This window comes from Microbulbifer harenosus (assembly GCF_005771435.1).
GTDB lineage: Bacteria > Pseudomonadota > Gammaproteobacteria > Pseudomonadales > Cellvibrionaceae > Microbulbifer > Microbulbifer harenosus.
In genome coordinates, this window is the sequence record NZ_VANI01000002.1 from 1 (window position 1) to 57,671 (window position 57,671).

Annotated in this window: 41 protein-coding genes (1 of these 41 running past the window's edge); 20 read left to right on the forward strand and 21 right to left on the reverse strand. The window is 59.6% G+C overall.

Going from position 1 to position 57,671, the window contains the following annotated elements:
* The 6 genes from FDY93_RS01190 to FDY93_RS01215 form a co-directional block, all read right to left on the reverse strand.
* Positions 1-1,110 (reverse strand): hypothetical protein (locus FDY93_RS01190; protein WP_138233926.1); only part of this gene is annotated, 1,110 nt, incomplete at its 3' end.
* A 39-nt stretch (positions 1,111-1,149) separates the two neighbouring features.
* Complete coding sequence (locus tag FDY93_RS01195; RefSeq protein ID WP_138233927.1) at positions 1,150-2,037, reverse strand: hypothetical protein; 888 nt, start codon at positions 2,035-2,037, stop codon at positions 1,150-1,152.
* Positions 2,038-2,435: 398 nt separating this feature from the next.
* Positions 2,436-3,347, reverse strand: coding sequence for a nucleotidyl transferase AbiEii/AbiGii toxin family protein (locus FDY93_RS01200; protein ID WP_138233928.1), 912 nt, complete (start codon positions 3,345-3,347; stop codon positions 2,436-2,438).
* The gene (locus tag FDY93_RS01205) at positions 3,344-3,949 is read right to left on the reverse strand and encodes a type IV toxin-antitoxin system AbiEi family antitoxin domain-containing protein (RefSeq protein ID WP_138233929.1); all 606 of its coding nucleotides are present in this window, start codon (positions 3,947-3,949) and stop codon (positions 3,344-3,346) included. Before FDY93_RS01205 ends, FDY93_RS01200 begins: the two co-directional genes overlap by 4 nt.
* Positions 3,950-4,129: 180 nt before the next feature.
* Entirely contained in the window at positions 4,130-5,308 is a 1,179-nt protein-coding gene (locus tag FDY93_RS01210; protein ID WP_138233930.1) for a hypothetical protein, read from the reverse strand.
* Between the two features lie 42 nt (positions 5,309-5,350).
* Positions 5,351-6,238, reverse strand: a complete 888-nt coding sequence (locus FDY93_RS01215; RefSeq protein WP_138233931.1) for a hypothetical protein — start codon at positions 6,236-6,238, stop codon at positions 5,351-5,353.
* A 231-nt stretch (positions 6,239-6,469) separates the two neighbouring features.
* Between FDY93_RS01215 and FDY93_RS01220 the strand changes: the two genes are divergently transcribed.
* The 6 genes from FDY93_RS01220 (at position 6,470) to FDY93_RS01245 (ending at position 16,322) form a co-directional block, all read left to right on the forward strand.
* A complete protein-coding gene (locus FDY93_RS01220; RefSeq protein WP_246068409.1) occupies positions 6,470-7,963 on the forward strand; it encodes an MBL fold metallo-hydrolase RNA specificity domain-containing protein in 1,494 nt (497 codons plus the stop codon).
* A gap of 37 nt (positions 7,964-8,000) precedes the next feature.
* Positions 8,001-8,996 carry a glycosyltransferase family protein gene (locus FDY93_RS01225; protein ID WP_246068410.1) on the forward strand — a complete coding sequence of 332 codons (996 nt, stop codon included), beginning with the start codon at positions 8,001-8,003 and terminating at the stop codon, positions 8,994-8,996.
* Positions 8,987-11,071 (forward strand): capsular polysaccharide biosynthesis protein, encoded by a 2,085-nt coding sequence (locus FDY93_RS01230; RefSeq protein ID WP_220446073.1) that lies wholly within the window; start codon positions 8,987-8,989, stop codon positions 11,069-11,071. Before FDY93_RS01225 ends, FDY93_RS01230 begins: the two co-directional genes overlap by 10 nt.
* A 321-nt stretch (positions 11,072-11,392) precedes the next feature.
* Positions 11,393-12,424, forward strand: a complete 1,032-nt coding sequence (locus tag FDY93_RS01235) for a phytanoyl-CoA dioxygenase family protein (RefSeq protein WP_171018855.1) — start codon at positions 11,393-11,395, stop codon at positions 12,422-12,424.
* A 240-nt stretch (positions 12,425-12,664) separates the two neighbouring features.
* Positions 12,665-13,915 (forward strand): capsule biosynthesis protein, encoded by a 1,251-nt coding sequence (locus FDY93_RS01240; protein ID WP_171018856.1) that lies wholly within the window; start codon positions 12,665-12,667, stop codon positions 13,913-13,915.
* 643 nt (positions 13,916-14,558) lie between these two features.
* Positions 14,559-16,322 (forward strand): DEAD/DEAH box helicase, encoded by a 1,764-nt coding sequence (locus tag FDY93_RS01245; protein ID WP_138233937.1) that lies wholly within the window; start codon positions 14,559-14,561, stop codon positions 16,320-16,322.
* 125 nt (positions 16,323-16,447) lie between these two features.
* Here the strand turns inward: FDY93_RS01245 and FDY93_RS01250 are convergent, their stop codons facing one another.
* A complete protein-coding gene (locus tag FDY93_RS01250; RefSeq protein WP_138233938.1) occupies positions 16,448-16,996 on the reverse strand; it encodes a cytochrome b in 549 nt (182 codons plus the stop codon).
* Positions 16,997-17,197: 201 nt separating this feature from the next.
* On the opposite strand from FDY93_RS01250, the gene FDY93_RS01255 reads away from it, so the two are divergent.
* Together FDY93_RS01255 and FDY93_RS01260 are read left to right on the forward strand one after the other, a co-directional pair.
* The gene (locus tag FDY93_RS01255) at positions 17,198-19,417 is read left to right on the forward strand and encodes a TonB-dependent receptor (protein WP_138233939.1); all 2,220 of its coding nucleotides are present in this window, start codon (positions 17,198-17,200) and stop codon (positions 19,415-19,417) included.
* A 22-nt stretch (positions 19,418-19,439) separates the two neighbouring features.
* Positions 19,440-20,117: a Fe2+-dependent dioxygenase gene (locus FDY93_RS01260; RefSeq protein ID WP_138233940.1), complete on the forward strand. Its 678-nt coding sequence runs from the start codon at positions 19,440-19,442 to the stop codon at positions 20,115-20,117.
* 230 nt (positions 20,118-20,347) lie between these two features.
* Here the strand turns inward: FDY93_RS01260 and FDY93_RS01265 are convergent, their stop codons facing one another.
* The gene (locus tag FDY93_RS01265) at positions 20,348-21,265 is read right to left on the reverse strand and encodes a LysR family transcriptional regulator (RefSeq protein WP_138233941.1); all 918 of its coding nucleotides are present in this window, start codon (positions 21,263-21,265) and stop codon (positions 20,348-20,350) included.
* 254 nt (positions 21,266-21,519) lie between these two features.
* Here FDY93_RS01265 and metE point away from each other — a divergent pair, with 254 nt between their 5' ends.
* Positions 21,520-23,754, forward strand: coding sequence for a 5-methyltetrahydropteroyltriglutamate--homocysteine S-methyltransferase (gene metE, locus FDY93_RS01270; RefSeq protein ID WP_138233942.1), 2,235 nt, complete (start codon positions 21,520-21,522; stop codon positions 23,752-23,754).
* Positions 23,755-24,292: 538 nt separating this feature from the next.
* Here the strand turns inward: metE and pepQ are convergent.
* Positions 24,293-25,597: a Xaa-Pro dipeptidase gene (gene pepQ, locus FDY93_RS01275; RefSeq protein ID WP_138233943.1), complete on the reverse strand. Its 1,305-nt coding sequence runs from the start codon at positions 25,595-25,597 to the stop codon at positions 24,293-24,295.
* Positions 25,598-25,695: 98 nt separating this feature from the next.
* On the opposite strand from pepQ, the gene purU reads away from it, so the two are divergent.
* The 5 genes from purU (at position 25,696) to FDY93_RS01300 (ending at position 30,978) form a co-directional block, all read left to right on the forward strand.
* Positions 25,696-26,532 carry a formyltetrahydrofolate deformylase gene (gene purU / locus FDY93_RS01280; RefSeq protein ID WP_138233944.1) on the forward strand — a complete coding sequence of 279 codons (837 nt, stop codon included), beginning with the start codon at positions 25,696-25,698 and terminating at the stop codon, positions 26,530-26,532.
* A 91-nt stretch (positions 26,533-26,623) separates the two neighbouring features.
* Positions 26,624-27,022: a hypothetical protein gene (locus tag FDY93_RS01285; protein ID WP_138233945.1), complete on the forward strand. Its 399-nt coding sequence runs from the start codon at positions 26,624-26,626 to the stop codon at positions 27,020-27,022.
* Between the two features lie 775 nt (positions 27,023-27,797).
* Positions 27,798-28,625 carry a 4-vinyl reductase gene (locus FDY93_RS01290; protein WP_138233946.1) on the forward strand — a complete coding sequence of 276 codons (828 nt, stop codon included), beginning with the start codon at positions 27,798-27,800 and terminating at the stop codon, positions 28,623-28,625.
* 70 nt (positions 28,626-28,695) lie between these two features.
* Positions 28,696-29,433 (forward strand): MHYT domain-containing protein, encoded by a 738-nt coding sequence (locus FDY93_RS01295; RefSeq protein WP_138233947.1) that lies wholly within the window; start codon positions 28,696-28,698, stop codon positions 29,431-29,433.
* 168 nt (positions 29,434-29,601) lie between these two features.
* Complete coding sequence (locus tag FDY93_RS01300; protein ID WP_138233948.1) at positions 29,602-30,978, forward strand: MBL fold metallo-hydrolase; 1,377 nt, start codon at positions 29,602-29,604, stop codon at positions 30,976-30,978.
* A 74-nt stretch (positions 30,979-31,052) separates the two neighbouring features.
* Here FDY93_RS01300 and gcvP read toward each other — a convergent pair whose 3' ends face one another.
* A complete protein-coding gene (gene gcvP / locus FDY93_RS01305; protein WP_138233949.1) occupies positions 31,053-33,944 on the reverse strand; it encodes an aminomethyl-transferring glycine dehydrogenase in 2,892 nt (963 codons plus the stop codon).
* A 445-nt stretch (positions 33,945-34,389) separates the two neighbouring features.
* On the opposite strand from gcvP, the gene FDY93_RS01310 reads away from it, so the two are divergent.
* Both FDY93_RS01310 and FDY93_RS01315 read left to right on the forward strand, forming a co-directional pair.
* Positions 34,390-36,117 (forward strand): diguanylate cyclase domain-containing protein, encoded by a 1,728-nt coding sequence (locus FDY93_RS01310; protein WP_220446074.1) that lies wholly within the window; start codon positions 34,390-34,392, stop codon positions 36,115-36,117.
* Positions 36,118-36,277: 160 nt separating this feature from the next.
* On the forward strand, positions 36,278-36,514 hold the full coding sequence (locus FDY93_RS01315) for a DUF2007 domain-containing protein (protein ID WP_138233951.1): 237 nt from the start codon (positions 36,278-36,280) through the stop codon (positions 36,512-36,514).
* A gap of 66 nt (positions 36,515-36,580) precedes the next feature.
* Here the strand turns inward: FDY93_RS01315 and argS are convergent, their stop codons facing one another.
* Positions 36,581-38,317, reverse strand: coding sequence for an arginine--tRNA ligase (gene argS, locus FDY93_RS01320; protein WP_138233952.1), 1,737 nt, complete (start codon positions 38,315-38,317; stop codon positions 36,581-36,583).
* A 261-nt stretch (positions 38,318-38,578) separates the two neighbouring features.
* Here argS and FDY93_RS01325 point away from each other — a divergent pair, with 261 nt between their 5' ends.
* Together FDY93_RS01325 and FDY93_RS01330 are read left to right on the forward strand one after the other, a co-directional pair.
* On the forward strand, positions 38,579-39,580 hold the full coding sequence (locus tag FDY93_RS01325; RefSeq protein WP_138233953.1) for a helix-turn-helix domain-containing protein: 1,002 nt from the start codon (positions 38,579-38,581) through the stop codon (positions 39,578-39,580).
* Positions 39,561-40,805 (forward strand): MFS transporter, encoded by a 1,245-nt coding sequence (locus FDY93_RS01330; protein WP_171018857.1) that lies wholly within the window; start codon positions 39,561-39,563, stop codon positions 40,803-40,805. Before FDY93_RS01325 ends, FDY93_RS01330 begins: the two co-directional genes overlap by 20 nt.
* Here FDY93_RS01330 and FDY93_RS01335 read toward each other — a convergent pair.
* From FDY93_RS01335 to moeB, 10 genes are all read right to left on the reverse strand, one after another.
* Positions 40,773-41,957, reverse strand: a complete 1,185-nt coding sequence (locus FDY93_RS01335) for an acyl-CoA dehydrogenase family protein (protein ID WP_138233955.1) — start codon at positions 41,955-41,957, stop codon at positions 40,773-40,775. The genes FDY93_RS01330 and FDY93_RS01335 overlap by 33 nt on opposite strands.
* A 19-nt stretch (positions 41,958-41,976) precedes the next feature.
* Positions 41,977-44,487, reverse strand: a complete 2,511-nt coding sequence (pigE, locus tag FDY93_RS01340; protein WP_138233956.1) for a prodigiosin MAP biosynthesis aminotransferase PigE — start codon at positions 44,485-44,487, stop codon at positions 41,977-41,979.
* Between the two features lie 35 nt (positions 44,488-44,522).
* Positions 44,523-46,988 carry a decarboxylase gene (locus FDY93_RS01345; protein WP_138233957.1) on the reverse strand — a complete coding sequence of 822 codons (2,466 nt, stop codon included), beginning with the start codon at positions 46,986-46,988 and terminating at the stop codon, positions 44,523-44,525.
* A 21-nt stretch (positions 46,989-47,009) separates the two neighbouring features.
* On the reverse strand, positions 47,010-48,098 hold the full coding sequence (locus tag FDY93_RS01350) for a hypothetical protein (RefSeq protein ID WP_138233958.1): 1,089 nt from the start codon (positions 48,096-48,098) through the stop codon (positions 47,010-47,012).
* Positions 48,095-49,330: an MFS transporter gene (locus FDY93_RS01355; protein WP_138233959.1), complete on the reverse strand. Its 1,236-nt coding sequence runs from the start codon at positions 49,328-49,330 to the stop codon at positions 48,095-48,097. Before FDY93_RS01355 ends, FDY93_RS01350 begins: the two co-directional genes overlap by 4 nt.
* 28 nt (positions 49,331-49,358) lie before the next feature.
* Complete coding sequence (locus FDY93_RS01360) at positions 49,359-51,020, reverse strand: class I adenylate-forming enzyme family protein (RefSeq protein ID WP_138233960.1); 1,662 nt, start codon at positions 51,018-51,020, stop codon at positions 49,359-49,361.
* The gene (locus tag FDY93_RS01365) at positions 51,017-52,768 is read right to left on the reverse strand and encodes a CoA transferase (protein WP_138233961.1); all 1,752 of its coding nucleotides are present in this window, start codon (positions 52,766-52,768) and stop codon (positions 51,017-51,019) included. Before FDY93_RS01365 ends, FDY93_RS01360 begins: the two co-directional genes overlap by 4 nt.
* Before the next feature lie 195 nt (positions 52,769-52,963).
* On the reverse strand, positions 52,964-53,236 hold the full coding sequence (locus tag FDY93_RS01370) for a MoaD family protein (RefSeq protein WP_138233962.1): 273 nt from the start codon (positions 53,234-53,236) through the stop codon (positions 52,964-52,966).
* Between the two features lie 72 nt (positions 53,237-53,308).
* On the reverse strand, positions 53,309-53,719 hold the full coding sequence (locus tag FDY93_RS01375; RefSeq protein ID WP_138233963.1) for a M67 family metallopeptidase: 411 nt from the start codon (positions 53,717-53,719) through the stop codon (positions 53,309-53,311).
* A gap of 37 nt (positions 53,720-53,756) precedes the next feature.
* Complete coding sequence (gene moeB, locus FDY93_RS01380; RefSeq protein WP_138233964.1) at positions 53,757-54,926, reverse strand: molybdopterin-synthase adenylyltransferase MoeB; 1,170 nt, start codon at positions 54,924-54,926, stop codon at positions 53,757-53,759.
* 215 nt (positions 54,927-55,141) lie between these two features.
* Between moeB and FDY93_RS01385 the strand changes: the two genes are divergently transcribed.
* Entirely contained in the window at positions 55,142-57,160 is a 2,019-nt protein-coding gene (locus FDY93_RS01385; RefSeq protein ID WP_138233965.1) for a TonB-dependent receptor, read from the forward strand.
* A gap of 6 nt (positions 57,161-57,166) precedes the next feature.
* Positions 57,167-57,671: the 5' end (the start) of a methyltransferase gene (locus tag FDY93_RS01390; protein ID WP_138233966.1), read on the forward strand. It continues 515 nt past the right edge of the window; only the first 505 of its 1,020 coding nucleotides appear in the window; the start codon lies at positions 57,167-57,169; the stop codon falls past the right edge of the window.

Below are 57,671 nucleotides of genomic sequence, written 5' to 3' on the forward strand. Positions count from 1 at the left end.
GTAGCCGCTGTTGGTTTTGATTTTGTCGCGCACGACGAAGTAGCCGGCAACCAGTGTCGCAGCACTCCAGCCCAGGGTTTCGGCATTCACCGCCTGAGTGAAACTCTTCAGGATATCGTCGGCGCCTAAGGTGCCTGCAGCACCGCTAAGGGTAATAGCGCCGATGACCGCGCCGCCTTTGCCGAACGTCGCGCTGCGGGCATCGGGATTGTGGAATACATCGCCGGGATTGATGTTGGTGCCAAGGTAGTCGAAGCCCACTTTTTTGCTCAGTGCTTCCAGTGTGTTTTTGCCGGTTTCTTTGCCGCGGGGATTGGAGAAGTAGACGGTTTGCAGTTTCAGGTTTTCACGTAATTCCTTTTCCCGCGCGGGTGCGACGGGTGCGGGAGAAAGACGGTTTTCTAGCGCTTGCATGGCGCGCACAAAGGTGGTTGCTCCTTCACCGTGCACTAGCCAGTTTACTCGGGCGCCGCTGGCGACGGCTTGCTGTATCAGGGAAACCAGGTGGTCCCGCTGTTTATCGCTTTTGTGGTTGCCGTTTTGCCAGTAGAGGGAGTAGTGATTGCCCTGTCGGTTAATGTCATGTTCTTTTACTCCGGCTCGGTAGGCTTTGCTGATGTGATTGATCAGCATACTGCCGGCATCTTCCTTGCTCTCAAACTTGCCGCTTACGGCGGCATAGTGGGAATTGTTCCAGCGGTGGGACAGGGGCATTCTCGATTCATAATCTTGGGCCGTGGTCCATTTGTGAGGACGACCTTGGACTTCTTCGCACTGAACCTGATAGAGCCCGGTGGCTTGTCGGCCGCCTTTCGGTTTGTAGTCACTGTTGACTTCGAGTCCCATGATCAGCACATCGCCATCGCCGTCCAGCTGGTAGTGAATAGCGGCGCCATCGAAGATAATTTTTTCACTCCGGAACATGCGGCCAACGGCGGAACTTCTGAGAGCGTGTATAGCTCTGACAACGCTGGTTAAGTAGTAGTTGTCCTGATGACCGCGTACGATCTGTTGCCAGGCACTTTGCTGGGTATGCAGGATGTATATGTTGCGACCTATGCGGTCGCTGCTACCGCTTATCAGTTTCCAGGTATTGCTTTCGCCTTGCATGACAGCTCCTTGTCTTGAAAGTAGGGGAAAAATAAATGCTCAGGGAGTCAAAACCGGCGGGGGGCTGCCGGGCTTGAGGATTACAACGTTGTCTTCGCCTTTACGATCATCTCCACGACGCCATTCCGGATAGATCCAGGGCTCCGGCTCGCGGTGCTTGGTGGCGCGGGCGTCTGGCCATTTGCGCTTTGCTTCCGCCAGTCGTTGTTTTGCCGTAGATCCCAGTTCTAGGCGTACCGAACGGAGCACTTTACTGGTCAGTGCATTCATGTGCTTCAGGCAGGTTTCGACGGGTGCGTAGCCGAGGTAGCTGTACCCCATATTCAGGTAATAGCGATCATCCAGCGGGGTGCGTAGGCAGCCGCCCCTATAGGTATGCATAAATTCCGGTGGCGGTTCCGGATCGTTAGAATAGTCGGGCTGATATTCATAATAGAGCCAGGGTGAGCCGGATTCTCTATTTCGCAAATCCCAGTTGATCGGGGAGCAGAATCTGCCTAAGTCGGGATGTGCCGGCCCGGTGAACCAGAGGGTTCGAATGGCCATCTGCTCAAAGTGATTAGGATTGAAACTGCTCATCCCTTCCGGCAAGGCGTCGTAGCGCGAGATGCTGGCGCCAAACTGGATGTTGCCATACGGGCGAGTGCGCCAGGGGGGGCCGTAAAGTTCCCACCTGCGACTGAACAGGTTGAGATGTGATTTTCCCTCGCGCTGCCAATCTGGAAGGAGACTGTCATCGCTATATTGCTTGTCATCGTAAATATTCACCCGCTCCGGTGGCTCCTTACCGGCAAATCCCTGGTAATTGGAATGTGGCGGCATCAGCATGGTCAACGTGCTGCCAGATAAATCTATCTCCACCTTTTCTGGGCGGTTAATGCCGGGAATATAGGGGTACTTGTGGGAGGCGAATAGTCGTTTCAGCATGGGTTTCCGGGGCCGTCCATGGGCCCTGTTCATTCCTGTAGGTGTGTTCTGAATGCTACCGGGGAGGCTACATGGATTCAACGGAACACGGCACGATATTGCGCATTTTCTGCAAGAAATGCAGGCACTTTCGTACAAGTTAAATGGTAGGAGGCTGGCCCTGTGTGTCACTCTGCGGCGGCTTTCTGGATATCGCGGTACCAGATTTTCCTCTGGGCCACATTAGCCACCATGGTGTCGCCATTGGGCTGAAAGAATCATTCTGACTGCATGGAAAACGGGTTTAGAAATTGACGCCCTGAATACAGAAGGAAAAGTTCACCAGCAACCCGCTGCAATCAGATATCCATGGCTGGGGCAATGCCTCTGTAGAATGAACGATTACGATTTAACGGCGCTTACATTTGGTTTAACGCTGCTCCCAAGGTGGCCCGCAGCCGATCCACGACAGTGGGTAAGGGTTCAAGAGTTAGTTCATTTTTCTTTATGAAGGCGTGCCACAGGGCCTGCCGCGAGGGATCGTGTGCAAACTCATTCTTCAGGCCAATCGGTAACTCCTCGGGCAGCGCCATGCCGCGCCGTTCGAAGGTGGCTTTGAGCGCTTGGGCCAATAGGGGGGTGTTCAGAGTTTCGCGTTCCAGCAACACCGACAGATCGAAGTAATCTTTCATCCGACTGTTTGTCATACCCAATACCGCAATGGCGTGGAGCTTTTCCGCGATTACGGTGTAAACGGGATAGGCGCGCAAGCGAGGCGCAGGCTGGTCGGCCAGCAGCACCGGGTAGGTCGCATCAATGGGACCGGGTGTCACGGCATCACCGAAACCGATGTCGATCTGTGTCTTGCAACGTGCGTTGGCAAGCTCGCTACTGATGAGGACGCGCGCCCCGGTGTATCCGGCGTCCTTGCGGATTTCCTCGGCGGCGACCGAGGTCGGGTCGAACATGATGCCGTCGGCCACGGAGACGCTGGCGATGTCGCGGAAGGTTTGGGCTACGGATTCCAAATCGCTTGCGCCGAAGCCGAGTAGGTCGGCGTCACGCGTGGCCCGGTGTGGCATGTCGTACCAGAGCGTGAACAGCAGCGCGCCCTTGAGCAGAAAGTGATCCGCGTGCTTGGATTGGCTCAGGCGGTAGAGAATGCGTTCCAGTGCGTAGCGTACCAGTATCTGGTTGAAGTCCACACCCTGCGCCTTGGCTACGTTGAGCAGACGGGCTCGCACGGAGGCGGCAACGTTACTGTTTGGTGCATCCTTGCGTCTCGCCCCTTTGGGTTTGGCGCGAAAGTTTTCTCCCGAAAAATTTTTCACTCAATGGCCTCCAGATAGGGGCGCATCACGTTGGTTACGCGGCAGATCTTCGCGTAGCGCCACAGGTCGTCTGCCGTTGCCTTGCGTTGGGCGCGTGCGTCCTTCAATGCCTCCAGCGCGACGTCCAGACCGATTTTGTTGCGGTGCTTGAAGCAGTCCACGACTGTCTTTGCTACACCATAGACTCGCAGCTTCACGCCATCACGTAGGTGCTCCTCAATGCCTGCGTTGTAAACCTCACCGCTCATCTGAACCATCTTGATTGGTGGGTAGTCGATGCGCGGCACGTGGCTGCCGCGGGGCATGGCGATCCAGATCTGGCGTGGCAGCTGGGTAGTCAGTTCGTGGAATTGCAGTGAGCTCAGCAGGCAAAATACGGCTTGCGGTACCTTCGTGGCGATGGTCACAAGCCCTTCGTGTTCTGACCCCGGATAGTTGGGGAGGCGGTAGAGGCCGCGCCCGACCTTGTCCAACAGACCAGCCGCGGTCAGGCGCGTCAGAACGACCCGAGGCGCATCAATGGCGTCCAGGTCGCTGGTGCGGAGTAGCCCTTTCTGGCGAGCCAGATCAAGGACGCGTTGATTATGGGTGTCGGAGGGCATGCTGGAAGTATGTTCCTTTTTTTCGCTTATTGAAACAATTTGACGAAATAACGGAACCCTCCCCTGTCATCTGCATGTGCGCTGATTCCGCCGGCTTCAGGTTGTAGCCATATGTAATCACTATGTGGCAATGCAGCCGCATTACATCCGGTAGCACTAAAGGGGCAGATAACCTGGGTATCACCCTACCCAGCGCTGGTTTCCATCCCCGAAGGTGCTGCTGATGAATCCCGGCAGGTTGCGCGCATAGCCGCTGTTGGTTTTGATTTTGTCGCGCACGACGAAGTAGCCGGCAACCAGTGTCGCAGCACTCCAGCCCAGGGTTTCGGCATTCACCGCCTGAGTGAAACTCTTAAGGATATCGTCGGCACCGAGGGTGCCGGCAGCACCGCTCAGGGTGATAGCGCCGATGACCGCGCCGCCTTTGCCGAACGCCGCACTGCGGGCATCGGGATTGTGGAATACATCGCCGGGATTGATGTTGGTGCCAAGGTAGTCGAAGCCCACTTTTTTGCTCAGTGCTTCCAGCGTGTTTTTGCCGGTTTCCTTGCCGCGAGGATTGGAGAAGTAGACGGTTTGCAGCTTGAGGTTTTCACGCAATTCCTTTTCCCGCGCGGGTGCGACGGGTGCGGGAGAAAGACGCTTTTCCAGCGCGTGCATGGCGCGCACAAAGGTGGTAGCGCCTTCGCCGTGCACCAGCCAGTTTACCCGGGCGCCGCTGGCGACGGCTTGCTGTATCAGGGAAACCAGGTGATCCCGCTGCTTGTCGCTTTTGTGGTTGCCGTTTTGCCAGTAGAGAGAGTAGTGATTGCCCTGTCGGTTGATGTCGTGTTCTTTTATTCCGGCTTTGTAGGCATTGCTGATGTGATTGATCAGCATACTGCCGGCATCTTCCTTGCTCTCAAACTTGCCGCTTACGGCGGCATAGTGGGATTTGTTCCAGCGGTGGGATAGGGTCATCTTGGTTTTTGCTTTGTCTCGTGTGGACCACTCGAAATCGCGATCCCGAGCTGCTGAACAATCTACCTGATAGAGTCCGGTGGTTTGTTGGCCGCGTTTGGGGTTGTAGCTGCTGTTGACTTCAAGGCCCATGATCAGCACGTCGCCGTCAGTGTCCAACTCGTAATGGATGGCGGCACCATCAAAGATCAGCTTTTCCCGCCGGAGCTTGCGCCCTACAGCAATGCCACCGAGAGCGTAAACGGCTCTGGCAATACTGGCCAAATAGTAACTGTTGTGTTGATTGCGCAAAATCTGTTGCCAGTTTTTTTCTTGGGTATGCAGGATATATACGCTGCGACTGACGTTATGCTGGCCGCGACCGATAATCAGCTTCCATGTTTTTGTTTCGCCTTGCATGACAGTTCCTTGTCTTGGAAATGGGAAAAAAAGAATAAATGATCAGGGGATCAAAGCCGGTGGGGGGCTGCCGGGCTTGAGGATCACGACATGATCCTCGCCCTTATCTTCGTCACCGTCACGCCATTCAGGGTAAACCCAGGGTTCCGGTTCGCGGTGCCGGGTGGCCCGGGCGTCAGGCCATTTGCGCTTTGCTTCCGCCAATCGTTCTTTGGCCGTGGATCCCAGCTCCAGGTGTACGGAGTCGAGCACCTTTCGGGTCAACGCATTCATATGTTCCAGGCAGATATCCACCGGCGCGTAGCCGAGATAGCCGTATCCCATATTCAGGTAATAGTGATCGTCCAAGGGGGTACGGAGGCAGCCCCCCCGGTAGGTGTGCATAAATTCCGGCGGCGGCTCGGGATCGTGGGAATAGTCGCGCTGATATTCATAGTAAAGCCACGGTGCGCCGGGCTCTCTGGTGTTCATATCCCAGTTGATCGGCGCGCGGGATCTTCCCGTGTAGGGTTGTGCCGGCCCGGTAAACCAGAGGCTGCGCATGGCCATCTGCTCAAAGTGCCGAGGATTGAACGCGCTCATGCCCTCCGGCAGGGTATCGTAACGCAGGATGTTGATGCCAAACCGGATATTGCCGAGCGGCCGTTCGCGCCAGAGCGGGCCGTATAGCTCCCACCGGCGTTTGAGCAGGGTGAGATGGGATACCCCTTCGCGCTGCCATTCGGGTAGCGAACTGTCATCGACATACTGCCCGTCATTGTAAATATTCGCCTGCGCCGGTGGCTCCTTGCCGGCAAATCCCTGGTAGTTGGAATGCGGTGGCATCAGCATGGTGAGCTTACTGCCGGATAGATCGATCTCGATCTTTTCGGGGCGGTTGAGGCCGGGAATATAGGGGTGCTTGCGGGAGGCGAAGAGTCGTTTCAGCATGGGCTTCGGGGGCCATCCATGGGCCCTGTTCATTCCGATGAGTGTGTTTGGAATGCTACCGGGGCGGTTGTCATGTTTCAATTAAATCCGGCACGATGTTGCACGTTTCTTGCAGGATCATCAGGCACTTGCGTACAAATTACGTGGCCTGAGATCGCTAGGAAGGCTGCGGGTGAGTCTGGTACGCTGCTGTGCCCAATTGCGCTCTTAATGGATCAAAAGGAATTGATCATGATTGAAACGGGAACTCCTCCTCTTATCCCGGCTGCCGACTATGTCCAGCCAGCTGGGGCTATGGAAATTTCACCGGGCCATGTCGCCCATCACGGTGCGGTCTCAGGCGTCACCGGCTCCTGCCATGAATTGTTTGCGGACCAACACAACTCCATCCTGATCGACTGCGGCCTGTTTCAGGGCGCGGAGACGTCCCCCGGTGGGCGCGGTGGCAGCAGTCTGGAAATTGAATTTGATATCCGCTCGGTGCGCGCGCTGGTGGTGACCCATGTGCACATCGATCATGTGGGGCGAATTCCCTATCTGATTGCCGCTGGTTTCCGCGGCCCCATTTACTGTTCCGAGCCCTCTGCCGAGCTGTTGCCGCTGGTGCTGGAAGATGCGGTGAAAATCGGTATCAGCCGGGATGCGGCGCTGATTGAAAAGTTCATCGGTTATATCAAAAAGCAGTTGCGGCCTCTGCCCTATAACGGCTGGCAGCCGGTGATCGCGGAGGAGGGCTGCAGGCTCGATATCCGCCTGCAGCGCGCGGGCCATATTCTCGGGTCTGCTTATGTTGAGTGTGAGGTGCGATGTCCACAGGTTTCCGGGGAGGTTGGCAAGCGCCGCATTATTTTCTCTGGCGATTTGGGCGCGTCGAATACACCACTGCTGTATGCACCTAAAGCGCCTTGGGGTTGTGACGAGCTGGTAATCGAGAGTACCTACGGTGACCGCCTGCATCAGAACCGCGAGCAGCGAGTGCGCATTCTGCAGGGGGCGATTGAGCGCGCGCTGGCGGATGGTGGCAGTGTGCTGATCCCGGCGTTCAGTATCGGCCGCACCCAGGAACTCCTGTACGAGCTGGAAGGCATAATCCACAGCCAGGCCAGCCGCAAACATGTGCCCAATCCATGGCGGGACCTGCCGGTGATTGTGGACTCGCCGCTGGCGAGCCGCTTTACAGACGTCTACCGCCGCCTGCGGACCTATTGGGACGCGGAAGCCAGGCGTCTGCTAAGCCGCGGTCGCCACCCGCTGAGTTTTGAGCAGCTGATTACGGTGGACGATCACGGAGCGCATGACAAGTTGGTGGCGGAACTCGCCAACAGCCGGCGCCCGGCCATTGTGATTGCCGCCAGCGGCATGTGCAGTGGTGGCCGGATCGTGAATTATCTGAAGGCGATGCTCGAAGACAAGCGCCACAATATTCTGTTTGTGGGCTATCAGGCACAGGGCACACCGGGGCGGGATATTCAGACCTATGGGCCGGACAATGGCTATGTGGATCTCGACGGCCAGCGCTACCACATCGCTGCGGGAGTGGAGACCATCAGCGGTTACTCCGCCCACGGGGATCAGGATGATCTATTGGGTTTTATCCGCAAGATGAAGAAGCGCCCGCAGCTTGTGCGGGTGGTGCATGGGGATGACCGGGCCAAGGCCGCACTGAAGGCAAAGATCGAGCGGGAGGGGCTGGCGGGGAGCGTGGTGATCCCGGATTTGGCATAATGGCGCCCGCCAATCCCCGACCAGAAGATATTCCTAATTGATTGCCACTGAAAACGCATTGACCGCTTCGGCCATGTCCTCATCAGGAGGACACTGGATTGTGGTGGAGGAAAACGCGAACCCCTCCTCTGACTACTTTGTGCTGCCGTTTCTGAACGCGCAGGGGCTGGAAGTTGAGCGGGTTGGTTTTGCGGATCTGCCGCCGCGGGAGCGGCTGCGCGGCGCCCATGTGTTGTTCGTGCGCTATATCCCGGCCGCCTGGCGGCGCTTGATCAGCGCCTGCCGCGATGCGCTGGCCGGGGTGCATTTTTTTATGGACGACGATCTGCTGCGCTGGTCGTCTTTTGCGCGCATGCCCCTACGCTATCAGTGGAAGTTGCTGCGCCTGAGCCGGCGGCACCGGCACTGGCTGCGCGCGGTGAATGCGCAGCTGCTGGTATCCACCCCGTATCTTCAGCAGCGCTATAACGACTGGCAGCCGCAACTATTGGCGCCGCAGGTACCGGTGGCACTGCTGCCTCTGCTGAAGCGAGAGGATGCCGGGCAATCGACGGAGGAGATGATCACGCTGTTCTATCACGGCTCGGCTTCGCACGGTGCGGATCTTAAATGGCTGCGGCCGGTGGTCGAGCGGGTGCTCGCGGCGGATGCGCGCCTGGTGTTTGAGGTGATCGGCAATGCTTCCGTCAATCGCTTGTTCCGGGGATTGCCGCGGGTGCATGTGTTGCACCCGATGAAGTGGGGCGCCTATCAGGCGCTGTTGCGCCGGCCCGGCCGCTGTATCGGATTGGCGCCGCTGCTGGATTCGCCGTTCAACCGGGCCCGCGCTCACACCAAATTTCTGGATATCACTCTCGCCGGCGCGGTGGGGGTTTATGCGGCGGGGCCGGTATACGGGAGTGTGGTTCGCCATGAACAAAATGGTTTGTTGCTGCCGATGGCGGAAGATGCCTGGGTCGAGGGAATCCTGCGGCTCGCGGCCGATACACAATGGCGTCAGGCATTGTTGAGCGAGGCGCGGTTGTGTCTGTAATTGGATTTTGTTCCCGCGGCCTGCGCCGCATTGCCTTTCTCGATGCGCTCACGGAGGCGCGCTGCGAATTTTTTGCGCTGCGCCCGCGCAAGGGCACCACGCATATCGCCGGTTGGGGGCACAAGCCCACCGCGGCGCGGGCGCGCAGGCTGGCGGCGCAAACCGGGCTGCCCTATGTGAGCCTGGAAGATGGATTCCTGCGCTCGTTTGGTCTCGGGGTGAACGGCGCACCGTTGCACAGCCTGGTGGTGGACCACGCCGGAATCTACTACGACGCCAGCGCGCCGAGCGATCTCGAAACGCTAATCGCGCAGGCGGACTTTGATGACGCGACGCTTGATCGCGCTCGCGCGGCAATGGATCTGTTGCGCCAGCACCGCCTGTCGAAATACAACGCCGCTCCAGACAGAAACATAACCTGGGAGGATGCGCGCCCGCGGGTGCTGGTGGTGGATCAGACCTTTGGTGATGCGTCTGTCTCCCTTGGCGGTGCCGATGCCACGGATTTTACGCGCATGCTGGACGCGGCGATTGCAGAGAACCCGGACGCCGAGGTGGTCGTCAAGGTGCATCCGGATGTGATTGCCGGCAAAAAGCGCGGCTACCTGCTGGTTGCCGCAAAAAACAGGCGCTGCCGCTTGTGGTCCGAGGATATCAATCCCTGGGCGTTGCTGGATGCCGTAGAGAAGGTCTACGTGGTGACCAGCCAGATGGGGTTTGACGCGCTGCTGGCAGGCAAGGCCGTGCACTGTTTTGGCATGCCGTTCTATGCGGGATGGGGGCTGACGCAAGATGCACAGACTTGTTCGCGCCGCGGACAACCCCGTTCGCTTGTGCAGCTGTTTGCGGCGGCTTATCTGCGCTATTGCCGCTATATCAATCCCTATACCGGTGAGCGCTGCTCGCTGGAAGACACCATTGACCTGATTGCGGAGCAGAAGCGCCAGGCACAGCGCCTGCGCGGCCCTTGGCTCGCGCTGGGTTTTTCTCCCTGGAAGCGCGGATTCGTGCCGGATTTTCTCGCGCGCCCGGCGCGATTGCGGTTCGCCGACAAAACACCGGCGGGTGTTTCCCGCGCGCAGCCGGGTGCGCGGGTGGCGGTGTGGGCCAGCAGCTTGCCGGCAAGTGTGGCATCAGCCTGTGACAGGCGCGATCTGGAGCTTTGGCGGATTGAGGACGGTTTTTTGCGCTCGGTAGGGCTGGGTTCGGACTTGGTACGCCCGCTGTCTCTGGTGCTGGATCGGCAGGGAATTTACTACGATGCATCGCGGCCCTCGGACCTTGAAACGATTTTGCGCAATACCGAGTTCAGCCCGGCGCTGCGCGCGCGCGCCGGACGCCTGCGGGAGCGGCTGGTGGCGGGGCAACTGAGCAAGTACAACGTAGGGACGGCGAACTCCGGTGCGCCGCCGGTACTATCTGCCGCGCACCTGAATATCCTGGTGCCTGGGCAAGTGGAGAGCGATGCGTCCATCGCCTTCGGATCGCCGTGGCTCAAGACCAATCGCCAGTTGCTGGCGGAGGTGCGCCGCGCCAACCCCGATGCCCACATCATCTACAAGCCGCATCCGGATGTGCTCGCCGGTGGGCGCGTGGGGGCGCTGGCTGAGGACGCCGGGGATTTGTTTGATCAGCTGGTCACCGATGTGCCGATGCCGGAATTGTTGGCGCAGGTGGATGAAGTGCACACTCTCAGCTCACTGAGCGGGTTTGAAGCGCTGCTGCGCGGTGTGCGGGTGGTGACCTACGGCCTGCCGTTTTACGCTGGCTGGGGGCTGACCGAAGACCGTTTGCTTGACCGCGGTGAGCCAGGGGAAAAAGGCGCGCCGGATGCGCTGCACGAACTGGCTGCCGTGCGCCGCTGTCTCAAGACCCGCGGCCGGTCGCTGGCGGTGGATGAGCTGGTGGCGGCAACACTGATCCTTTATCCCACCTATGTGGATCCACAAAGTGGCGATATCGTCGATGTTGAGACGGCGGTACAAATACTGCAGTTGCAGCGCGACAAGCCCGCGGGTGGCGGGCTGCGTCGGCGCTTCTATCGCGCGGTGCGCAATCAATTTTTTCGGAAATAATGGTCCCTCGCCCGGATTCTCGTCATCCCGGACTTGATCCAGCTACGGACCCCGTCATCCCGGGCTCGACCCAGGATCCAGCTGAGGACCCGTCATCCCGCACTCGACCCAGGATCCAGCTGCGGACCCCGTCATCCCGGACTCGACCCGGGATCCAGCTGCGGACCCCGTCATCCCGGACTTGATCCGGGATCCAGCTGCGGACCTCGTCATCCCGGACTCGATCCGGGATCCAGAGAACAGAGCTCCGCAGCAACGAATACCAAACCAAGTCCCGTCTAACGGAGCTTTAAAAAAACACAAATCACAGCCGACAAATACGTGAACACCCGATTTTTCAAGAAAATCTACCTGTTGCCCAAGTGGCTGCTGGAACTCTTCTCCTGGGGCAAGAGCTTCAGGAACAACCCCATCATCGGCAGCTACTGGCTGAACCGTTGCGGGCTTCATGTGGCGCGGGTGGTGATCGCCCACGGGCTGTTCCGCTTTCGGTTGCTGCTGCTGTCGCCGCTGGTGCCGGCGGAAGACCGCCGGCAGTTCCGCGAGCAGGGGTTCGTGCTCAAGCACAACTTCCTTCCTCGGGCCGACTTCGAAAAACTGGCTCAGGAATTGCAGTCCTATCAGGGGGATGTGCGGGAGTTCGTGGAGGGCACCACCCTGACCCAGCGCGTGTTCATTACTGCGGATGAGCGTGCCCGTATGCCGGCCATGAAAGCGCTGATCGAGAATCCGCACCTGGACAGGTTGACGCGTTACTGCTCGTCAAAGAATCGTCGACCTCTGTATTACGTGGAAAACCTGTGCAACCATGCCAACGTTGCGCCGCGCCCCGATCCCCAGCGGGATATGCATGCGGATACTTTCCACCCCTGTGTTAAGGGATGGCTGTACCTCGACGATGTGGACGATGGCAACGGCCCATTCATTTATGTGCCCAAGTCTCACCGGTTGAGCTGGCGTCGCCTGAAGTGGGAGTACCGCCAGAGTCTGGAAGCGTGCAAACACGGCGATAAGCGTCAGTCGGGACGTTACTGGGACGGCTCCTTCCGGGTGAGCGACTGCGAGCTCGCAGCCATGGGGTTTGTGCCGAAGATCTTCCGTGTGCCGGCAAACACCCTGGTGGTGGCTAATGTGCACGGCTTCCACTGCCGCGGCGAGGCGAAACAACAATCCCATCGCATGACGGTGTGGATGCAGGCGAGAGACAACCCCTTCAATCCGCTGTTTACATTTTGGCCAGAATCCACGGCACGGTTATTTGAATGGGGTTGGGGAAAAGTGTTGCGCAGGTTGGACGGCGCGAGACTGGCGAGCGGAGAACAGCGAAATTTCGGTGGAAAATTTTCCCGATAGCGGGAAATGGCGAACTGTGTACAAGACATTTCCGCGCCATATAAGTATAGTTTTGCGTCAAATTTGTGTTGTCATCCGCTTTTCGGAGTTTTGACTGTTTTTTATCCGGCTTCTTGTTCGGTAAGTTAGTTAGTGGTCGCTTGCGGCTGTTGAAATTTCCTTGGTTGTGCGGCTTTTCCGCACAGTGGTTATGTCCCGTGGTCGGCAATAAAAATAATGCCGTGGGGCGTGTGGGGGTTCATGTCAGGGGTCTTGTTTTTACAGGGGCCGCTCGGGCCTTTTTTTGCCCGCTGCGCGCGCCATTTCTCTGCCCAGGGGGTAGAGACTCACAAAATCAACTTCAATGGTGGCGACCGCTACTACGGTTGGGCGGACCACTGTGTGGATTATACCGGCGGCCCTGCGGGCTGGCCGGAGTACCTCTACGGCTACCTGCGGCGGAACCATATTCGTGCGGTCGTGGTGTATGGTGATTGCCGCTATTACCACCGCGAGGCCCGCGCGGTATGCAAGCAGCTGGGCATTGTGTTCTGGGCGTTCGAAGAGGGTTACCTGCGGCCGGATTTCGTCACCCTGGAGCAGGGTGGCGTCAACGCGTTTTCCGGCGTGGACTGGACGCGCGATGCGATCGAACAATACCGGCCTCACGGGCGCAAATCGCCGCTTAAAGTGGGCATGACCTTCTGGCAGCGGGCGTGGTTTGCTATCTGTTATTACGTGGCCGCGCGAATCCTTAGCTACCGCTTTCCCAATTACCGTCACCACCGCCCCAGAACCTGGTGGCAGGAAGCGGGGTGCTGGCTGCGGAGTTTTTACCGCAAAGGTTTGTATCGCATCAGCGAGCGCCGGTTTACCGAGGCGCTGTTGCGCAATCACAGTGGCAAGTACTTCCTATATCCATTGCAGACCGCGGACGATTTCCAGATTCGCGAGCACTCTGATGTGGATTCTCTGCAGGCATCGATTGGTGAAGTGATTGCCTCTTTTGCCGGCCACGCCGCGGAAACAGACGTCCTGGTGATCAAACACCACCCCATGGACCGGGGTTTCTGCCACTACGGCAAGCTGATCCGGCGCAAGGCCCGCGAACACGGTGTGGGGGAGCGGGTGGTGTACTGCCACGATCTGCATCTGCCGACGTTGCTGGATCACGCCAAGGGGCTGGTGACCGTCAACAGCACTGTGGGCATTTCTGCGCTGTTGCACGGCGTTCCCACGATTACTCTGGGGCGGGCGCTTTACGACATCGCCGGCCTGACCCATCAGGGGGAGCTGGCGGATTTCTGGCAGCATCCACAGCCGGTGGATATCGAGCTGTTCCGCGCTTTCCGCACCTATCTGTACGAGCTCACCCAGCTGGATGGCAGTTTCTTCAGGCGCATGGATTTCACCGTGGAGCAGGTTTTTGCGCGCATGATGCCGGTACTCGAATCTCAGGCTGCGCCCGGGGAAGATGCAGCGGCCGGCGAGAGCGAACCGCTGGCAGCCTGACCCCGCATTCACCGATCAGCACACTCCCATGTAGGAGCCTGCCTGCAGGCGAATGACCCGCACTCCACAACCATTCGCCTGCAAGGCAGGCTCCTACATAGAGCACCGCCACTCCCTGTAGGAGCCTGCCTGCAGGCGAACGGCCCGCACTCCACAACCATTCGCCTGCAAGGCAGGCTCCTACACAGAACACCACCGCTCCCTGTAGGAGCCTGCCTGCAGGCGAACGGCCCCCACTCCACAACCAATTCGCCTGCAAGGCAGGCTCCTACATGGCCCCCCCTCTGTAGGAGCCTGCTTGCAGGCGAACAATACACTCCACACCCATTCGTCCGCAGGCAGGCTTCTGCAGCTCAAAAATTAAGCTGGCACTCTCGCGCCAAACTGGTAGACTGCGCAGCCTCTTGCCCCGGCCCATACAGCGGCGCTATCGGGAGCACGAGCCATCTTGGGTAACAGACCTCCTTGCCACAGGCTCCTGTCTCAGAGTTGAAAAAGCTTGAAATAGCCGGTGCTATTAATGGGCTTCTTCGCCTTGCCCAGCAATTCTCCGCTGTGAGCTATGGTTATCCCAGTGGGGCCTATCCGGTCCCTGTTGGAACTATCGCTCCGGCCCGGCCTTATTTATTCAAGTGAACTCAAAATGACCGATTACTCCGAAGCCACTGGTTTTGACCAGTTGGGCCTGCCGACCGAAATTCTCCAAGCTGTAACCAAACTCGGCTACGAAACCCCGAGCCCGATCCAGGCACAGACTATCCCGTCGCTGCTGCAAGGCCGCGATGTACTGGGCCAAGCCCAGACTGGTACCGGCAAGACCGCCGCGTTCGCGCTGCCACTGCTGGCAGGGCTCGATCTCCGCGACAAGCGCCCACAAGCGCTGGTGCTGGCGCCAACCCGCGAACTGGCCATCCAGGTGGCCGAGGCCTGCCAATCTTACGCGGCCAACCTCAAGGGTTTCCACGTTGCGCCTATTTATGGCGGCGCGGACTACCGCGGCCAGATCCAGCAACTGAAGCGCGGTGTGCAGCTGATTGTGGGTACCCCGGGCCGGGTGATGGACCACATGCGCAAGGGCACCCTGGACCTGTCCTCGCTGAAAATGCTGGTACTGGATGAAGCCGACGAAATGCTGCGCATGGGCTTTATCGACGATGTGAAGTGGGTACTGGAGCAGATTCCGGAAGAGCGCCAAATTGCGCTGTTCTCCGCCACTATGCCGCGAGAGGTCGCGTCGATTGCCCGTGAGCACCTGCGCAATCCGGTGGAAGTGAAGATCAAGGTCAAGACCGAAACCGCCGAGACTATCCGCCAGCGTTACTGGCCGGTAGGCGGCCTGCACAAGATGGACGCGCTGACCCGCATTCTCGAAGCCGAGCCGGTGGATGCCACCATCATCTTCGTGCGCACCAAAAACGCTACCGTGGAAGTGGCCGACAAGCTCGCCGCGCGCGGCTTTGCCAGCGCCGCCCTGAACGGGGACATGGCCCAGGGCATGCGCGAACAGGTAATTGAAAAGCTGAAGGCGGGCAAGCTCGACATCGTGGTGGCCACCGATGTGGCTGCGCGTGGTCTGGATGTGAAGCGCATCAGCCACGTAATCAACTACGACATTCCCTACGATACGGAAGCCTATATCCACCGTATCGGCCGTACCGGCCGCGCCGGGCGCGAAGGCGATGCGATCCTGTTTGTGGCACCGCGCGAGCAGCGCATGCTGCGCACCATCGAGCGCGCCACCAAGAAGCCGATCGAGCGCCTGGACCTGCCCACCGCGGCCGCGGTAAATGCTTCGCGCATGGAAAAATTCCGCCAGAAGATCACCTACACCATGGCTGGCCGCCGCGACCTGGCGCCGTTCCGCGACCTGGTGGAAAAGTATCTGGAAGAAAACGATATCGATCCGTTGGATGTCGCCGCGGCACTGGCGGCCATGGCACAGGGCGACCAGCCGCTGCTGCTGGACGAGCGCGAGCCGAAGCGTCAGGAATTCAATGACCGACGGGATCGCGATGGCGATTTCGAAGACCGCAAACGCAACAAGTTTGACAAGCGGGGCGGGTTCGACAAAGACAGCAAGCGGATTCCGGCGCCCGACGAGGGTAAAGAGCGCTACCGCATTGAAGTGGGGCGCGAACACGGCGTGCGCCCGGGTAGTATTGTCGGCGCTATTGCCAACGAAGTGGATCTCGACAGTTCCTATATCGGGCGCATTGAGATTTATCCCGATTACACCACCGTTGACCTGCCGGAAGGCATGCCGCAGGAAATTTTCCAGCACCTGAAAAAAGTGCGGGTAAATGGCCGGCCAATGAACATCGCCCGCTTTGATGAAGCGCGGGTGAAATCCGGTGGCAAGACCGCGCCTGCGTTCAAGAAGCGCAAGCCGAAACCCGCGCGGGATTGATGCCCCTGTAGGAGCCTGCCTTGCAGGCGAACAATCCCGCGCTTTGGACTGTTCGCCTGCAAGCAGGCCCCTACAGCGTATCCCACCGTAGGAGCCTGCTTGCAGGCGAACAAATTTTCAAACGCTTATTTCACTTTCCCAAACGGCAACATCTGCCGCAGCGTATTGTCTTTGATAATCAGGTGGTGCCACAGCGCGCCCCCGATATGCAGCACCAGTAATACCAGCAGCGCATTCCACAAAAGCTCTTTGTGCATGAAACCCAGCTGTTTCGCCAGATCGATATTCTTGGTCACGAAGGGTGGCAGGTCGAACAGCCAGAACAGGGTGATTTCGCGCCCCGCGAATTGCCGCATCAGCAGCCCGGTTAAGGGCATTCCCAGCATGATCACATACATCAGACTCTGCACCAGCAGGGACAGCGGCCTCTGCAGTTTGCTGCCATACAGTGTCGGGCGACCATGGGTGGCGCGCCAGTAAAAGCGCAGCATCACCAGCAACAGTACCGAAAAGCCGAGTGAAAAGTGCAACACCATCCACCAGTGGCGCATGGGGTCGTCTTTTGCGTAGAACTCATGCAGTTCCACCGAGCCCCAGGCGAACAGGATAAACAGTGCGATCAGCCAGTGCAGGCCCTTTTGAATCGGGTTCCAGCCATTGGTAGTTTTGCTCATGGAAAATTCCCTTCCGTTTTTTTGAGCCCAAGCTTAACGACTTTTCACTTCTCCCGCTGCCGTTGCAGTGCAGAATTTCACGCCGATGTCACAACTGACAAGTTGCTTAAAAGAAGGATCTAAATGATAATGCTTCGCATTGTCCTGCTAATCGGACGATTACATAACTTCTATTAAGAGCTGACATTTTGGGGTGACTGCATGACCAAGCTGACGAGTACAACGGATAAACTCGCCACTCTCACGACGATGGACCCGTTCCGGAAGAAACCACTCGCAGGCCATTTCCGTTTCTCCGGACTTTCCCTGGCGGCCGCCGTGGCCGGCGGCCTGATGAGCGCCGCCCACGCCGAGGAGCCCGTTAGCGCGGATACGCGCGCGCCGGAAATTGTGGAGGTCACCGATCGCCTTGAGGAGCGCCAGCCCAGTTCCGTCAAGTTCGCCCGTCCGTTGCTGGACACGGCGCAGACCATCAATGTGATTTCCGAAGAGGTGATACAGCAGCGCGCTGCCACCACCCTGCGCGATGTGCTGCGCAACGTTTCTGGTATCAGCATGCAGGCCGGTGAAGGCGGTGCACCTCCCGGAGACCAGTTCTCCATCCGCGGCTACAGCGCGCGTACCGATATCTTCGTGGACAACGTGCGCGATTTTGGCGGCTACACCCGCGATCCTTTCAACCTGGAACAGGTGGAAGTGGTGAAGGGGCCGTCTTCCGACTACTCCGGTCGCGGCTCCACCGGCGGCTCCGTCAATTTGGTAAGCAAGACGGCGAACCTGACCGACAGCAGCAACGGCAGCCTGTTTGCCGGTACCGACAGTTATGGCCGCGCGACGCTGGATGTGAATCGCACACTGGACGGGGTCGACAACGCCGCCGCGCGTATCAATATCATGACCCACGAGCAGGATGTTGCCGGCCGCGACGGCGTAAGCAATTCCCGCTGGGGTGTGGCGCCGTCTCTGGCGTTCGGCATAGATACCGATACCGAGGTCAACCTGAGCCTGTTCCACCTGTCTCAAGACAATACGCCGGATTACGGTATTCCCTGGGTGCCGGCCAGCAACGTGCCGCTGGCGGACTACGCGGATGAGGCACCGCCGGTGGATTTTGACAACTGGTACGGTCTCAAATCCCGCGACTACGAAAAAGTAGACACTACCATCGGTACCGCGCAGGTGACCCAGCGCCTGGGCGACAACGCGAGCCTGAATAACACGACTCGCTGGGGGGTAACTGGCCGCGACAATATGGTGACCGCGCCGCGTTTTGTCAGTAACGACAGCACCGATATTCGCCGCAGCGACGAAAAATACCGGGATCAGGAAAACACCATTTTCAGCAACATGACGGACTACTCGCTCACGATTAACCCGGGCAGTAGCTGGGAGCACCGTATTATTGCCGGTGCGGAAGTGAGCCTGGAGAGTGAAAAGCGTTACACGCGGGAACTGACCGGAGAGGACTCACCGGCGACGGATCTGTTCAACCCGAATCCCAATGATCCGTACCTGGAAAATTACGTGAGCACCGGCACCTATAGTCTTGGTGAGTCCACCACGCTGGCGGCCTATCTGTCGGACTCCATACAGATCAACGAGTACTGGCAGATCAATGGCGGCCTGCGGTATGACCATTTTGAACTGGAGTACACCCCGGACGGCGATCCGCTGGTGGAGCGCACCGATACCATGTTGAGCTATCGCGCCGGTGTGGTCTTCAAACCTGTGTCTCAGGGCAGTATCTACTTCGGTTACGGTACTTCCTTCAACCCTTCGGCTGAGGGCTTGAGCCTGACCGAAAGCAGCCGCAACCCGGGGTTGACGAAGCTGGAGCCGGAGGAAAACCGCAGCCTGGAGCTTGGTACCAAATGGGAGTTGGTGGATGGCCGGGTGCTTGCAAGTGCTGCGCTGTTCCGCACCGACAAGACCAATGCCCGCACCCAGGATCCGGATGATCCCAACGATGTGCTGGTACTGGATGGCGAGCAGAGGGTGCAGGGGCTCGAGCTGGGTATTTCCGGAGCAATCACGGACAGCCTGAGTGTCAACACCGGGTACGTGTATCTGGATTCCGAAGTGCTTGAAAGTAAGAACGCAGACGAACTGGGTAACGAGCTGTCCAACTCTCCGCAGCATACCTTCAATCTCTGGGCCAACTATCAGGCCTCTGAGCGCTTGCAGCTGGGGCTCGGTACGCAATTTGTCGATGATCGCTACAACAGCACAACCAATACTCGCGTGGCTCCCGATTACTGGATTTTTGAGGCCTCCGGCGTTTACGCTTTCAGCAACAACATCAGCGCGCAGTTGAACCTGCAGAACCTGACCAACGAAGAGTACATCGACTTTGTGGGCGGTGGTCACTTCATCCCGGGGCTCGGCCGCACCGCGCTGCTGTCGCTGAACTTCAATTACTGATCTGATTTACAGGTAAATAAACGTGCTGTTGGAAATCCCCGAAATCCTCAGCCCGCAGCAGGCCGCCGAGATTAAGGCGGCACTGTTGCAGGCGGAGTGGGTGGATGGCCGGGTAACCGCCGGGCACCAATCCGCGCAGGCGAAGAAAAACCGGCAATTGCCTGAAAATTCTCCGCTGGCGCGGGAGCTGGGTGACGTGATTCTGCGGGCGCTGCCCGCGAGTGCGCTGTTCATGTCGGCGGCTCTGCCGCAGCGGGTATTCCCGCCGCTGTTCAACCGCTATGAGGGCGGGGAGCATTTCCACAACCATGTGGACAACGCTATCCGGCGCTTGCCTACGGGAGGGCAGATCCGCACGGATCTGTCCTGCACGCTGTTTCTTTCGGAACCGGATGAATACGATGGCGGCGAACTGCTAATCGACGATACCTACGGTGCCCACTCGGTGAAACTGCCGGCGGGATCCATGGTGTTGTATCCGTCCACCAGCCTGCATCGGGTGACACCGGTTACCCGTGGCAGCCGTATTTGTTCATTTTTCTGGATACAGAGCCTGGTACGCGATGACGGCCAGCGTACCCTGTTGTTTGATCTGGATATGTCTATCAACCGTCTGCGGCAGGAGCTGGGTGATCACGAAGCCATCGTGGCGCAGACCGGGGTCTATCACAATCTGCTGCGGCGCTGGGCCGAACCTTAGACTTTTTCTCGTCATGCCGGGGCAGCTCCCGCCCCGTCATGACAGCGGATCCGGGAATCCAGATCCCCACTCCGTCATTCCGGCGAATGCCGGAATCCAGCCCTCAGCCTCGTCATTCCGGCGAATGCCGGAATCCAGCCCCCGCCCCGTCATTCCGGCGAATGCCGGAATCCAGCCCTCAGCCTCGTCATTCCGGCGAATGCCGGAATCCAGATCCCCGCAACCAGCAATCACGCCGAACGAATTCCATTCAAATTCGCGAAACAGGTGTCTTTTGCGGTGACAAAAAAGTCCCGCAAAAATGCCTGTTCCAACATTTCCTCCCGCACCGCGGCATATAGCGTGCTCCAAAGGCCGCTTTTACCCAACCGCAACTGGCTGACAAAACCTTTCTGCAAATACTCGTGCAGCGCCCAGTTCGGCAGTGCACATACGCCGCGACCGCTCACCACCAATTGCACCATCATCACCGTCAGCTCCGCGGTGCGCACTGCGGCGGGCTCTATGCCGGCGGGGTCGAGAAAGTGCTGGAAGATATCCAGCCGCTCTCGCTCCACCGGATAAGTGATTTGCACTTCGCCTGCCAGATCCTGCGGCTCCACCCATTTCCTGTCTGCCAGCGGATGCTTGCGATTGACCGCGAGGCACATTTCAAAACTGAACAGCGGTTCATAGTGAATGCCTTTCAGAGACTGGTCCGGGTTGCTGGTGACCACGAGATCCAGGTCGCCGCGTACCAGCGCCGGCAGCGGCGCGAAATGGAAGCCGCTTGAGAGATCCAGCTCCACTTCGGGCCAGTCGTCGCGGTAGGCGTCGAGGGTGGGCATCAGCCACTGGTAGCAGCTGTGGCATTCGATGGCGATATTCAGCCGCCCCGCCTGTCCGGAAGCGAGCCGCGCCAGGTCCCGCTGTGCCACTGCCACCCGGGGAAGTACATCGTCCGCCAGTTGCAATAGGCGCAACCCCGCGCTGGTAAAACGCAGAGGGCGGGATTTGCGCACGAACAGTGGCTGCTCGTGGCGGTCTTCCATTTCCCGGAACAGGTGGGAGAGGGCGGATTGCGTCAGGCACAGGCGCTCCGCGGCACGCACCATACTGCCGGTTTCCCGCAATGTGGTGAGGGCCTTCAGGTGTCGCAGCTCAATCATGTTTAAAAATATTCATGTTTAAGTAAAAAAATATGAAATTGATTGAACATCAGGCTGCCCGCAGAATCAACCCCGAACATAAGCAACCCTGTGTCATACCGGCCCCATCGTCATACCGGCGAATACCGGTATCCAGAGATTCGGAGCTTTGAACTCCGTTACCTCTGGATCCCGGATCACACGTCACTCCGGACTCGATCCGGGGCCGGGATGACGTTATCGCGGCAATCACCAAGTCACTGGAAGGACTGAACATGGCTCAAACACACATCCTCGGCTATCCGCGCATCGGTGCCCGACGCGAACTAAAGCGCGCTCAGGAAGCCTATTGGAAAGGTGAAATCGACCAGCGGGCATTGCTGGCGGTGGGCGCTCAGGTGCGCGCGCAAAACTGGCAGGCGCAGCAGGCCGCCGGGCTGGCTTTCACTACCGTCGGCGATTTTGCCTGGTACGACCAGGTGCTCAATCACTCGCTGATGTTTGGCGTGGTTCCTGAGCGTTTCACGGCCGGCGCCGCGGACAACCAATTGGACCAGTATTTCCGTCTCGCCCGCGGCCGCGCGCCCTCCGGTGAGCCGGTAGCCGCCAGTGCGATGACCAAATGGTTCGATACCAACTACCACTATCTGGTGCCGGAGTTCACCGCCGACCAGCAATTCGAGCTCGATGCGGAATGGCTGCTGGCGGAAGTGAAGGAAGCCCAGAGCCTGGGCCACAGCGTAAAGCCGGTCATTATTGGTCCTTTGACCTACCTGTGGCTCGGCCGCGGTGTGGAGAATGCGCTGGACCTGCTGCCGCGCCTACTGCCGTGCTACGTGGAATTGCTGAAGCAATTGGCCAACGCCGCGGCGCAGTGGGTGCAGATCGACGAGCCGATCCTCGGGCTGGATTTACAAGAAAACTGGCGCGAAGCGTTCGCGCCGACCTATGAAATCCTCGCCGAAGCCAGCGGCAGCAAACTGCTGCTCACCACCTATTTCTCACCGCTGCGGGAAAATCTAGAGACCGCGTTCGCATTGCCGGTAGACGGGGTTCATATCGACGCGGTGCGCGCCCCGGAAGAAATTATGCCGGCGGCAGCCGTGCTCAGAAAGGACCAGGTGCTGTCGGTGGGGGTGATCAACGGTCGCAACGTGTGGCGAACAGATCTTGCGCACTGGCAGGCGGAACTGCTGCCGGTGGCGAAGCATCTCGGTGAGCGCCTTTGGCTTTCCGCCAGCTGTTCACTGCTGCATACGCCGGTTGACCTGGAAACGGAAGCCGCGCTTGCGAACGCAGACAAGCAGAAGCTTGCCTACAGCCGTCAGAAACTCGACGAGCTGCAATTACTTCAGCGGGCACTGAAACCCGGCGCACCGGCACTAGCGGCAATCGCCAAAACGGAGAGCCGCAGCGAAGCCGACGTGCGCGAGGAGCTGGTCAGTACCTGGCGCGCGCAGACTTACCCCGAGCGCGCCGCGGTGCAGAGCGCCCGCTGGCAACTGCCGCTGCTGCCGACGACGACCATTGGTTCCTTTCCGCAGACCGACGCATTGCGTGAGGTGCGCCGGCAGTTTCGTAATCAGGAGATCAGCCAAAGCGATTACGACGCACATTTACGCGCGGAAATTGCCGAAGTTATCCGCCGTCAGGAAATTCTCGGGCTCGATGTTCTAGTGCACGGGGAGGCCGAGCGCAACGACATGGTGGAGTATTTCGGCGAACAACTGGATGGCTTTATCCACACCGGCAACGGGTGGGTACAGAGTTACGGTTCCCGCTGCGTAAAGCCGCCGATTATTGCCGGCGATATTTCACGGCCGAGCGCAATGACCGTGCGCTGGAGCGAGTACGCGCAGAGTCTCAGCAAAAAACCGGTAAAAGGCATGCTGACCGGTCCTGTGACCATTCTCAACTGGTCCTTCCCGCGCGAGGATGTCCCCCGTGCAGTGAGTTGCCTGCAGATCGCCAAGGCGCTGCGTCAGGAAGTGCAGGATCTGGAGGCGGCGGGGATCGGCATTATCCAGATCGACGAACCCGCACTGCGCGAAGGTGTGCCACTGCGCGAGTCGGGGCACAAGGACTATTTCGACTGGGCCGTGGGGTGTTTCCGCTACACTTGCAGCAGGGTCCAACCGGAAACGCAGATTCACACCCACATGTGCTATTCCAATTTCAACGCAATTATGGATGCGATTGTGGCGCTGGACGCGGATGTTATCACCATCGAATCGGCCCGTTCCGACCTTCGCCTACTGCAGGCATTTGCCGGTGAAGGCGGCGGCTACCCGAATGAAATCGGCCCGGGTATTTACGACATCCACTCGCCCAATGTGCCGGAGCGTGCGGAATTGGTGAACCGTTTATACCAGTTGCTGGAAGTGATTCCGGTGGAGAAGCTCTGGGTGAACCCGGACTGCGGACTCAAAACCCGCAATTGGGCGGAGGTGGGTTCGGCACTGCTGAATATGGTGGAGGCTACCCGCACCGTGCGCGCGGAGATCGCCTGATCTTGTAGGAGCCTGCTTGCAGGCGAACGATTCAGCGCCCCGGCCAATTCGCCTGCAGGCAGGCTCCTACAAATGGGAGAAGTATTTATCGTGCGGTACCCGCACGACCTGTAGGAGCCTGCCTTGCAGGCGAACGACTCAGCGCTCCGGCCAATTCGCCTGCAGGCAGGCTCCTACAAAAGGGAGAAGTATTTACTGTGCGGTACCCGCACGACCCTGTAGGAGCCTGCCTTGCAGGCGAACGATTCACCGCTCCGGCCAATTCGCCTGCAGGCAGGCTCCTACAAATGGGAGAAGTATTTACCGTGCGGTACCCGCACGCCCTTGTAGGAGCCTGCTTGCAGGCGAACGATTCACCGCTCCGGCCAATTCGCCTGCAGGCAGGCTCCTACAAATGGGAGAAGTATTTACCGTGCGGTACCCGCACGACCTTGTAGGAGCCTGCCTTGCAGGCGAACGACTCAGCGCTCCGGACCGTTCGCCTGCAGGCAGGCTCCTACAAGTGTGGATCTCCAACGAACCGCTCCGCGGTATTGGTTCAATAACAATCCCGCGTCATATTCTCCACGCGGTCCGCGTGCACAATCACGTTATCCTCGATTCGCACGCCGCCGAACGGACGCAGTTTTTCCACCTTGTCCCAGTTCACCTCATCCGCGAGCCGGGACTCTTTCAGATCCGCCAGCAGGCTGTCGATAAAGTAGAGACCGGGCTCAATGGTGAAGACCTGATTCTCCTCAATGGTGCGCGTGGTGCGCAGGAAGGGGTATTCGCTGGGGGGCGGTGTTTTGCCGCCTTCCGGCGCGGTCTGGTGGCCACCCACGTCATGCACCTGCAGGCCGAGAAAGTGGCCGAGGCCGTGGGGCATGAAAGTGCCGGTGAGGCCGGATTCCACGGCGCTTTCCGGGGAGGTTTTGATCACACCGAACTGCTGCAGCAGTTGGCCGACCTTGTGGTGGCAGGCCCGGTGCAGGTCCACGTAAGACGCACCCGGGTTCAGGCCCGCGACCAGCTCCTGTTCCTTTTCGTGCATTGCGCTTACCAGGTCTGCGAATTCTCCATCGCGGTAAGCGTAACTGCGGGTGATGTCGGCGGCGTAGCCATTGCAGTCGGCACCGGCGTCGATGAGGAAACTGCGGCGCTCACTTTCGGGGAGCGGCTGGGTGCCGAGATGGGTGTAGTGTAGGATTGCACCGTGTTCGTTCAGCGCGACGATATTGCCGTAGGGCATACGCCCCTCGCCCTGGCCGGCGGCCTTCATATACGCGAGGTTGATCTCGAACTCACTGGCACCCGCGCGGAAGGCGTCTTCCGCGGCTTTGTGCGCGCGCACCGCGATGCGGTTGGCTTCCCGCAGGCATTCCATTTCGTAGGGGGTCTTGTAGGCGCGCGCCCAGTGCAGGCGGTCGATCAGGTGCTGGGGATTGCGTTCGCCGATCTCCCAGCCTTCGAGCTTGGTGGTCTCGCCGATGAACGCGGCGTTTTCACCGGTAAGGAACACCTTAGCTTCATCCGGCTTTGCCAATAGCTCGATGTCATATTCGTCACTCCAGAACGTCTGGGGCGCAGGCGGCACATAGTGCCAGAAATCCACCGGGCGGTAGAACAGCAGCTTGGGCTTCTGCCCGCGGCGATAGATCACCCAACAATTGGGGTTGTCGGTCACCGGAACCAGGGCCTTGAACTGGGGATTTACCCGGAAAGGGTAGTAGTTGTCGTCCAGAAACTGTACCGAGGGTGCACCGCTGAAGACGTTGAGGGTCTCGAAGCCGCACTGGTCGAGGGTCTCATCGTAGCGCTTGCGCAGGGTGGCCATGTGTTCACTGAAGAGTTGCTTGTCCATAAAGCCCCTGAATTGGTCAATTATCGGTCTGCGTGACGGGTAGAATCACGCACATAGTGTATAGTCAGCCCTCTGAACATTAAGTCTGATTTTTACCCATGGAAAAGAAGATACTGCTAACAGATTGCCCGGATGCCAAAGGGCTGATCGCCCGGATCACCAACATCTGTTACAAACACCAGCTCAACATTATCAAGAACGACGAGTTCGTAGATCGGGAGCAGGGGCGCTTCTTCATGCGCACCGCGCTGGAAGGCATCTTCAACGATGCCACCCTGCTGGAAGACCTGGATATGACGCTGCCGGAGGGCGCCGAGCGCAGGCTGGTGGCGAGCGGCCGCAAGCGGCTCGTGTTGATGGTGACCAAAGAAGCTCACTGTCTCGGCGACATCCTGATGAAGTGCTACTCCGGTGCGCTGGATGTGGAGATTGCCGCGGTTATCGGCAACCACCGAAACCTGCAATCCCTGGTGGAAAAGTTCGATATTCCCTTCCACTGGCTACCGGCGGAAGGACTTACCCGCGCGCAGCACGAAGAGCAGGTGATGCAGCAGGTAGACGCCTACCAGCCGGATTATCTGGTCCTCGCCAAATACATGCGCGTGCTGACCCCGGAATTCGTGGCCCGCTACCGCAGGCGCATCATTAATATCCATCACTCTTTCCTGCCGGCGTTTATCGGGGCCAAGCCCTATCAGCAGGCGTTTGAGCGCGGGGTAAAAATCATCGGTGCCACTGCGCATTTTGTTACCGATGATCTCGACGAAGGTCCAATCATTGAGCAGGATGTGATCCACGTCGATCACGGCTACTCCGCGGAAAGCATGGCTGCCGCCGGGCGCGATGTGGAAAAGCAGGTGCTGAGCCGGGCGCTGCAGCTGGTGCTGGAAGAGCGCGTGTTCATTCACGGCAACCGCACTGTGGTATTCAAATAACTTCACCGTCATTCCCGCGCAGGAACGTCATGCCGGGCTTGATCCGGGGCGGGATGACGACCATGGGATCAATTTGCTGGTTGGGGAAACTATGTTTGGTAGAAATTTCGTTCTGTTTTCAGTCGCCTGTGTTTTAACGGCTTGCGCCAGTGAACCCACCGCGCCCAACCCGGGCCTGAAGGAATCCTTCCATACTGAAATTTCCGCCAACGGTTCCAAGCGCTTTACTTATGCGCTGGAAATGGCGGTGCCAGAACTCCGCGGCCCCTATACCGAAAATCCGAACATGCGTGGCGGCATGACGCGCACCGATGGTATGCGCAGAGCGTCGCGGGGGCAGCGTATGGATATCAATTACGCGCTGGATTTGAAACTGAAGGAGACCCGCTTTTGCCGAGACGGGTATTTTGTAATTGATCGCGTGGTTTCCCAGCACGGTGGGGAAATTCGCGGTGAGTGCAGAGACGGCGCGGAACAAAGGGTGAACTGATCCTGGTTTCTGATCTGCAAGCGATTTGGATGTAGTAGTTCAAACGGTCGGTTTTCTCCCACTGCTCCGACCTTCATTCCCCTCCCCAAAAAAGCCGGTGTTGTACTGCGATTATTGATTTACACGCTTGTGTAATTTTTCGCTGCTGCCACCGGCTTCTTTTTAGTCATTTTCTGGCATCTCAATACTGATCTTTTTGTGACGCCCTTTTGGATTGTCGCTTCTTCACTTTTTCCTACCATAGGTTTTACCTATCAAGGCCATTGGCGTATTTTTTCATTTCACTCTGGTTGAGTTTTTCATATCGAAATTTAAGAGCTTTTGCGGATGATTAAATCTTTAAGTGTGAAATTTCAAAAGAAATTTTGCTAATGACGTGTTTTTCTCTGAGCATCAAAGTTGCTTGTTTTGCGAACTGTGTGGTTGTTATTCGCACAAAAATGACGTTTTTTTTTATGCTTGAAAGTCATGTGAGGTTATTTGTTCATATCTACGCTATGGCGCTTTGGGTCTAACGACCGGCGTGAAAATCGACTAATTTGACGAATGATCAGTTCAGGACTAAAAACTGAGGGGAGCGGAAATAACGCCAAAAAGGATTCCGAGAGCGGTTCCGCAATATTCCCAAATAATTTGCCCAACTAGTTTACTCAAACCAAAGGGGCTGGATTCAAACTAGCTTGCAGGTGCCGATTTTTCCGTTTTCAAACGGTGGACATCGGCATCGGATCAATTGCTTTGTCTGGCGAAAAAGAATTAAGAACAGGGAACCAGTATGGAAGTGGAAGTTACGGTTTATTCAGACCGGAAGGATGGACTGCTGAGGGCAATGGGTACCGTGGTGATCGGCTGTGGATTTACCCTGCTGCGCCAGCGCATGCTTCCCACTCCCAACGGCATTGAGCTGTGGCTGAATTTGAAAGGCGAGCAGGGGCGGCTGTTGGAACTGGAAGATCAGCTCAGCTCCCACCCCCTGGTGACCGGATTCGAGGCCAATCATTTACCAACCGCTTCTGCACATACCCCGGCTGCGCGACCGACAGGCGCACTATCACATACCACACCCGGAAACACGCAGGCTTATCGCAAGGCGGGCTCCACGCCGCCATCTCCGAAAATCACTTCCACTGGAAACGGTAAGAGAAACACCGTCGCTGTTCCCGCGACCGACATCATAGAAGCGGCTCTTCCCTCGCTGGCGAGAAGCTATCCCAGGATTTTTCCTCAGTTGCTGGATCTGCGGGATCAGATTGCCGAGGATCAGTGGGGTGTGAGTCTCAAGTTTATAGGAATTCGCGTCGGCGCTTGGGTGTACAAGCGAGATTACGCTTTGGGCGGGCAGTTGGATCTCAAAAGCGCAATGCGCCATATCGCACTGCCGGCGATGAAAACCCTGTTGCCGACAGAGGCCCATGACTACGCCATTCATGTAAAAAACAACCCGTTTTGCATGCCGGGTAGCCGGTGTCGGAATGGTGAGTTTTTTTGCGGCTTTCTGCAGGGGCTGTTGCAGGACTCTGGCGGCAGCGGCCGCGTGGTTGTGCGGGAAATTGAATGCCGCAGTGAAGGGCAAAAGGAGTGTGTGTTCGAGGTAGTGGATTAGGTTCCTGACGCGGGTCGTCTTGAGTCCGCACAGAAAACCAAAGGATAAATATAAATAACGAGGAACGTTTATGATTGCTGAATACAATCCTGTGCTGGTGGTTCTGTCTTTTGTGGTATCGGTTCTGGGGTCATTTACCGCCTTACAGATGGCGGTAGCCATTCCTCTCGCCCGCGACGGAGACGAAAAAAGAAATGCCATTCTCAAGGCCGGAATCGCGATGGGCGGTGGCGCCATCTGGTCGATGCATTTTATTGCCATGCTCGCCTTCGACATGGGGATGCCAGTAGCTTATGACACCTTCCTTACGATTCTGTCGGCGATGATCGCAATGGCGGCGTGTTCGGTTGGCCTGGCAATCGCCGGCATCGGTCTGTTCACCTTTGAAAAACTGTTGCCCGCCGGAGTATTTATGGGGTGCGGCGTAGCCGGTATGCATTATATGGGCATGGCGGCCATGATCATGCCGATGGAAGTCAGCTACAACCTCAACATTCTGATTATTTCCGTGGTGATAGGTGTAGTCGCCTCTTGCGCGGCGCTGTGGATGGCTTTCCATATGCGAGGCAAGTGGCAGATGTTCGGCAGTTCTCTACTTATGGGCGTGGCGGTTTGCGGCATGCACTACACCGGTATGGCGGCGGCAAAATATCAGCACACGGATGCGGTGCAGAATGTTGGATTCATGGGCGTGATGCAGGGCGAATACCTGGGGCTCAGTATCTTCATGGTAATGTCCAGCCTGCTGTTGCTGACACTGGCGATCAGTAGCCATCGCCGTAAGCAGCGCGAACAGCTCGCGATCTGAGCGCTACAAATAGGCTCTGGAATTTCCTTAATGCCAGTCGGTTAAGACAACTGACTGGCGTTTTCTTTTGCGGCGACGCATTTCTGCGGCTGCTTGTAGACAACGAACATGGAGTCACTCTGTCTACTGCTATGGTTTATAGGACCGGCAGACTGGGAGAGCAGATTAATGTTCGTCGAGCGCATCAAGACAGAGGGGCTGGCCCAGCTCTCCTACCTGATTGGTGATGGCAGTGAAGCGGCGGTGATTGATCCACGTCGCGACTGTGAGGTCTATGCACAGATGGCGCGAGAGCGCGGCTGCCGTATCACGCACATCTTTGAAACCCACCGCAACGAAGATCTGGTCTCCGGCGCGCCGATCCTGGCGACCATGACCGGTGCATCGGTCCACCATGGCCCCAATGCCGCGGGGACTGTGGTGTATGCGGATATTGTTTGCGAAGGCGACCAGTTCGCCATTGGAAATCTGTGCCTGAAGGTACTGGAAACCCCGGGGCACACCGACGACAGCCTGTCGTTTGCGATCTACGACGGCGGTTATGGCGACGGGGCGGTGGGGGTGTTCACCGGCGATGCGCTGTTTGTGGGCGACGTGGGGCGCACGGATTTCTACCCTGAGCGCGCCGAAGAGGTTGCCGGCAAGCTGTACGACAGCCTGCAAAAGATCGTCGCGCTCGGTGATCAGACCAACCTCTACCCGGCGCACGGTGCGGGGTCAGTGTGTGGCAACAAGATGGCCGACCGGGATTTTTCCACCATCGGTTACGAGCGCCACAATAATCCCATGCTGCAGTTCGACCGGCGCGAAGCCTTCATACAGGCGAAGCTGGAGGAGCACCACAACCAACCCCCGTATTTCCACGTTATGGAGCGCATCAATCTGGTGGGGGCGGCACCGGCTTCGCCGCTGCTGACGCCGCGGGTGCTGGACATACCGTCGTTCGATGGCGTGGCGGGCCGCGCGGTGCTGGTGGACGTACGCGGGATTTCTGCATTTCTCGGCGCCCATGTCCCGGGTAGCCTGGCGCTGCCGGTGGGCATGATTGCGGCGTTTGCGGGCTGGTATCTGGATGAGCACGAGGAGCTAATACTGATTGCCGACAGCGCCACCCAGGCCGAGGCGGCGGCGCGCAATCTCACGCGCATTGGTTATGACCACCTGTTGGGCTACCTGAACACGGCGATGCCCGGCTGGGCCGCGGCGGGCAGGCCCTTCCGTTCTGTACCGGTGATCGATGCGCAGGAGGTGAAAACACGGATCGGCAATAAGAGAGAAAACTGGGTTCTGCTGGACGTGCGCGATCGGGGGGAAATAAGCGAGGGCATTATCAAAGGGGCGGAAACCATCTATGTCGGCAAGCTGCCGGAGCAGCTCGACAGACTGGCGAAAGACCGCAACTACACGGTGATGTGTGCCAGCGGCGCCCGTGCGACCATCGCCGCGTCGGTGCTGCTGCGCGCGGGATTCCACAATGTCGACGTGTTCCTGGGGTCCATGGGTGCTTGGCGCGCTGCCGGTGGCGAGGTGGTCGAGCCTTCCTGAGGGGCTGGACCGGATGCGCACCAACAAAAAAGCCGGAGGGGTGCTCCGGCTTTTTTGTTTCTAGCGACGAAACGTCAGTCCATGTAGCTATCCACCGGCGGGCAGGAGCAGATCAGGTTGCGGTCACCGTACACGTTGTCGATACGGTTGGATGCCGGCCACACCTTGTGGTGCTTCAGCCAGGCGGCCGGGCGGCCGGCCACTTCGCGGCTGTAGGCGTGGTTCCACTCGTCCGCCATGATGTCGTCCTGGGTGTGCGGGGCATTGTGCAGCGGGTTGTCTTCCGCGGTGTACTTGCCGCTCGCCACGTCGTCGGCTTCCTGGCGGATGATGGCCATGGCCTGTACAAAGCGGTCCAGCTCTTCCTGGGCCTCGGACTCGGTGGGCTCGATCATCAGGGTGCCGGCCACCGGGAAGGACATGGTGGGCGCGTGGAAACCGAAGTCCATCAGGCGCTTGGCAATATCTTCCTCGGTGATGCCGCTCACTTCCTTTAGCGGGCGCAGGTCGATCAGACACTCGTGGGCAACAAAGCCATTGCTGCCCTTGTACAGCAGCGGGTAGTGCTCGCTCAGTTTCTTCGCCACGTAGTTGGCGTTCAGGATCGCGGTCTGGGTAGCCAGCTTCATGCCGGTCTTGCCCATCATGCGCACGTACATCCAGCTGATCGGGAGGATGCTCGCGGAGCCCCAGGGCGCGGCGGAGATGGTGCCGTTCTTCGGATCGTTGCCCGGAACTTCGGTTACCGGGTGGCCGGCCAGGAAGGGCTTCAGGTGTTCGCCCACCGCGATCGGGCCCATGCCGGGGCCGCCGCCGCCGTGGGGGATACAGAAGGTCTTGTGCAGGTTCAGGTGGGATACGTCGCCGCCGAATTTGCCCGGTGCCGCAACGCCGATCAGTGCGTTCATATTGGCGCCATCAATGTAGACCTGGCCGCCGGCGGCATGGATCAGATCGCAGATCTCGCGAATGCCTTCCTCGAACACGCCGTGGGTGGACGGGTAGGTGACCATCAGCGCGGCGATGCGGTCGCCGTGCTCTTCGATCTTCGCCTTCAGGTCGGCGATGTCGACGTTGCCTTTGTTGTCGCAGGCAACCACCACCACCTTGAAGTTGACCATCATCGCGGAGGCCGGGTTGGTGCCGTGGGCAGAGGCCGGGATCAGGCAGATATCGCGCTGGCCTTCACCCTTGGATTCCAGGTATTTCTTGATCGCCACGAGACCGGCGTACTCGCCCTGGGAGCCGGCGTTCGGTTGCAGGCTTACGGCGTCGTAACCGGTACATTCCGCCAGCATGGTTTCCAGCTGGGTGAACATCTCGCGGTAGCCCTCGGCCTGGTTGGCGGGGACGAACGGGTGCAGCTTGCCGAATTCCGGCCAGGTCACCGGGATCATTTCCGCGGTGGCGTTCAGCTTCATGGTGCAGGAGCCGAGCGGGATCATGCTGTGGTTCAGCGCGATGTCCTTGGATTCCAGGGTTTTCAGGTAGCGCAGCATCTCGGTCTCGGAGTGATGCGTGTTGAACACCGGGTGGGTCAGGAAGTCGCTGCTGCGCTGCAGGGCAGACGGCACACCGGCAACGCCCTTGGCGGCCAGTTCGCTGTCGAGTTTGCCCAGGTCCAGGTTGTGGTCGCCGCCAATGAACACCGCCAACAGCTCGGAGACGTCCTTGAGCTTGGTGGTTTCGTTCAGGCTCACGCCCAGTGCGTCGCTGCCCACTTTGCGCAGGTTGATCTCGGCGGCGATGGCGCGGTCAAAAATCGCGGACTGCTTGTCGCCGACGTTCACGGTCAGGGTATCGAACCAGCTGTCGTGGGTGAGTTCGAAACCGGACTGCTGCAGGCCGGCAGCGAGAATGTCGGTCAGGCGCTGGATGCGCGCGGCGATGGTCTTCAGACCCTGCGGGCCGTGGTAAATCGCGTAGAACGCGCTCATTACCGCCAGCAGCACCTGGGAGGTACAGATATTGGAGTTGGCCTTTTCGCGGCGGATGTGCTGCTCGCGGGTCTGCATGGCCATACGCAGGGCGCGCTTGCCTTTGCTGTCTACGGACACGCCGATGATGCGGCCGGGGGCGGAGCGCTTGTAGGCTTCGCGGAAGGCGAAGAAACCGGCGTGCGGGCCGCCGTAGCCCATGGGAATACCGAAGCGCTGGTTACAGCCGACCACCACGTCTGCGCCCATCTCACCGGGGGCTTTCAACGCCACCAGGCTCATCAGGTCCGCGGCCACTGTCACCAGTGCGTCGGCGGCGTGGACTTTGGCGATCAGGTCGGTGAGGTCGCGCACCTTGCCGGTGGAGCCCGGGTACTGGAACAGGGCGCCGAAGATGTCGTCGGTCAGGTCGGTGTCGGGGTTGCCCACTACCACGTCAAAGCCGAAATGGCCGGCGCGGGTCTTCACCACCGCAATGGTCTGCGGGTGACAGTCTTCGTCGACGAAGAAGGTATTGGATTTGTTGCGCTTGACCTGGCGCTTGCACATGGCCATCGCTTCCGCCGCGGCGGTGCCTTCGTCCAGCATGGAGGCGTTGGCCAGTTCCATACCGGTGAGGTCCATGATCATCTGCTGGAAGTTCAACAGGCCCTCGAGGCGGCCCTGGGCGATTTCCGGCTGGTAGGGGGTGTAGGCGGTGTACCAGCCCGGATTTTCCAGCACGTTGCGCAGGATCACGTTGGGGGTGATGGTGTCGTGGTAACCCATACCGATAAAGGTGCGGAAGATCTTGTTGCGGCGCGCCAGGTCTTTCAGCTCCGCCAGCGCTTCCTGCTCGTCCACGGCGTCTGCCAGGTCCAGGTCGTCGGACTTGCGGATAGAGGCCGGGACGGTCTTTTCAATCAGTTCTTCCAGGCTGGCGACACCCAGAGTGTCGAGCATGGCCTGGGTCTGCGCGGCATCCGGGCCGATGTGGCGGCGGATAAAGGCATCGTGCTGTTCCAACTGCTTGAGGGAAGGCTGGGTCATGGTGGGTGGATTCCTGTAAACACTATGTGCTGCCGGCGCGCGGGTGCCGGAGTTCCGGCGATTCCTGACGTGGAAGGTACCGGTAAAAATAGCAAAGTGAGCCGAAAGCAACGGCCCGTTTCAATAAAGGACGGACAGAACCGTGTCCCCGATTATCCGGGGGCCGGACGGCGCGCATCTTAGCAATCGCGGTGATTCCGGGCAATTCGTGCTCAATCAGGTTAAATATGTGCTGGATCCGGGGCGCTTTTGTGACATATATCCTGTCTTTGTGTATGTGGCGTTATTTTGTTCTGCCAGTTGTGGCGTGTACCGGCAAAGTGGGGGGAACTGAACCATACTGACTGGATAAAAAAAGTGGCGGACGTGTGCCGTCTTGCTTGCACTCGGTGGCCGATAGTCGCCGGGCTTGCAGCATCAATCCCAAGGATTCGGGGGTTCCACCGTGGTGCGATTGACCAGCCTCAACACTTTGCGATTTAAGGCGAGCGTGTTTTCGCTTCTGCTGGTGGTGGCCATGTGCCTGTTCTTTATTCTGCTCGGCAATGGCAACCTTCAGTCCCTGCTGGCGAAAAGCCGCGAGCATCGCTATCTCAATTTCCAGTTCCAGATATCCGGACTCTTGCAGGAATCCCGCCAGGAGCTTGCGCGCCTGGCGGAGCTGATTGCGCTCAGCGAGCGCGGACGGATTTCCTCGCGCGAGGAGCTGCGCCAAAGCCTTGAGCGCCAGTGGCCGATCCTGCAGCAGAGCTGGGATCTCCACGCCGTGACCATTTACGACGCCGGCGACAGGCCGCCGTTGGGTTGGGGGGCATCCCACTACCGCCTGAACGCGGAGCAGGTGCAGCGGGTACTGCGGGGAGCACAACCCCTGGAGCAGGTGCGGTGTGCGCCGACCTGTGTACAGGCACTGGTGGTGCCCATGCGTGCCCGCGATGGTGACTACCTGCTACAGCTGGAGCGGCCGCTGACGGAGCAATTGCGGCGTTTCCGGGAAATGACCGGTACCGACATCGGCATATTGTCGGCGGTGCACCAGCAGCCGTCACCGCACGCGGGTGGCCGGTACCTGGCCGGCTTGCAACGCGAGGTGCTCTCGCTCACGTCGCGCGAGCGGATACTGCCCGTGCTGAACCGGGCGGCAGCCGAAGTGAGTAGCCTGAACGGTTTGCAACGGGTGTATGCGCTGGAGCAGCGTCAGTTTGATATCCGCACCATGAGTGTGGATGTGGACCCCAATGGTGCGCAGTTTGTGTTTATCGAGGACATCTCCTCGCAGATGGTGCACATCGACGAATCGCTTAAGTTACTGCTGCTGTTTTCTGTGCTCGGCGTGTTGATTTTCTGCGCCGCGGTAGCGGGTACTTTGTGGCGCCCGATCGAGCGCTTGCGACGGTTGGCTGAGGCGCTGCCACTGCTTACAAATGGCCGCTTCAACGACGCGCGCCAGCTGATCCGGCCGGTGCGCAAATCGCCGGGCAGGTACGATGAGCTGGATGTGCTGGACGATACCGGGCTCACGGTGTGCGACCAGTTGGAAGACATGAACGAGATGGTCACCCGCAAGACGGCGCAGCTGGAGCAGATCGCCATGCACGACAGTCTCACCGGGCTCAATAACCGTTTCAGTCTGATGGAGCAGCTGGAGTTTCATCTGGAGCTGGCGCGCCATCAACCGGACTTTCTGAATGAACGCGGCTATCTGTTTTTTATCGACCTGGACGATTTCAAACAGGTGAATGATACCCTGGGCCATCAGGGCGGTGATGAGCTGCTGAGCGTGATTGCGCGACGTCTGCTCAGCGTGATGCGCTGCGGCGATATCGTCGCGCGCTTGGGCGGCGATGAATTCTGTGTGTTCGTACGTGCGATTCGCGAGCCTGACGCCCACCGGGTTCTAGCGGAGAAACTGCTCAATACGGTGGCGCAGCCGGTAAAAATCAACGGCAACCTGGTCGCCGTCACCATGAGCGTGGGTGTGGTGGCGGTGGAAAACAGAGACGACACGCTGGAGTCCATTCTGCAGAAGGCAGACATGGCGATGTACCACGCCAAACGTCACGGAAAAAACAAGTATCAGTTGTACTCCCCCAGCCTGCCGGGGCTGTCGGTGCCTGATTCCAGTGATGTCATCCCGCCGCTGGAACTGGTGGTGTCAAAACCGCGCGGGTAAGTTGGCCGCCCGGCAACCCTGCACCCTTTTCCACCCTTATTTCCGGCGCCTTTTCCTGCACTGGTCTATGTTTAATTTAGCGGGCTGTTAAAAGCAGCATATTAAGCGGGGCCAAAAGCCCGGCGCTAAGAGACTTGAAGGGCCAACCAGTCGCACTGTCATGGCGAGCAAGATTTTCACCACCAACGACCAGCTGCTCGGCAGCTACCTGCGCAATCTGATGGAGTCTGCCGGTTACTCGGTGCTCACCCAGAAAACCCGCATAGAGACGTCGCAGGAACCGCAGCAAAGCTTTGGCAATATCGATTGGCACTCCGAGCTGTGGCTGATCCACGACGCGGATCTCGCCAAGGCCCAGCAGTTCCTGCAGCAGGCGCTTTCCCGGGAGAGCGCCTGAGCCGATAAACTCCCTCTGTCACTCCGGCTCATTCGAGTCGCCGGAAGGACGTTACCCGGAAATTCCTTACATCTGCTCCAATACTTCGATCCCCAGCAGGTCCAGGCCGGTCGCCAGCGTGCGCGCCACCAGGTCGCACAGCTGCAGGCGGCTCTGCTTATCTTCCTCGCTCACGCCTTCTTTCAATACCGGGCAGGCCTCATAAAAGCCCATGTAGGCACTGGCCAGTTCGTACAGGTAGGTGCACAGCACGTGCGGGAAAGTGTCTTTGGCGACTTGATCCAGTACTTCGCCAAACTGGTTCAGTTTGATCGCGAGCGCGCGCTCGGCATCGGTGCCGAGTTTGATCTCCCCGGTCAGCGCAGATGGCTCCACGCCGGCGCGGCGGAAGATGCTGCGCACGCGGGTATAGGCGTACTGCAGGTAGGGGGCGGTATTGCCCTCGAACGCCAGCATGGAATCCCAATTGAACACGTAATCATTGGTGCGGGTTTTGCTGAGGTCCGCGTACTTCACGGCGCCAATGCCCACCACGCGGCCGATCTCTGCCTGCTGCTCTGCACTCAGGTCCGGGTTCTTTGCCGCTACCAGCGCGGTGGCGCGCTCCACCGCTTCGTCCAGTAGCGCCGCCAGTTTCACGGTGCCGCCGGTGCGGGTTTTGAAGGGTTTGCCGTCGTCGCCCATCATGGTGCCGAAGGCGCAGTGCTCCAGGGTCTGCTCGTCGGCGATGTAACCGGCCTTGCGCGCCACAGTAAACGCCTGCTGCAGATGCAGGGATTGTCGCGCGTCCACCACGTACAGGATGCGGTCGGCTTTCAGCACATTGGCGCGGTAGCGAATCGCGGCCAGGTCGGTGGTGGCATAGAGATAGCCGCCGCCTTTCTTCTGAATGATCACCACGCTGGGGTTGCCTTCCTTGTCCGCCATTTCCGGCAGGAAGGCGACGATGGCGCCCTGGTCTTCTACGGCGATACCGCGGTCGATGAGATCTTTCACCAGTACCGGCAGGTCGTCGTTGTACTGGCTTTCGGCGTACACGTCCGAGCGCTTCAGGGTGACCTTCAGCTTGTCGTAAATCTCTTCGGCGTGGCTGATGGAAATGTCGATAAAGCGCTGCCACAACTTCAGGCAGTCGACGTCGCCTCCCTGCAGTTTCACCACGTATTCGCGGGCGCGGTCGGCAAAGCCTTCCTCTTCGTCGAAGCGGACCTTGGCTTCGCGGTAGAAAACTTCCAGATCGGCGAGTGCCACTTCCGCGTCCTGGTTTTCCATCTGGTCGGCGAGGTGCGCGAGCAGCATACCGAACTGAGTGCCCCAGTCGCCCATGTGGTTCTGGCGGATCACCGTGTGGCCCTGGAATTCCAGCAGGCGGGCGAGCGCGTCACCGATGATGGTGGTGCGCAGGTGGCCCACATGCATTTCTTTGGCGAGGTTGGGGTGGGAGTAGTCCAGCACCGCGGTCAGGGGCTCTGCAGCGGAGGCGATGTTCAGACGTTCGTCGGCGCGGGCGGCGGCGAGCGTTTCTGCCAGCCAGGTGTCGCTCAGGTGGATGTTGATAAAGCCGGGGCCGGCGATTTCAACCTTCTCGATCATGGGCTGCTCGCCCAGGTTGTCGATGATTTTCGCCGCCAGCTCGCGGGGATTGCTGCCCACTTTCTTGGCCGCCGCCATGGCGCCATTGGCCTGGTAGTCGCCGAAGCCCGCTTTCTTGGCCGGTGCCACCGCCGGGCTGCAGTCGGCGGGAATACCCGCGGCGGTCATGGCGGTCTGGAAAATGTCGTTGAGCTGCTGGCGAATATTCATAGAAAACGGTGGGTCCAGATGGAAAGTCAGAGGCAATAAATAAAGAGAAGGCGGGATTTTAATGCGCGGGGGCGGCTTTGCAACCGGCGGTGTGCGGATGGCGATTCGCGCGCAAGCGTGGGGATGGGGAGGCGTCAGCAAAAATGGGATGAGAAGAATGCCACCGTCATGTGGAGGTCAGATTTACCTTGATAATAGAGTCTCGTAGTGTACAATCATTGCTAATGATAATTGTTATCATTAAGGCTAAGGATCAAGAAAATGGATTTGTCAGGTCTCGAGCCCGCTAACTGCAGACCGTTCAGTGTTGCAGATCACTATCTGATGGAAAGGGGGAGTGAACAGGGAAAGTGGCACCGGGTGTCGCTGCCGCCGGAAAAGGGGGCGACGGAATTTATCACCTGCCGTATCTGTGAGGATATCTCGCTTACGCGCAGTCTCTGCACCTTTGTCAGTCCCTTCCTGTCGCGCGTGTGTTACCCGATGGACACAACCCTGCTGGTTTTTGGCTTCCGGGGGCGCAGCGCCATTGGTTTTTCCGAGGACGATCTCTCCCACGTGGTCAGGCCCGGCGACGTCTGGATGGTCAATACCGGAGGCGAGGCTTTGTACCGTTACACGCCGGCGCACGATCTGAATGAAATGGTGGTGATCAAGTATGCCACCCGTCGAATCGGCTTCGTGTTCCCGCAACAGACGCGAGCCGTGCTTCGCGGCGACCGCCCGTGGATTGTGCGGCTGGGCTATCAGGAGTCCAACGACTCATGGATATCCGATCTGCTGAACAATGGCTTTACCTCCTCACTGGACTGCCTGCGGGCGGAAGCCCGCGCCCTGGATGTGCTGGCGCGCTGGCTGCGACCGCTGACAGATACGGTGGACGAAGCCCGTGTGGCTCCGGGCATCGATGGCGATCCGCATCTGGAGCAGGCCATCCGCCTGCTCACCAGGGACCTCGCGGCCACTCCATCGCTGGAGGAGCTGTCCCGGGTTTTGGGGATGAGTCACACCCGCCTGAATCGCGCCTTCAAGCGCGCGTTTGGCAAAACCGTGTTCAGCTGGCTACGGGATTATCGTCTCGCACGCGCGCGCGCAGCGTTGAAAGACGGTCATCGCAGCATCACGGATATCGCCTTTCAGTGCGGTTTCAGCAGTGCCAGCCATTTTTCCCAGTCGTTCAAACAGTGTTATGGCTGCACACCGGTGGAATTCCGCAGCAGCCACAAATTGCAGGAAGTCTATTGTGAATACGGAACCCGTTGAGCGCCCGGCGCGCAATGTCGGTCTGGGCCTGTTGCTCGCCATCCTGGTGGCCAATGGTGTCGCCCACAGTGTATTTGTCATTGCGATGCCGATTATCGGCCGCCAACTGGGCCTGGCCGACGTGCAGACCGGGGTGATCCTCACCGTTTCCGCCGTTGTCATGATGCTCGCCGCACCCTCCTGGGGGCGCTACAGCGAACGGGCAGGGCGGCGCGCGGTGGTGGCGGCCGGCATTCTCGCGAGCGGGATTTTCCTGTTGGCGGTTGCCGGTGTGGTATTTCTGCGCCAGAGCCTGCTGCTCACGCTGCCGCTCACCTTTTGTCTGCTGTTCGGCTTGCGCCTTCTGCAAGCGGTTGGTGTTGGCGGGGTGATGCCGGCTTCCCAGGCCTACGTCGCGGATGCCACCGGGCGCGCAGCGCGGACACGTGGAATGGGCCTGATGGGGGCGGCGTTCGGGGCCGGAACCATTCTCGGAGGGGCTGCGGCAGCGATACTCGGCCAGTGGGTGGCCGTACAGGGGCTGCTGGGGCTGGGAGCACTGTTGCTGCTGGTATGGTGGGGGCTGTGTCGCCGTCTGCCGGAAATCCGACAACCCGTGCCGGGTCGCATAGCGGAGCGGGGCGCGCTGCCCTACGCAACACTGTGGCCCATGCTGTTGCTGACATTTTGCGCACTGCTGATATACGGCATGTTGCAACAGGTGATCGGGTTGCGCCTGCAGGATCAGTTCGGCTATAGCAGCGCCGAAGCGCTGCGCGCAACCGGAATCGCGATGATGTTGACCATGGCGGTGATGGTGATTGTGCAACTTGGGTTCCTGCGCTTCGTCGACTGGCCAGCGGCGCGCGTGCTGCGATGGGGTTGCGGCCTGTTGGTACTGGCACTGACGTTAGCCACACTCAGCACCGGTTACGGTCAGTTGCTGATGAGTATGGTATTGGTGGGGGGCGCGATGGGATTGGTGTTCCCGGGTAATCTCGCCCTCTTGAGCCTGGCGGTGGGCGCGAATGCCCAGGGGCGCATTGCCGGTGTCAACGGCGTGAGCAAGGGGTTGGGCTTGGCGCTGGGGCCGGTGAGCGGCGCAGCGCTGCACCAGTTTTCTGTGTCGGCGCCGTTCGTGTTGGGAATAGTGCTGGCACTGGTCATGGTGCTGCTGGCCTTCTGGGGCTCCCAGCCCGAGAAGGCGGACACTCTACTGGAATGCGACGGGGCAGGGCAGATCTGACTTGTAAACGCTCTGCGCCACAATATCGCGGTGGATTTCGGAGGTGCCGTCAATGATGCGATACAGACGCGCATCCCGGTAGAAACTCTCCACCAGGCTGTCCTCATGGCAGCCGCTGCCGCCGAATATCTGCAGTGCGCGATCGGCGACCCGTCCCAGGGTTTCCGTAGTAAACACCTTCACCGCGGAGATATCCGCGCGGATTGCCCGGTCTGTTGCACCCGCAGCGGCATCTATGTTTGCGGCTGTCTGCATCAACAACGCGCGCGCCGCGGCGATTTCGATGGCGCTGTCGGCGATCATCTGTCGCACCGGGCCAAACTCTCCGATGGTTTTGCCGAACTGCCGGCGGTTTGTCGCATGTTGTTTCATCAGGTGCAACAGCCGCTGGCACTTGCCCACCGCGCGCGCGCCGACCTTGGCCAGACGCGCTTTTCCCAGTGTATCGCCGAGCATCCTGAAACCGTTGTTCAGTTCTCCGAGCAGGGCTCCATGGGGTAGTTTGATATCGTGAAACAGTAACTCCCGGTGGCTGGTCCCGCGGAATCCCATCATTTGAAACGTTTTTCCCAGCTCGAACCCGGGTAGATCCCTGTCGACGAGAAACAGGGAAATACCGCGGGCCCCCAGGCCGGGCTCTGTGACCGCCGCAACGATAAAGAAATCGCAGAATTCCGCATCACTGGTGAAATGTTTGATGCCGGAGAGGCGCCAGCCATTCGTGGTTTTCTCGGCGCGGGTGCGGATGGCAGCGGCATCAGAGCCCGCTTCCGGTTCCGATACCGCGAGGCCGCAGAAACGCTCACCGCGTGCGCTGGGAAGCAGGTAGCGTTCAATCTGTTCCCCGCTCCCCGACGCCAGGCACTCGTAAACGTTTCCTCCCGCGCGGCGGGCGAGAATTTCCTTGGTGGCTCCCAGTTGCTCCTGCAGCAATATATTTTCCACCGTGGAAAACCCCTGGCCGCCAAACTGTTTGCTGATATTGCCGGCAAACAAGCCTGCGGCGCGGGCTTTTTCCACAATGGTGTTTGAGACACCAAGCGATAACCCGCGCGCCGTTTCAAGGTCTGCTTCCAGTGGCAGGAGTTCTGTATCGACAAACAGACGTGCCCGCTCGACCAGTTCCTGCTGCGATTGGCTGATTGGATTCATTGAGATTTGCTCCGTTCAATTAATCCAGAAACGTCGACATGTCCCTACAGACACTGTCGAAAGCGAGAATGAACTGGGAGGCCTCCGCTTCGGTCAGCACCAACGGCGGCTGGATACGCATAATGCGGTTACTGTTTGCGGTCAGGAAGGTGAGGATGCCGTGCTCTTGGGACAACTTGCTGACGAAGCGCAGTACAAACATGTCCTGCATACTGGATTCCAGTTCCGCAATGGCCTTGTCCAGATGACGCTTGGCACTGTCCGGTAGCATGCGATAGCTGCTGCGGGGATTCCACGGAAGGCGGTGGGCGAGTTCCTGTACCGTGGATTCGATACTGCCCTCGAAAGACTGGCAGAATTCGATGGCCAGCATCAGCCCGCGCCCGCGCACCGCGCGTATGAAGGGGTACTGGGCGGCGATTTCACGCAGCGCGTCGAGCAGTCGGGCTCCGACAAGCCGCGCGTTTTCCGCCAGGTTTTCCTCCTCGATAACATCCAGTGTTGCCAGTGCCGTTGCCGCTGCCAGGTTGCCGCCACCAAATGTGGAGGTGTGCAGAATACAGCGGTCGATGCTTCCGTAGGCCGTGTCCCAGAGTGTTGGCGAACACAGCGTTGCGCCGATGGGTATCGCGCCGCCGGACAGGGATTTCGACAGCACCAGAATATCCGGTACAACGTTTTCCCATTCGCAGCAGAACAGTTTGCCGGTGCGTCCCAGGCCCGTTTGCACTTCGTCGAGAATCAGCAGGGCGCCGTAGTGTGTGCACAGCCTGCGCACCTCACCCAGATAACCGTCTGCCGGGACGATAGCGCCGCCTTCCCCCTGAATGGGTTCGATCACCAGTGCCCGCACATCGCCCTTGCGCAGTTCGGCCTCCAGAGACTCGAGACAACCAAACGGAATTTCGCTGCACTGGGGCAGCAGTGGCTCGAAAGCGTTGCGGTGCCGCTGGCGTCCGGTTACCGAGAGCGCGCCGAGCGTCTTGCCGTGGTAGCCGTTCTCGCAGTAAAGCAGGCGTCCGCTGTCGGTAGCCGCCAATGCGAGTTTGATGGCGGCCTCCACGGCCTCGGTGCCCGAGTTGCTGAAAAACACCCGCGACAGGTCGCCGGGAGCCAGTTGGCTCAAGCGCTCGGCCAGCAGAGCGGTGTGGTAGGGAACGGAAACATACTGCACAAACGTCGGGTGTTCCGCCGCCAGGTATTCCCGGATTGCCGCGGTGATTTTGGGGTGATTGTGGCCGGTGTTCAGGCAGCCGTAGCCGGCGACAAAATCCAGGTAGCGGGTACCGTCCAGATCTGTCAGTGTGCAGCCACTGCCTGATTGAAAGACGCGCTCGCAGTGGTTGAACTGATAGAAGTCCGCAAGTAGTGGATTGATGTGGCGGCGGAAGCGCGCCAGACTTGCCTCGCGCTGCTCCCCATGGCTCGACGCCGTGGCACCTTGGCTACTGCTGCGGTGGTGTGGCTGCAGGTCGCGGTAGTGTTCGTCGCCGATACGCTCGCCAGCGCTGGCCATGGGATGGGTGGTAAATCCGTGCCTCTGTGCCAGCTCTCCGATTTCCAGAACTTTTTCCAGAGGCAAAACCCGGCCCAGGGAATAACTGTCGCGGCGGCCCTCCAGCGACAGAATCAGGGTTTCCGCCAGGCAGCCGTTCATGAACATTTTCGGGGCGAAGTTGCCGGCCGCGTCACCAAAACTGACTTCCGGCCCCGCCGATATCAGGCCACCGTCGATCAGCAGAATGTCGCTGCGGACAGTGTGTGCCGGCATCACATCCCGCGGCAGGGCAGCATCCACCACCACACTCCCGGGGCGCAGCCTGGCCGGGTCGATTACACCGCCGGTGGAAGTGGCGGCGACGTAGAAGCGGAGGTTTTCGTAGCAGTCTTCCATGCGATTGCTCAGCCGGATGGCGGAGTGAAACGCCTGCGGGATATAGCCGAGAAGTTGCTCGCGTTTTTCATCTCCTCCCCGGTGTACCAGCGTCAGGCGGCAACCCTGTTCGAGAAGGAGCAGGGCAATTGCCAGAGCGATGGAACCCGGATAACCAACCACCGCAACTTCCGTATCCACCGGGGAAACGTCGAGTTTTTCCATGGCCTGCAACAGGTTTTGGTAAGCGGCATAGGCGGTTAGTGAATTGCCGGTGGTCACAGGAATCTTGACCTTTTCCGCAGTATGTATGCCGCGGTTGCCGACAATGCCGGTAAAACCGCCGAGACCGACAATCTCTGCCCCGCGCGCTTTCAGGTCTTCAATTCCAGCCTCCACGCGCCGCGCCACGGTGCGGGGGTCGGCCAGCATTTCCTCGGCGGTCAGTGGCATGTAGTCAACGATGCCGCTGCAGCGGGCGCCGGTGCTGCTCACCACTTCATCCAGTGCGAAAAAGGGCACAAGGTTGCGCCACTGCCACAGCTCCGGAGAAAAACCCCGGTCCTGTTCGCGAAAGCTGCGCTCGGTCAGGTCGATCAATTTGGCGTGGCGTTTGAGGCCCACCGAAGTGGGGTGTGCGATAAATCCGAATTTCATGATGCTTCCCGGTTGTGTATCTGTTGTGGGCCGTTTTATCCGCACTCGGCTCGGTGCCAGGCGGATTCCGACAGCAGGCTGAGGCCGTCTCCATCTGAATCGTGTGCGATCAGCACTTCGGCGATGTTCACCGCGCCGCGCTGTGTGAGCATGGTGTGCAACCGACGTCCGTCATAGATATTGAGGCGATGGCAGTAAACCGGCACATTGCCGGCGTGATGTGCCACATCAACGGTGTTCAGTCGCGTTGGTACCACTACCTGGCTGCCGTCTTTGCTCGAACTGCGCGCGTCCAGATAGGTTCGAATCATCGACAGAACACCATTGCACAGATAAAAGAGGTTCACGCTGATGTGGTCGCGTTGCGGATTGTTAGCCAGCGCCTCCGCCAGCCGGTGGTGCATGTCAGGGACCAGGGCGCGGGCACCGTCGCCGATAAACGCAAGTACATGGTGCCGGCTGGTGCGGGCGATGTAGGGCAGCGCTGACAGTGCATCGCCCATTAGCGCGCGCCCGTACCAGCCGGAAAACCCGGGATCCGTGCGCGGAATATTGCGCAGTGCGGAAAGGCCGCCGCGCCCCACGTCATATACCCCGGTGTAGCGATAGTTTTCCTCTTGTATCAGGCGGTGAACCAGTTTTCCCATGTGCATGGTGAAATAGCTGGCAGACATTGGCAGGGTGTCGAGGTAGTCCACGGGCACCCCTTCTTCCATTTGCTGTACCTCGCGTAGCGCCGCTCGACGGAGTGTCAGCACCTGTGGGTCCACGTCCAACCGCTCCAGCACCGCATCGAGAAATTCGTTGAGGGGAAGCGGTAACGCGATATCCGTGAACGGCGAAAGATGCGCAGTGTTTTTATTGACCTGCACAATCCGCAGGTTGCGCGCCAGTTTGCTGTCGGAAAATGGCGTGGCTGCCTGATCAATTTTGCTTTTCAGGAAAAAGAGACACTGGGATTCGACGTCGTGCAGCTTTCCGTTCTGATGCAGAAAGTGATAGAGCCTGCGACTGAAGGCGTAGACGCCGCAGGCACCCAGATAGTTCGGATTGGGGGTGCCGTCTTCGTAGGCAGAGACTGATCCCGGGTGAGTTAGCGCATCTGCCAGGCCGATCCCCGCGCGCTCGGCGATCTGGTAAACGCGCGTTCGCTGTGCGGCGGAGAGTGGGCCGCAGTACCACAGCAGGCGGGCGCGCGAGCGGTTGATGATTTCCATCGCCGCATCGATCAGTGCGTTCCGTCGCGAATCGCTGTTCGCATCCGCTATAGCGGCGATACGCGGAGCGGGTATTTCCAGAGCCACCTGTTCCCTGCTCTCGAGTACACCGGGCGTAGCGAAAATGAATACCGGCCCCGGTTCGTCCCGCAGCCGGGCCAGGGCGCGTCCCAGTTGCGTGGCGATGTCTTGGCGTTCGTGGATATAGAAATGGGGAATACCGCGCGCCGCGATCACCTGGCGTCCATCGGTCTCGGGATCAAGCGTGCTTTGAAAAGCGTACCAGGAGTGTTCGGGGCTGTCGGCGCAGATGATCAATCCCGGTGCACGGGCTCGCTGGAGATTGGAAAGGGTGCCGCGAAACTCATCGATCATGCCCGAAGTCACGGTGATGACGTAGGCCCTTTGGTATAGCTGCCATCCCGCCAGTGCGCCTGCCGCGAGGCTGTGTTCATTGTTGCCCGTCAGGCAGCGGGGTGCCTGCGCAACGGCGTCGTCTTCGCTGAGGCGGTGCATGGAGCGGATGAAGTTGGCCACCATGGAGCCGGTGTAATAGTGAAAATCCCAGTGCGCCGGCCAGTTACTCTGCATAAAACCGTAGATGCCGGCGGCGAGTGCCACGGGATCGTCAGCGGCTTTCAGAGCGCGCGCCAGTATCTTGTTCAGATAGCAGAAATCGAGATGGTCCAACAGCAGTTTGAGCAGGCCGGCGCGGTCCGTTTCCGGCATATTCCGATGAACCCGCAGCTTGATGCTGCCGTCCACATAGCCCAGAGCATCATCCAGTTCGCGCATGGGAATCAGCAGGTTTTTCGAGTGGGGTGACAGGCGGCTGATGCGGCAGTGACGACTGAGGACGGTGAAGGGATCCGGCGCGTCGTCGCGATTGGTATGGGGGAAGGGTACGCATTCGGTATCCACAAAGAAAATATCGAATGTCGCCGGGTTGGCGGCAAGCGCGCCCACGGCATCGTCCAGGCTGGTGTATTGCCGCAGGGAAAACGCGAAGCGGGTTTTTCTGCCGGTATGCGAGAAAAACTGTCGGGCCTGGCGGCTGGTCGCGGAGAATAATTCCTCCTGACTGCAGCTGCTGTAACCGGTATTCGCGTTCACGGCGTACCGTGTGTGCACTTCCGCGACTTCGCCTGCCGATGAGACGCCAGCCGTTTCACCTGGATCTTGGATGGCGTGCAGAAACGTCATCACCTGGTCCAGATCTTCGCGCAATAGCAATTTGTCCGAGACTACACAAATTCCGATTTCGTGGTTTTCGGTCCTGTTCATGATTTCCCTTGTGACCGTTCGTTAGATAGTGTCTGGATCGATGGCGCCACCGGCAATTAATAGCGCCTGCAATAGGAAAAAATATCCCCACACTGTTTCACCCAGCGTTTCCCCGCCGGTGGTTCCGCGAAAGCTGCAACCGAGAAAGCGGGCTTCGTCGCTGGACGTATTCCGGGTGAAGAAAGGGGAATCGAGTAACTGTTGCAAAAGTCGGTTTGCGCGCTTGCGCCAGTGGCTGTCCCCCGCATCGAGTTTGTACATTGCGATGGCGGCAATCAGCGTGGCGGATGGGTCCGGTAGCGCCGGATCGGCGTCTTGCTGGCTGGGAGGAAAATCCTGCCCGTGGCACTGCCACCAAAGGTCGCAGTGGCGCTCGGCCAGGTCGCGGTACTGCGAATCCCACAGCCGCGCCGCGGAGGCCAGGCCCAGCAGTCCCCAGCTGTTCCCCCGCGCCCACTGACCGGCGCGCCCCAGAGGGTGTGCGCCGGACGAGTCGATACTGGCATTGGCGTAGAAGTTGCCGTCATCCGCCAGCAGGTGTTGGGTGACACTGCGGGCATGGCGGCGCGCACTGTCGCGCGTGTTTTCGTCGCCGTACTGGAGCAGGCGCAGAAGTGCGGCAAAGGCGTCGACGTTGAGTGTTCGGGGGCCGTTTGGCCCGCCGCCGAGCGCGCTTCCCAGGGGGTAGAAGGACTGCTGCTCATTGAAACTCTGGGCCAGGGTGCGGGCTGCGGCGGTGGCCAGTTCCCTGCACGATGGATGGTTGAACAGGGCGATACCCGGCGCCGTCGCATACCAGAAGATCATGCTGCGAAACTGGGTGTCCTGGTGCAGTTTGGCGGCTAGTTGTCTGCAGATGGACAGCGCCCGCGCGCGGTCAGCGGCGCGCCCGCTCAGGTGTGCCTGTAGCCACCAGCATCCGCTCCAGAAACCTCCCATCCAGGAGCCGCCGGCAGACAGTTGCCACTGCGGATTTTGCTGTTCGCGGAAAAGTGGCACCGCGTCGCCGCAGTCCCCGGCCAGGCGCGACAGGTAGCGCCCGATGGCGCGGGCGCAAGAGAGGGGCGCGGTTGCGGGTTTGGTGGCGGTGGCTTGTTCGGAAGTCGTCATTGCTGCGGCGCCTCCTCGGACAAGTTTCGGCGCAGGTAATCAGCCAGCAGGCCGCAAAGCATGCCGCTGAGCATGAGGACGGCCAGCAGCCCGATCCAGCCGCTGCGATAGCCGCCGGTGCTGGCCGCCAGTTGTCCAAACAGCAGCGAACCGCACGCGAGGCCGGAGAAAAAGGCCGCGGATACCATCCCGGAGGCCTGGGTGACAGGGCCGAATTCCGGGCCTTTCACCAGCATGCCCATGGCGATGGCGTTGCTGGCGACGATGCTGAGGCCGATACCCGCGACGCCGGTGTAGAGAAACCAGAGATGGTCCGCTGCGGCGGAGGCGGTGACGCAGACCGCTGCGATTGCGACGGCGACCAGAACGAGCAGGCACAGCGCCTGGTTATCGAAACGGGCGGCGATGGGAGTGAGGGCAATGCGGGACAACATGCCTGTTACCCCGAACAGAGTAACGAGCTGCGCCGCTTCCCGTGGGCCCAGCCCCAGGCTGATGCCGAACGCCGGCACGGCGGTGACATAGGCTGACAGCACCGCACCGATACAACCCTGGGCGAGCATCAGTAGCACCAGCGGCCGATTGGGCGGCGCCAGGCTCAGCCGTGCGCGGCGCGCGACGCGCGGCGGGGCGAGTGCGGCCGCCGCCAGTGCCCCCAGCAGTGCTGCGGGCACCAGGGACAGAAAGGCCGTCCGCCAACCCCAGCCAGCGGCAATTACCGGCAGCACCAGCCCTGCGAACAGGGCTGCCAGTTGCACGCCGGATTGCTTCAGCCCCACCATGCCCGCCCGTTTTGCCGGGGGGATCCGCAGGGCGATCAACTGGTTGGTGACTGGATTGGCGGTGGCCTGGGAGAGACCGCAGATCGCTACGCTGGCGGCGAGCAGTGGCAGCGAGTTGGCCCTGCTTATCAACAGAAAAGACAGTGCCACGGCACAGAAATGCAATGCGAAGCTGATCCTGAGGCCGAGCCGGTCGACAATGCTTCCCGCAAACAGCGATAGCAGTGCCGCGAGCCCGAACGAGGCCAGCACCAGATAACCGAGGGATTCGGCCGCAACGCCGAGATCCGCGGACACGTAGGCGCCGAGGCTGCCGGTAGCGTAGAGAATCAGCATCGGCAGGGCCATGGCCAGCAGCAATACCGCACCAGTGGCGGACTTCGCAAGCCCCTCTACGGGCCTTATTGCCGGTGACTCCGCCCGGGCCGACGGCGATGGCGATGGGGGCATGGTGGATTCCTCACTTCTCCGCGCTGTGTCAGATCGCCAGCTTTAGGGGTTCGTCGGCGGTGTCGCCGAGGGAGGCGGCGCCCGCCGCCAGCGCGCGTTTGTCCACTTTGCCTGCCGGCGTCATCGGTAACTGGCGGTGGAACTGCAGATACTCAGGAAGCTTGTTAACTTCCAGCCCGCGGGATTTGAGGAACTCGCCCAGCTCGCGCAGTGACATGCGCTCCGCCCCCTCGCGCAGGGTCAGGCAAATGCACACGCGCTGCCCCATTTCCGCATCCGGCACCGGTACGCAGGCGGCGCTGACGACGTCGGGATGCGCGGTGGCAGTCTGCTCAATCTGCAGCGGGCTGATATTGGAGCCACCGCGGATGATGACGTCCTTTTTGCGCCCCAACAGGACCAGATTGCCCGCATCGTCGATGCGACCGAGATCGCCGGTATAGACCCAGCCCTGTTCGTCGCGGTGACTGCGGTCCAGCTCTGGTGCATTCACGTATTGCATGGGTGAGAGTGGGCCGCGGCCGGCTATCTCGCCGATCTCGCCTCGGGGCAGGGGCTGGCGCTCGTCATCAACGATGCGGATGTCACAGACACTGGGGTTGGGCCTGCCGATAGACGCGCTCAGCGTTTCCGGCGGGTCGTCCAGGGTGTGATGACAGTTGATACCGTCGGCGGAGCCATACAGGCCGATCAGCGGACAGCCGAAAGCCCGCACACAGCGGTTGCGGGTGGCGGTGTCCATGGCTGCACCGCCGCTTACCAGCGCGGTGAGGCACGACAGGTCCAGCTGCTGAAGTTCCGGCGCGACGGCCATGCGCTGAAACATGGTGGGTACGCCGAGAATATGGGTGGGTTTGTGCTGTGCAATGGCGTCGATGGCCGCTTCCGCGTTGAATTCCGGCAACACCACAATGGAGCCGCCCAGCCATGCGAGCACACCGCAGGTGGCGCTGGAGCCGAACGCGGTGCCCAGGGGCATCAGGTAGAGGGCGCGAAATTCCTGTTCCGGCAGTTTCATCCGCTCCAGGAAGCGGCCGCGTCCTCCGAGCAGGGCGTTGTGGGAATACGCCACCAATTTGGGTTCGGATTCGGTGCCGGATGAAATGAGGAAGCGCGCCGGAGCGTCTGCGTTTACCGCTTCGGGTTCGGTGAGGGGGGCAGCCTGCAGTAGATCGTCGAAGCTGCGCCAGGGGCCTGAATCCGGCTTTTCGCCGTGTACCACCAGCACTCGCAGGGAGAGCGCCACGCGGCGCACTTCGTCGACAATCTCACAGTAGTCGATGTCCCGGTGACGCCGGTCTACGATTACCGCACGGGCGTCGGTGCGTTTCAGCACCGCTTCCATATCCAGCCGACCGCGACCCGCAGGCATGGGGCAGGCTATGGCGCCGAGGGCCGCGCACGCCAGGTCGATCGCGCACGACCGCCAGCTGTTGGCCATCTGATAGACCACGACATCGCCGTTAACGATGCCAAGCGCCTTAAAACTGCTGGCGATCCTTTCCGCGGCATCCCGCAACTGCGCGTAGCTGGTGACGCCGTCGGGCTCCAGCACCGCCGGGGTATCCGGTAGGTCTCCCGCTTTGCTGCAGAACATTTGATACACGCTGCGGTTGGGGTAGTAGCCCGCTTTTTTCCATTCTTCCCGAAGGGTAGCGGGAACGAGATCCAAAAGGCCGGTATGGTTCATGAGAATCTCCAGGGTGGGGTGACACGAGTGTAGGAATCCGTATGCAGGTCGCCGTTAAAGTGCGATTGCTGCGGCAGATCGCGCAGATTTTCGATGACAAGGTTTTTGCATGCGTCTGCCAGCGCCGGTTCCAGCAGCGCTGTACCCATGCGGCAGGCGTGCAAGTGGGACTGGCTAAGCAGTGTGGCTGCGCCCAATAGCGAGGTGTTTGCCTGACCGCCGCGGTGGCAGAAACTCCTGCTCAACAAGCCCAGCAGAACGCCCTGGGCCGCGAGGATGCCGCCGAGCAGATCCAACGCGGTGAACAGGGTGCCGCCGCCGTGGCCTCCGGCGCGACCGATCAGATCGGCCAGGCCAGAGTAGGCCTGCACAGTGAAATCTGTGCCGGGGATATCCAGTGCGCCGTCCAGCTGTCCCCAGGCTCCGGCGTGGGTGTACACAAGGCCGGGACTGGCCGCGGCCAGCTGCCGGTAATCCAGCCCCAATTCTTCTGCTTTGCCCGGGGCCCAGTTGTGCAGGAACACCTGCGCATCAGAAACCAGCTCCACCAGTTGCGCGCGCCCGGCTGCGCTCTTGATGTCGATCTCGATCACTTCTTTGTGGTGATTGAGGGCGTCGAAGCGCGCCGAGCAATCAGCCACCAGCGGCGGCATGCCCCGCAGAGGATCCCCACCCGGGGGTTCTATGCGGACGACCCGCGCGCCGAGCAGGGACAACAGGTGTCCAGCCATCGGGCCCTGAATACGGCGGCAGGATTCCACCACCGTCAGTCCGCTCAGGGGCTGATCCTGTTCGCGGGGCGGCGGCAGTGGTGTGTCGGTCGGTATTGCCGGATGCAGCTGCCAGGGGCCCGCTCGCAGCAGTTCCTCAACATCACTGTCGCGCGCGCGCTCTTCAATGGTGCGCTGTCGGCACAGGGCGACACCGGCCTCGCCGCAGATGCGTGTGACTTGAGCGAAGCTCAACTTGGCCAAGCGCTTGTGCAGGCGTTCGGGCAGCGGACAGATGCCTTTGGCATAGCGCTGCAGGAAGGACTGCCAGCCCCTGCCTGCTTCCACGGGTTCCAGCCCCAGCGCGTCGCACAGCCGGCGCCAGGGATCGGCGGAAAGCGTTTCCAGTTCGAAGCGCACGCCGTCCGCGGATCGGAACGGCGGCCGCAGCCCCGCGTCGTGGTGCCCGGGCAGGATTTCCTCCGCGTCTTCCCGGGTGGTCGCACCGGCGAGGTACTGACCGGCGCAGAGCAGCCCGGCGGACGCCATGGATACCCGGCTGCGGGAAATGCCCAGTCCGCGGCGGCGTGCCAGGGCCGTTGCCAGGCAGGCCTGGAGTGCCAGTGTCGCGGAGACGGTAGACAGGTAGGGCAGTGGAATCGGCTGCGCCCTACCTGTTGCCCGGCCGTGCACCGACATCAGTCCGGTGGCCGCCTGCAGGGTAGCTTCACAACCGGCGCGCTGTTCCGAATCGGACCAGAAGCTAAAACGGCATTCGACCGATTCAAAATCCGGTGTGATAAAGGTAAGGGGCAGGTTGGTGCCGGCATCCATCAGGGAGTGATTTTCCACCTGGATACCCAGTGCCCGACATTGGAAGAGCAGCGCCTTGACCACCGGCTGCAATGCGGGTGAGGCGTGCTGGAAATTGCCGACGATTGCGCAGTTGGAGAAAAAATTATTGATATCCACGATGGCTGAGACCGGTTGAATCTGTGCCAGTGAAAATACGCTGGGAAGACGCTCCCCTGCTGTCATTTCCCCAACGAAAAAATGTCATTTGATGAGCCTTCCTCTGTGGCCGATAGAGAAGGAAAATGCGGGCGCTTGGCTGGATGCCCGTGGTATAGCGATGTCGGCGTATTGGGAAGCGGGAAAACGGGACGCGGGAAAACGGGGAGCGGGAGGTGACGGAGAAGGGAAGTGGCGGGGCATTTCAGCCCCGCGCTGCGCTCAACCGCCGGCAACGGCCGGCAGAATAGTGATGGTGTCACTGGGGGAGACAGCGGTGGCAAGCCTCTCCCGAAAACGGATGTCATCCTCATTGACGTAAATATTCATGAATTTGTGAACCTCATCGCCACTCATCAGACGCTCCCTGATCCCGGGGTATTGTTGCTCCAGGCTTTCAATAATCTCCCCGATGGTTCCCCCGGTTGTTTCCACTTCTTTCTGGTCTCCGGTAAGCGCGCGCAGAAGTGTCGGGATTTTGACTTTAATGGTCATGCTTATTTCCTTTTTTCAGTGTGCGTTGCAATAAGGGCTGGGATAAACACGTGTTCGCAACGGCTGCGTTGTTCAGGTTCCGCGAAGGACGCGAGTGGCTTCCTCACTGACGCGCCCGTCGATGATGCGGTAACTGCGAAGTTCACCGCGGCTCTGGCTGTCTGTGGATACCAGCAGGTAGTGGACCTGGGGGTCCCACGCATGCTGGATATCTTCGCGGCTGGGGAATGCCCTGCTGTGTGTGTGGGAGTGGTAAAACACCAGCGGGGTTTCCTCGCGGTCTTCCATTTCCTGCCAGACGCGGAGCTGCTGCCGGGGATCGAACTGGAAGAAGGTTTCCGAGCGCGCGGCGTTGTCCATATGAATCAGGCGGTGTTGGCTGCCGTCGCGACCGGTGGCGATGATGCCGCAGGCTTCCAGCGGGTGCTCGCGATATGCGTGTTCGAGGATGGCCTGAACATGGGATTCCTGAATCTTCAACATAATGGTGTCCTAAACGGTGTCCTAAATGTAAGCAAGATCAGTAAGCGGCTAGCTCGGAATCGACTTCCCGTATCCAGGACAGGATGCCACCCTCCAGGTTGTGCAGTTTGGTAAACCCCTTTTCCTGCAGTGCGAGCAGAGCCTGGCGTGAACGCCCTCCCGCCTTGCAGTGCAGTATTAGCGGAATTTCCTTGTCGAGCCGTTCGAGACCGCGTCCGGCGAGCAGCTCCCCCAGAGGAATCGACACTGAACCGTCGATTTGGCAGATTTCCCGTTCGCGCTGTTCGCGCACATCCACCAGAAGGTGCGGATGTCCTTCGTGGCGCAGTTGCTTAAACGCTTGCACGCTGATGCCGGGCACCTCCGGCGCAGCTTCCGGCTCGCGACGGAGTCCACAGAAGAATTCATAATCTTCCAGTTGGGTAATGGTTTGGCGTTCCGGATTGCGGCGGATAGGGAGTGTGCGGTAGCTCATATCCAGCGCGTCATACACCATCAGCCGACCCAGCAGCGGCGTGCCGATACCGGTGAGAAGTTTGATGGCTTCGGTCGCCATAATGGAACCGATTGAGGCGCACAGGATGCCCAACACACCGCCTTCGGAGCAGGATGGCGCGTGTTCGGGCGGCGGCGGTTCCGGGTACAGGTCGCGATAGTTGAGGCCGAGGCCCCCCGGGGCTTTTTCCCAGAACACGGATGCCTGGCCCTCAAAGCGAAATATGGAGCCCCATACGTAGGGCTTTTCCGCCAGGACACACGCGTCGTTGACCAGATAGCGCGTGGCGAAATTATCAGTGCCGTCAACCACCAGGTCATAGCGGGAAATAATGCTTTCAGCATTGTCCGCTTCGAGACGCTGATTGTGGATCTCGACGTTAACAAACGGATTGATCTCGCTAATCTTATCCCGCGCACTTTCCGATTTTTTGCGGCCGACGTCGGACTCGCCGTGAATCACCTGGCGCTGCAAATTGGAAACATCCACCCGGTCAAATTCCACAATGCCGAGTGTGCCGACACCGGCGGCAGCCAGATAGAGCAGTGTCGGGGAACCTAGCCCACCGGCGCCGATCACCAGCACGCGACTGTTCTTGAGGCGTTTCTGCCCCTGTAAACCGATATCGGGGAGTAGCAGATGTCGGCTGTAGCGTTCGAGTTCCCGCTTGCTCAACTCTGCATTGGCCTCAACGAGGGGGGGTATTTTCATGGTGTCGCCTTCCTTCGCCAGAATTTTCGCCATCAAACCGGCTTTATTTCTTTGGCGCTATCAAGCGTTGCGCGCTCAATTGTCATTTTGCGAACGCCCATCAAAAAAGCTGTACATAGCGCTCTTGAGGTGAAAGTGCAGCGTTCTTCAGCTTGTAGGTTCCAGGGTGCCGACTTCCTATCATCGTCCACCGTGTGAAATTTCAGGAAGACACTATGAAAGTACGGCGACTCTGCGCGTGGCTTGTGGTCATCATTCAGTTTCCAGGCGCTGGTGTGGCGCTCGCGCAGGAAGATGATCGCGGCGCTCTGGAACAGGTGGAAGTTTCGGCCCGTGCAGAGACGGAGGCGGTACAGGCGCAACGGACACGCGGCGTTGTCGCGCTGCATCCGGCACAGCTTGCCGGGGGCAGTCTCGGCGCGCTGGAAGCGCGCGCAGCCAATGTGGCGGTCGAAGAGTCCTCGGTGAAAACCCGGTTGGTGATACGCGGTATGTCGTCGATCGATACGGGACTGCGGGACCCGGTGGGCTATGTACTCGATGGGGTTTCCCTGCCTCTCGGCGTCACTCAGGCGCCCTACCGCTTGAATGTGGAAACGATACAAGTGGAAAAAGGCGCTGCACAAAACCAGCGCAGTGGCAATGCGCCGGCGGGAAGTATCCGGATCGAATCGCGTCTCCCCAGCGACGCTCTTGCCGCCGGCACAGGGTATTCTCACCTGTGGCGCGAGGGGGCGGCAGGCCGGGAACCGTCGCGGGCACTGCAGGTCTCCGCCGGTGGTCCCGTGTCGGAACCCATGGCGCTGGCCGTCGCACTCCGGCACGAAGACGGCAATCCACCGTTCGACAATCTAATGGCCGCGCGCAAACCCCAGTGGCGCGCGGAACGGGACACAGCCCATGTGGCCTGGTCCTACCGCACCGACAGTCAGACCGATATCCGTGTGGACAGCCACTGGGAACAATGGGAGCGCGGTCGCGCCACTATGCGCTATCTGGAAGGCCCTTTGGCGACGGAGCGCTTTTCGGTTAACTACAACACCAAAACCCGCGATGAACAGAAAAAAACCGTTCACTCCCTGCGGCTGGAGCGCGACATCGGCGGGCTGCAACTGGCATCGACCACTGGTGTCACCGGTTATCGGCAGGATTTTGTCATGGACCTGGATGCCGGGCCGATGAACACACCCCCGACGCTGTCTTCTCTTGAGGACCGGATGGTGTCGCAGGAATTCCAGCTGATGTCCGACAGGGAGGATTCCGCGTGGGCGTGGTCGCTGGGCGCCTATCTATCCCGGGAGGATACCGACGTGGATATGACGATAGGTCTCCAGCGGTTGCGGCGACAAACTTCGCTGGAAAACGAAAATGCAGCGGCGTTGGCGCGCGTGGATTTTTTCCCGCTCGACTCGCTGGAGCTGGGTGTAGGAGTGCGCATCGAGCGCAACCGCCAGTCGGGCAGGCAGCAGCTCACGGGACTTTTTAATGGCGTCGACGGCGGTTACAGCATGGACGAGATGCACACCGCGACTTTGCCCGGCCTCTCTGCAGCGTATAGCTGGAGCGAGAAGGAATCCGTCTACGCGAGTTATTACCGTGGTTATTTGCCCGGTGGCTACAATTACGCCGCCGCTAGCAGTCCGGAAACTTTTTCCTATGGCCCGGAAAAAAATCACAGCGCGGAGGCTGGCTACCACGGCACCCTGTGGGGCGGGCGAGCGGATCATTCGATTGCCCTGTTTTACACCCGCTTTCGGAATAAACAACTGGTGGATTTTCTGCCCGGAGCTTTGCAGACGATCTCCAATACCGGTGTGGCGGATATACGCGGCCTCGAGTACAGCCTGAACGCGCCGCTGAGCGATCACCTGACACTGCAGGCGAACGTCGGTTACCAGCACTCGGAACTCGACGGTGGTCGTATGACCTATACACCGGAACACACTTCGTCTCTGCTGCTGGATTACCGCTATTCCGCCGCGTGGGCGGCGGAAATATCCGCGCATCATTCCAGTGGTTTTTATTTCGATCGACAGAACACCCTGGAACAGCCGGAATACACCGCGGTAAATCTCCGGCTGCGCTATGCCCTCGGGGATATCCACGGTGTGGTCTCTATTGGCAATCTTTTCGATGAGGTTATTTACAGCCGCGCGTTACGGACGGCGGCCGGTGTGCTGGTGGAAGACAGCAGACCGCGCACGCTCGCTTTTACCATCGGATACAGGATATAGCCCGCCATGCCTACCGCTATTTCCCCGGCTGCCCGTTATGGCAGCGACGCCCAGTATCGCCTCTTCGATTTGTTGACCGCTCCGCTGCGCTGGGAAGTGCTGGCTGTTGCACTGGAACTGGGTATTTTTGATGACCTTACGCTGCCACGTGCCGCTGGCGAGCTTGCGCAGCAATATGGGCTCGACGGCGAGGGAACCGAGCTGCTGCTCAATGCGCTGGTGTCGCTCGGCGTAGTCGGTAAACACGAGGACAGCTATTGTGTCGACGGCGGTTTTGCGCCGCTGCTCACATCCACTTCCGACATTTCCATGTCCAACTTGCTGAGTTATCTGGGCGAGGTCCGGCACGTGAGTGCCGACAACATCATCGCGCTCCTTCGCGATAAACAGCAGGTACAGACTGGGCCGGAAATGGTCCGGCCGGAATATTGGTCCCGGGCAGTGGGCGGTCTGCGTTCCTTTCACCGCTCGGTGAGGAACCCGATTGTGATGGATATCTTAAGCGGGTTGC

What these genes read in the sequence shown, in the direction of transcription:
- FDY93_RS01345 (WP_138233957.1), bottom strand. Translation starts at nt 46,988, where the DNA reads ATGAACAGGACCGAAAACCACGAAATCGGAATTTGTGTAGTCTCGGAC.
- FDY93_RS01195 (WP_138233927.1), bottom strand. Translation starts at nt 2,037, where the DNA reads ATGCTGAAACGACTATTCGCCTCCCACAAGTACCCCTATATTCCCGGC.
- FDY93_RS01245 (WP_138233937.1), top strand. Translation starts at nt 14,559, where the DNA reads ATGACCGATTACTCCGAAGCCACTGGTTTTGACCAGTTGGGCCTGCCG.
- FDY93_RS01250 (WP_138233938.1), bottom strand. Translation starts at nt 16,996, where the DNA reads ATGAGCAAAACTACCAATGGCTGGAACCCGATTCAAAAGGGCCTGCAC.
- FDY93_RS01215 (WP_138233931.1), bottom strand. Translation starts at nt 6,238, where the DNA reads ATGCTGAAACGACTCTTCGCCTCCCGCAAGCACCCCTATATTCCCGGC.
- moeB (WP_138233964.1), bottom strand. Translation starts at nt 54,926, where the DNA reads ATGAAAATACCCCCCCTCGTTGAGGCCAATGCAGAGTTGAGCAAGCGG.
- FDY93_RS01365 (WP_138233961.1), bottom strand. Translation starts at nt 52,768, where the DNA reads ATGACAGCAGGGGAGCGTCTTCCCAGCGTATTTTCACTGGCACAGATT.
- FDY93_RS01300 (WP_138233948.1), top strand. Translation starts at nt 29,602, where the DNA reads ATGTTCGTCGAGCGCATCAAGACAGAGGGGCTGGCCCAGCTCTCCTAC.
- FDY93_RS01240 (WP_171018856.1), top strand. Translation starts at nt 12,665, where the DNA reads ATGTCAGGGGTCTTGTTTTTACAGGGGCCGCTCGGGCCTTTTTTTGCC.
- FDY93_RS01375 (WP_138233963.1), bottom strand. Translation starts at nt 53,719, where the DNA reads ATGTTGAAGATTCAGGAATCCCATGTTCAGGCCATCCTCGAACACGCA.
- FDY93_RS01335 (WP_138233955.1), bottom strand. Translation starts at nt 41,957, where the DNA reads ATGAATCCAATCAGCCAATCGCAGCAGGAACTGGTCGAGCGGGCACGT.
- FDY93_RS01265 (WP_138233941.1), bottom strand. Translation starts at nt 21,265, where the DNA reads ATGATTGAGCTGCGACACCTGAAGGCCCTCACCACATTGCGGGAAACC.
- metE (WP_138233942.1), top strand. Translation starts at nt 21,520, where the DNA reads ATGGCTCAAACACACATCCTCGGCTATCCGCGCATCGGTGCCCGACGC.
- FDY93_RS01285 (WP_138233945.1), top strand. Translation starts at nt 26,624, where the DNA reads ATGTTTGGTAGAAATTTCGTTCTGTTTTCAGTCGCCTGTGTTTTAACG.
- argS (WP_138233952.1), bottom strand. Translation starts at nt 38,317, where the DNA reads ATGAATATTCGCCAGCAGCTCAACGACATTTTCCAGACCGCCATGACC.
- FDY93_RS01295 (WP_138233947.1), top strand. Translation starts at nt 28,696, where the DNA reads ATGATTGCTGAATACAATCCTGTGCTGGTGGTTCTGTCTTTTGTGGTA.
- FDY93_RS01290 (WP_138233946.1), top strand. Translation starts at nt 27,798, where the DNA reads ATGGAAGTGGAAGTTACGGTTTATTCAGACCGGAAGGATGGACTGCTG.
- FDY93_RS01350 (WP_138233958.1), bottom strand. Translation starts at nt 48,098, where the DNA reads ATGACGACTTCCGAACAAGCCACCGCCACCAAACCCGCAACCGCGCCC.
- FDY93_RS01255 (WP_138233939.1), top strand. Translation starts at nt 17,198, where the DNA reads ATGACCAAGCTGACGAGTACAACGGATAAACTCGCCACTCTCACGACG.
- FDY93_RS01370 (WP_138233962.1), bottom strand. Translation starts at nt 53,236, where the DNA reads ATGACCATTAAAGTCAAAATCCCGACACTTCTGCGCGCGCTTACCGGA.
- FDY93_RS01385 (WP_138233965.1), top strand. Translation starts at nt 55,142, where the DNA reads ATGAAAGTACGGCGACTCTGCGCGTGGCTTGTGGTCATCATTCAGTTT.
- FDY93_RS01325 (WP_138233953.1), top strand. Translation starts at nt 38,579, where the DNA reads ATGGATTTGTCAGGTCTCGAGCCCGCTAACTGCAGACCGTTCAGTGTT.
- pigE (WP_138233956.1), bottom strand. Translation starts at nt 44,487, where the DNA reads ATGAAATTCGGATTTATCGCACACCCCACTTCGGTGGGCCTCAAACGC.
- FDY93_RS01360 (WP_138233960.1), bottom strand. Translation starts at nt 51,020, where the DNA reads ATGAACCATACCGGCCTTTTGGATCTCGTTCCCGCTACCCTTCGGGAA.
- FDY93_RS01220 (WP_246068409.1), top strand. Translation starts at nt 6,470, where the DNA reads ATGATTGAAACGGGAACTCCTCCTCTTATCCCGGCTGCCGACTATGTC.
- gcvP (WP_138233949.1), bottom strand. Translation starts at nt 33,944, where the DNA reads ATGACCCAGCCTTCCCTCAAGCAGTTGGAACAGCACGATGCCTTTATC.
- pepQ (WP_138233943.1), bottom strand. Translation starts at nt 25,597, where the DNA reads ATGGACAAGCAACTCTTCAGTGAACACATGGCCACCCTGCGCAAGCGC.
- FDY93_RS01315 (WP_138233951.1), top strand. Translation starts at nt 36,278, where the DNA reads ATGGCGAGCAAGATTTTCACCACCAACGACCAGCTGCTCGGCAGCTAC.
- FDY93_RS01205 (WP_138233929.1), bottom strand. Translation starts at nt 3,949, where the DNA reads ATGCCCTCCGACACCCATAATCAACGCGTCCTTGATCTGGCTCGCCAG.
- FDY93_RS01210 (WP_138233930.1), bottom strand. Translation starts at nt 5,308, where the DNA reads ATGCAAGGCGAAACAAAAACATGGAAGCTGATTATCGGTCGCGGCCAG.
- purU (WP_138233944.1), top strand. Translation starts at nt 25,696, where the DNA reads ATGGAAAAGAAGATACTGCTAACAGATTGCCCGGATGCCAAAGGGCTG.
- FDY93_RS01355 (WP_138233959.1), bottom strand. Translation starts at nt 49,330, where the DNA reads ATGCCCCCATCGCCATCGCCGTCGGCCCGGGCGGAGTCACCGGCAATA.